Consider the following 57230-nt stretch of genomic DNA (forward strand, 5'->3'; position numbering starts at 1 on the left):
ACGAAAAGCAGGACGATGAGCGTCACGACGATGGCCACGAGGACACCTCCCGGGTGTGTCAGGCCCCCGATCGTGCTCCGTCCCCGTACGCCCCGACAGTGGGCGATGGTCCCGGATCGCCCGCCTTCCGGCCCGTCCCGGCCGGCAGGCCGAACGTCCCGAAACGGGCGGGCCATCCGCGGCCGCGGAAGGGATGTTCGGCACCGGTGGCGACATCGAGGGCGGAGGAGAGTCATAGGTGCAGACAACGTCTCAAGGAGGACCAGATGGCCACCATCGGTCGCGCCACCACAGCCCAGCTGGAACACGCCGAAGCACCCGGCTCGATGCTCACCCACGGCGCCGCGCGGGCGCTGTCGGTCCTCCGCATCGCCACCGGCTTCGTCTTCCTGTGGGCCTTTCTGGACAAGACTTTCGGGCTCGGCTACGCGACGCCGGCCGAGCGCGCCTGGATCAACGGCGGCTCGCCCACCAAGGGCTTCCTCTCCGGCGTCGAGGTCGGACCGTTCCAGGACTTCTTCCACACCATCGCCGGCGCCGCCTGGGCCGACTGGATGTTCATGCTGGGCCTGCTCGGGGTCGGGGCCGCTCTGATCCTCGGCATCGGCCTGCGGATCGCCGCCGTCTCGGCCGGCCTGATGATGGCGTTCATGTGGCTGGCCGAGTGGCCGCTCGCCCAGGAGACCGCCGCCGGCGAGGCCACCCGCTCGAGCAACCCGCTGGTCGACTACCACGTCGTCTACGGTGTCGTCGCCGTGGTGCTGGCGCTGGCCTACGCCGGGCACACCTGGGGCCTCGGCCGCTGGTGGGCGAAGCTCCCCTTCGTCCGCAAGAACCGCTGGCTCATCTGACCCACCCCGTCCCACCCCTCGGCGAGGAGCCCGGCCCCGACAGGGCCGGGCTCCTCGCGCATGTGGTGACGAATTCCGCCCAACCCGGTGCCCGCGACCCCCGGCGGGTGCATCCTGCTGGAAGGCCATCGAAGGGAGGCGACGATGATCGCGCACGTGGGTGACCGCATCGTGGTGAAGGGCAAGCACGTCGGCGACGGCAACAAGGCCGGCATCATCACCGAACTGCGGCACCAGGACGGCACACCCCCGTACGAGGTCCGCTGGGACGACGGCCACACCGGCCTGATCTTCCCGGGCCCCGAGACCCACCTGGAGGCCACCAGCCGCTGAACGCCCCCGGTCGGCCGGCCGCGTGGTCAGTCGCCGCGCAGGCGGGACCAGAAGGAGTCCTTGGCCGGACCGCGGGAGCGGATCTCGACGGAGCTGAACCAGGCGTTCACCCGGACCCGGATCTCCGGGGTGCCGGGCAGCCGGGGCACGGCCGCGAGCCGCACCTCCTCGGAGCTGAGGACGCTGGCGCCGTCGAGATCGACCTCGACGCCCTCGGGGACGGTGACCTTCAGCTCACCGAACAGGCACACGCCGTCGATCTCGATGACGTCGGCACCGGTCACGACGTCGCGCAGGTCGAGGTGGGTCGAGCCGAACAGGGTGAAACTGCCCAGCCGGCCGGACCGCAGCCGCCATCGGCCGCGCCGTTTGCGCTGGCTGAGAATGGTGACGACCTTGTCGACGGTGCGGGCCGCACCGACGACCGGCACCGGGGCGAGCCCTTCGGTGGCGCGGGACAGCTCGACGTCGGTCGCGGCCGCCCAGGCCGTGCTCACCCGTACGCTGAACTCCTCAAGGGTGATCCGCCCGTCACCGCAAGCCTGTTGCAGTTCATCGGCCACCCGTTCGCGGTCCCCGTCGGAGATCGGAAGCGTCACGCCCGCCGACTCTACAACCCGATCGCAACCGGAAACACGGAGTGGTGGCCGGTCCCCTGTACGCCGCGTTCTCCGGGGAGCTGACACACTTGACCGATCATGACGCTGACCGATCGCATCCCGGGATCCTCCGAACCTGACGCCGTCTTCGACGCCTTTCAATCGTGGGTGACGGAGCAGGGCCTGACCCTGTACCCGCACCAGGAGGAGGCGCTGATCGAGATCGCGACCGGCGCGAACGTCATCCTGAACACGCCGACCGGCTCGGGGAAGAGCCTGGTGGCGACCGGCGCGCATTTCGCGGCTCTGGCGAGCGACCGGACGACCTTCTACACGGCGCCGATCAAGGCGTTGGTGAGTGAGAAGTTCTTCGCCCTGTGCGCGACGTTCGGCGCGCAGAACGTGGGCATGCTGACCGGTGACGCGAGTGTGAACGCGGACGCCCCGATCATCGCCTGCACCGCGGAGATCCTGGCGAACCTGGCGTTGCGGGAGGGCGCGGACGCCGACGTCGGCCAGGTGGTGATGGACGAGTTCCACTTCTACGCCGAGCCGGACCGGGGCTGGGCCTGGCAGGTGCCGCTGCTGGAGCTGCCGCAGGCGCAGTTCGTCCTGATGTCGGCGACGCTCGGCGACACCGCACGGTTCGTGGCGGACCTGACCCGGCGTACCGGGCGGGAGACCGCGGTGGTGGCGAACGCGGAGCGGCCGGTTCCGCTGATCTTCGAGTACGCGATGACGCCGCTGCACGAGACGATCGAGGAGCTGCTGTCGACCAAGCAGGCGCCGGTCTACATCGTGCATTTCACCCAGGCGGCGGCGCTGGAGCGGGCGCAGTCGCTGATGAGCATCAACATGTGCACGCGGGCGGAGAAGGACGCGATCGCCGCGGCGATCGGCAACTTCCGGTTCACGGCCGGTTTCGGGCGTACGCTGTCGCGGCTGGTCCGGCACGGTATCGGCGTGCACCACGCCGGGATGCTGCCGAAATACCGCCGCCTGGTGGAGACGCTGGCCCAGGCCGGCCTGCTGAAGGTCATCTGCGGCACCGACACGCTGGGCGTCGGCATCAACGTCCCGATCCGTACGGTGCTGTTCACCGGCCTGTCGAAGTACGACGGCGTGAAGACCCGTCTGCTGAAGGCGCGCGAGTTCCACCAGATCGCGGGCCGGGCCGGGCGGGCCGGGTTCGACACCCTCGGCACGGTGATCGTGCAGGCGCCGGAGCACGTGATCGACAACGAGCGGGCGCTGGCGAAGGCCGGTGACGACCCGAAGAAGCGGCGCAAGGTGGTGCGCAAGAAGCCGCCGGAGGGGCAGATCGGCTGGGGCCGGCCCACCTTCGACCGGCTGGTGGAGGCCGAGCCGGAGCCGCTGACGTCGTCGTTCCAGGTGAGCCACGCGATGCTGCTGAACGTGATGAACCGCGGCGGTGACCCGTACCCCGCTCTGAAGCATCTTCTGACGGAGAACCACGAGGAGCGGCCGTCGCAGCGGAAGTTGATCCGGCGGACGATCGCGATCGCGCGGGCCCTGATCGCCGGGGGCGTCATCGAGCGTACCGATGAGGGGTCGTATCGGCTCGTCGAGGATCTCCAGCTGGACTTCGCGCTGAACCAGGCGCTGTCGCCGTTCGCGCTGGCCTCTCTGGAGCTGCTGGACCGGGAGGCGCCGGAGTACCCGCTGGACGTGGTGTCGGTGATCGAGTCGACGCTGGAGGACCCGCGGCAGGTGGTGTCGGCGCAGCGGCAGAAGGCGCGCGGCGAGGCGGTCAACGCCATGAAGGCCGAGGGCATCGAGTACGAGCAGCGGATGGAGCTGCTCGAGGAGGTGTCCTGGCCGATGCCGCTGCGGGAGCTCCTGGAGGCGGCGTACGAGACGTACCGGCGCGGGCATCCGTGGGTGGCCGACTACGAGCTGCGGCCCAAGTCGGTGGTCCGGGACATGTACGAGCGGGCCATGACGTTCACCGAGTACATCTCGTTCTACGGCCTGTCCCGGTCGGAGGGCCTGGTGCTGCGGTACCTGGCGGACGCGTACCGGGCGCTGCGGCAGACGGTGCCGGAGGACGCCCGTACCGAGGAGCTGACCGACCTGATCGAGTGGCTGGGCGAGCTGGTCCGGCAGGTCGACTCGAGTCTGCTGGACGAGTGGGCGCGACTGCAGAACCCGGGCGCCGAGCCCGAGGAGGTGCGGATCGACGACAAGCCGCCGGCGGTCACCCGCAACGCCCGTGCCTTCCGGGTGCTGGTGCGCAACGCCATGTTCCGGCGGGTGGAGCTGGCCGCGCTGCGCCGCTGGGATCTGCTCGGCGAGATGGACGCGGAGACCGGCTGGACGTCGGAACGCTGGCAGCAGGCGATCCAGCAGTACTTCGAGGAGTACGACGAGCTGGGCACCGGCCCGGCCGCGCGCGGTCCGGCGTTCCTGCACATCGAGCAGGGCGCGGCGGTGTGGACGGTCCGGCAGGTGTTCGAGGACCCGGAGGGCGACCACGACTGGGGCATCGACGCCACCGTCGACCTGGCCGCCTCGGACGAGGCCGGGACCGCGGCGATCACGGTGACGGCGGTGGGTCCACACTGATCCCGGTGACCGCCGGCAGCCGTACGGTGAAGGTGGTCCCCAGCCCGGGCTCGCTGCTCGCGGTGACCTCGCCGCCCTGGTCGGCGACGATCCGGCGGACGATGGTCAGGCCCAGCCCGGAGCCGCCGGTGGCGCGCTGTCGGGCCGGGTCGGCGCGCCAGAACCGGTCGAAGACGCGGGACACCTCGTCGGCGCTCATGCCGACGCCGGTGTCGCGGACGGTCAGGACCGCCTCGGGCCCGTCGCGGGTGACCCGCATCTCGACCCGGCCGCCGGCGTCGGTGTAGCGGATGGCGTTGGTGAGCAGGTTGCTGAGCACCTGGCGGGTGCGGTCCGGGTCGACGAACACCTCGAGCGAGCCGGGGACGTCGGCGACCAGTTCGACGCCGGCGTTCTGCGCCACCGCCCGGTGCGCGGTGACGGCGGCCTCGACCAGTTCGGGCAGGTCCACCGGGACCGGGTCGTAGCCGAGGGCGCCCGCCTCGGCGAGTGCCAGCATCTGGAGGTCGTCGAGGATGCGCCGCTGGAGCAGCGTCTCCTCGTGCAGGGAGGCGAACAGCTCCGGGGACGGCTCGACCACCCCGTCGGCGAGGCCCTCCAGGTAGCCGCGCAGGTTCGACAGCGGCGTACGCAGCTCGTGCGCGACGTCGGCGACCAGCCGCCGCTGGCGTTCCTCGCTGCGCTGGAGCGCCTCGGCCATGGCGTTGAACGCACCGGAGAGCCGGGCCAGTTCGTCCTGGCCGCGGGCGGGCACCCGCACGTCGAGGCGGCCGGCGGCCAGTTGCAGGGAGGCGCCGGTGAGCAGCCGCACCGGCCGGCTGACCCGGCGGGCTATCCAGGCGGTGCCGGCGGCGGCGGCCAGCAGCAGGGCGACGGCCCCGAACACCCCGGGCCGCTGCAATCCGTCCAGCTCGGTGCCCTGCCGCACGCCGAAGAAGACCCGCACCGGTACGGCGGACGAGCTCGCGGCCGCGCCGGCGAAGTTCTCGACGAGGCACTGCTCGTAGGCGCCCCCGCCCAGCCGGCAACCGGACAGCAGCGACCACGTGTCGCTGAGCCACTCCCGGTCGTCGCGGATCCGGGCGTTCCCGGTGGCCGCGCACGTCCCGGCGGTGGCGAGCCGCTGCTCACCGAGGTAGGGCGGCTGGGCACTGTCGAGGACGCCGATCGTGCCGGCGCCGCGGGCCAGGCATGCGGCGGTCTCCAGCGCGGCCCGGTATTTCGCCAGTTGGAACAGCGCCCGGACCTCGGGGGCGCTGCCGGCGGGTTCCGGGCCGAGCAGGTCGGCCGGCAGCGGCGGCAGCGGAGTTCTCCGGTAGGCCTGCGGCCCGAGCGCGGCCAGCTCCCGCTTGCTGAGCGTCACCGAGCCGAGCCGGTCGGCGGCCTGCACGATGTCGCCGGTCAGGATCGGCACCGGCTCGACGTTGGCGGGGAGGCGCTGCACCGGCCCGGACGTCCTGCCTTCGATGGTGTCGGAGTCGACGAGGACTTCGCCGTCGCGGGTCTCCACCCGGATGTGCAGGCCGGTGCCGGCGGCGAGGCGCCCGACGACCTGGTCGATGCCGGTCCACTGGCCGTGCACGACGCCGTACCGGCGGATCTCGTCGACGATCTCGGCCTGGTGCCGGTCGCGGGCCTCCTCGGCGTTCGTCACGGCGCGGGAGGTGAGGCTCAGGGTGAGCCAGGCGGTCGCCCCGATCGCGGTGCCGGCCACCACCAGCACCAGCAGGAAGATCCGCAGGCGGAAACTCACTGCTCGGCCATCCGATAGCCGCGGCCGTAGACGGTCTGCACGTACCGGGGCTCGGCGGGGTTGACCTCGATCTTGCGGCGCAGGTTGACCACGTGCGCGTCGACGGTGCGCTCGGATACCTCGTTCTCGAATCCGAACGTCTTGTCCAGGATCTGGCCGCGGGTGAAGACCCGGCCGGGTTCGCGGGCCAGCAGTTCGAGGATGCCGAACTCCTTGGCGGTCAACCGGACCGGGGCGCCGGCGACGCGGACCTCGAAGCGGGGGGTGTCCACCTCGAGCTCGCCGACGCGCAGCACCTCGGTGGCCTCGGCGCCGCGGGTGCGGCGCAGCAGCGCCCGGATGCGGGCGGTCAGCTCGCGCGGGCTGACCGGCTTGCTCAGGTAGTCGTCGGCGCCGATGTCCAGGCCGAGCAGCATGTCGTTCTCCCCGGACCGGGCGGTGACCAGCAGGATCGCCACGTCGGCGAGGGCCGGGTCCGGGTCGGCGCGCAGGATCCGGCACACGTCGAGGCCGTCCACCTCGGGCATCATCCAGTCCAGCACCAGCAGGTCCGGACGGCGGGCCCGGGCATGTTCCAGCGCCGCCCGACCGTCACCGACGGTCAGCACCTGATGACCCTCCCGCTCCAGGTAGAGGCGGATCAGCTGGGCGTGTTTCGGGTCGTCGTCGGCCACCAGGATGCGCGCTGTCACGGTTCGCATTGTGATGCAGCGGGTCCAGGCGGCCAAGAAATGCGAGAAACCGATGAAGATCGGATCCCGGATTCGTGCCGTGCGGGTTCCTGGCAGCTTCCGCACAGGTTCTTCACAGGTGGCGGCCTACCGTCGGCTCCTCGCTTCTACAAGGAGGTTCCTCGATGTGTGGCCTGAGCGCTTTCGTCAGCAGCCGGCCGGGCGCCGGGCCGCTGGACGACACGTTTCTGACGGCGTTCTCCGCCGCGCTCGCGACGATGCACCACCGCGGCCCGGACGACACGCAGGTCGTGCACGGTGAGGGGTACGTGTTCGGCTTCAACCGGCTCGCGATCATCGACCGGGAGCACTCGGTGCAGCCGCTGAGCTACGCCGGCCGGTGGACCGTGGTGTTCAACGGGGAGATCTACAACTACCGGGAGCTGCGGGCCGAGCTGATCCGGGCACACGACGCGGTGTTCGCCACCGAGGGCGACAGCGAGGTGCTGGCGGCAGCCTTCCACTACTGGGGTGAGGCGGCGCTGCCCCGCCTACGGGGGATGTTCGCGTTCGTGGCGTACGACCACCACACCGGCACCCTGCACGCGGCCCGCGACGCGTTCGGCATCAAGCCGATGTACCTGCTGGAGACCGCCGACGGCCTGCACCTGGCCAGCGAGCGCAAGGCCCTGGACCCGTTCGCGCCCCCGGCCGGCGCGGCCCTGGACACCGAGTCGCTGGCCCACTACCTGACCTTCCAGTACGTGCCGGACCCGCTGAGCCTGCACCGGCACATCCGCCGGCTGCCGCCGGGTCACCGGATCGTCTGGACGCCGGGCGGCGGGATCCGCATGCACCGCTGGTTCAAGCCGTCGCTGCGGCCGCTGCGGGTGCAGCCGGAGGCCGCGTACCAGGCGATCCAGGACGCGCTGACGGCTAGCGTCCGCAAGCATCTGCACGCCGACGTGCCGGTCGGCACGTTCCTGTCCAGTGGCGTCGACTCGTCGGCGATCGCGGCGCTGGCGTCCCGGGAGAAGCCCGACCTGCACGCGTTCACCGCCGGGTTCGCGGCCCAGGGCTACTCGGAGATCGAGATCGCCCAGGACACCGCCGACCAGCTCGGCATCCGGCTCACCCCGACGGTGGTGACCGACGAGGACGTGCTGGCCCATCTGCCGCGGATCGTGCAGCTGCTCGACGACCCGGTGGCCGACCCGTCGCTGATCCCGCTCTACTTCCTGGCCCGGACCGCGTCCCGGTTCGTGACCGTGGTGCTGTCCGGGGAGGGCTCCGACGAGCTGTTCGGCGGCTACACCATCTACCGGGAGCCGCTGTCGCTGGCCGGGGTGGGCAAGCTGCCGCCCGGGGTGAAGCGGGGCCTGCGGCACCTGGCCGACGTGCTGCCCGAGGGGGTGCGGGGCCGTTCCTTCCTGGAGCGCGGCACCACCCCGATCGAGCAGCGCTACTACGGCAACGCGCGGATCTTCACCCCGGAGGAGAAGGCGCAGCTGATGCGGTTCACCGCGCAGCCGCACACGGCGATCACCGCCCAGCTGTACGCGGAGACCGCCGACGTCGACGACGTGGCCTCGATGCAGTACGTCGACCTGCACACCTGGCTGCCCGGTGACATCCTGGCCAAGGCCGACCGGATGTCGATGGCGCACAGCCTGGAGCTGCGGGTGCCGTTCCTGGACCAGCAGGTGTACGCGGCCGCGGCCGGCCTGCCCACCGAGCTGAAACTGCCGCACGGCACCGCGACCACCAAGCACGCGCTGCGCGAGGCGATGAAGGGCATCGTGCCCGAGTCCGTCCGGGAGGCCCGCAAGCTGGGCTTCCCCACCCCGACCCGGCTGTGGCTGCGCGGCCCGATCGGCGACTGGGTGGACCACCTGCTGGCCACCTCCGGCGCGTCCGAGTACCTGGACCTGGAATACGCCCGTGGCCTGCTGGCCGAGCACCGGGCGGGCGGCGCCGACCGGTCGCGCAAGGTGTGGACGGTGGCCATGTTCTGCCTGTGGCACGCCATCGCCGTGGAGGGCACGATCAGCGTGGACGTGCCGGCCGCACCGACCGCGGTCCTGCCGCGCCGCCCCCTCGCCATGCACTGACCGACTCGCGATGCGCTGACCGATGAGTTCCGGAGCCACGGCCGGTCCTAACCGGCATGGCGGACTCCGTGATCCGGTTCCCGGTGCGAACAAGGCTGGCGCGTACGGAGATTCCCCCGCTCTGCGCGAAGCTGGCCGACTCGTTACGGGGCCGGCCCGGTGACCTCGTGATCTGCGAGGTCACCGGGCCGGGTGAGCCGGACGTGGTGCTGGTCGAGGCGCTGGCCCGGCTGCGGCTGACCGCGCGGCGGCACGGCCGGCGGCTGCGGGTGGACGGCGCCGGGCCGCCGTTACGGTCGCTGGTCGCCCTGCTGGGCCTCGACGACCTGCTCGTCCAGGTGGGCGGGGAGCCCGAACAGCGGGAACAGCCGGGCCGTGTCGAGGAAGTTGTTGACCCCGCTGATCCGCCCGTCTGAGATCTCCAGGACGATCAGCGCCCACGGGTCGTGGCCGGAGCCGCTCTCGCTCGGCCGGTACTGGCCGAACGCGGGCAGGCCGCTGGCCACCACCGGAACCAGGCGCGACCCGCGGCAGCCGCAGCCGGTGCCGCTCATCCACGCGGTGATGTCCTCGTGGCCGCGCAGCCACAGCGCCAGCGGCGGCATCGACAGGGTGGCGTCCTCGTGCAACAACGAGGTGAGAGCGCTCAGGTCGTACGCCTCGAAGGCCTTCACATAGCGCGCGAGAAGCGCCCGCTGGACCTCGTCGAGGGGCTGGAAGGTGTCGCCCGCCGAAGGCGTGGCGGCGGAGATCGTGGCCCGGGCCCGCTGGAGCGCGCTGTTGACACTCGCGACCGTCATCTCCAGCAGGTCGGCGACCTCCTGCGCCGACCAGGCCAACACCTCCCGCAGCAGGAGCACGGCCCGCTGCCGGGGCGGCAGGTGCTGTAACGCGGCGACGAACGCCAGCCGGATCGACTCGCGGTCGGCGATCAGCCGGGCCGGGTCGGAGCCCTCCGGCAGGATCCGCTCGTCGGGGACCGGGCCCACCCAGATCTTCTCCGGATGGATGTCACCCGGATGAGTGGCATGCCCGGAGCCGGCCGGCCCGAGATCCATCGGCCGGACCCGCCGCTGGGCGCTGTCGACCATGGTGAGGCACACGTTGGTGGCGATCCGGTACACCCAGGACCGCAACGACGACCGACCCTCGAAGGTGTCCCGGGCACGCCAGGCCCGGATCATCGTCTCCTGCACGGCGTCCTCGGCCTCGAAGGCCGAACCCAGCATCCGGTAGCAGTAGCCGACGAGCTCGGGCCGGAATCGCTCCAGCTGCTTCTCGATCGGGACATCGGTGACGAGTTCGCTCACGGCCCGAACCTATCGCGGATATCTTCGCCCGGCAGCGATGAGTTTCCGGGACCGGCCCGGTCTACCCGATGTCAGCAATTCACGGAAAGACATGAGGAGCCGTCATGAGCTACGCGGACGTCAACGGGATCAACCTCTACTACGAGATCCAGGGCGAGGGGCGCCCGCTGGTCCTGCTGCACGGCGGGCTCGGATCGGGCGAGATGTTCGCGCCGATCCTGCCCGCGTTCACCGCGAACCGGCGGGTCATCCTGCCGGACCTGCAAGGGCACGGGCGGACCGCCGACGTGGACCGGCCGCTCGACATCCGCACCATGGCCGACGACATCGCCGCCCTCATCGACCACCTGGGCCTGGAGAAGCCGGACGTGGTCGGCTACTCCCTCGGCGGCGGCGTCGGCCTGCACCTGGCCCTCGCCCACCCGCAGAAGGTCGGCAAGCTGGTGTCCGCCTCGGCCGGAATCCGCCGCAACGCCACCCACGCGGACATCCTCGCCCAGCAGGGCCAGGTCACCGGCGCGGCCGCCGAGTTCATGAAGGAAACCCCGATGTACGAGTCCTACCAGCGGCTCGCCCCGCGCCCGGAGGACTTCCCCCGCCTGCTCGACAAGATCGGCGCCGCGATGGCCGTGGACTTCGACCTCACCGACGAGGTCCGCGGGCTGTCCGTGCCGACCCTGATCGTCGGCTCGGACGCCGACATCGTGCCGGCCGCCCACTTCGTCGAGATCTTCAACCTGCTCGACGGCGGCCTGCGCGACGGCGGCTGGATGGGCGAGGGCCGCCCCAAGGGTGGGCACGCCCTGGCCATCCTGCCCGGCACCACCCACTACAGCCTGTTCATGTCCCCGCTGTTCCCGGCGGTCGCGATGGCCTTCCTCGACCAGGAGGGCTGAAACTGGCGCTCTATCCGGCTCGGCGGCGCGCCCGGCGCGCCGCCAGCTCGTCACCCTCGGACGGCTGGAACGACGCCGTGATCGGCTGCGGCTGCGCGGCCGGCTCGCCCGGCAGGTGCGACAGCGAACCCTGGATCTCCTTGAACGCGCCGCCGATCGCTATCCCGAACACGCCCTGGCCGCCCTGCAACAGGTCGACGACCTCCTCCGGGGAACGGCACTCGTAAACCGTCGTCCCGTCCGAGATCAGCGTGATCTCGGCGAGGTCGGCCACCCCGCGCGAGCGCAGCGCCTCGATCGCCCGGCGGATGTTCTGCAACGAGACGCCGGCGTCCAGCAGGCGCTTGACGACCTTCAGCACCACCAGGTCACGGAACGAGTAGAGGCGCTGGGTGCCGGAGCCCGAGGCGTCCCGCACACTCGGCACGACCAGCGTGGTCCTGGCCCAGTAGTCGAGCTGGCGATAGCTGATCCCGACGGCCTGACAGGCGGTGACCCCGCGGTAGCCGACCTCTCCGTCCTCGCCGACTAGTGGGCCCTCAAGAGGTTGCTCGTGCACCCGATGCCTCCCCGCTGCCCATGATCAAAATCTAGGCGGTATGCCGGTTCACCTGGACTTCACGAGCGTATATCTCAATCAACGCCGAAACATGGAGGTAACCGCTCGACACGCCGCGGACGGACTACGGCGAGTGTCGATACTCAGCCTTTGTTCAGCCCGCGAAATCTTCGGGACGGACCTGGTCGAGGAACTCGCGGAACTTCTCCACCTCGTCCTCCTGCTCGTCCGGGATCACGATACCGGCCTCGGTGAGCACCTGCTCCGCACAACGGATCGGCGCGCCGACCCGCAGCGCCAGCGCGATCGAGTCGCTGGGCCGCGCCGACACCCGAAGATCGTCGCCGATCAGCAGGTCGGCGTAGAAGACGTTGTCCTTCAGCTCGGTGATCTCGACCGCCTTCAGCGGAGCCTTCACCGCCGCCAGGATGTCGCGCAGCAGATCATGCGTCAGCGGGCGGGCCGGCTTCACACCCTGCTGTTCGTAGGCGATCGCGGTGGCCTCCACCGCCCCGATCCAGATCGGCAGGTAACGGTCGCCGTCGACCTCCCGCAGCAACACGATCGGCTGGTTGCTGGGCAGCTCCACCCGGACCCCGACCACGCTCAGCTCGCGCACCGCCGCCTCCGTGTCGTCATCGTCTCGGCTGCACCGCAGCCGCCCCTAACCTGCACGGTACACGCACACCGCGGGTGTCCGATCCGCGCGGCATCGGGTTCAGCGCCCCAACTCACCCCGTAGGCCCGAGCGGACCAGGGCCGCGTGCAAGCGCTGCGAAAGAGCCTGCAGCTCACGCGCGGTCTCCACGGCACGCGCCCGGGCGGCCGGGTCCTGCTGCCGGGCCAGCGGCGCCAGCAACTGTGTGAACAGGCCCACCTCACGGTCCGCGGCGTTACGGAAGGCCCGCAGGTGGCGCACCTCCAGGCCGTACCGGGTGAGACCCACGACGGCCTCCACGATGATCACCTGGTCGGCGTCGTACCAGCCCGGGGGACGGGCCGACACCAGCCCGATCTGCTCCAGCTCGGCCAGCAGCACCTCGTCGACCCCGGTGCGTTCCAGCAGGTCCGCCTTCGGGATGCGGGTGTCCGCCGGATCCGTGGCCCGCTGCGCCCCCACCGCCACCAGCGTGGGCCGCTGCGGAACCACCGGCTCCTTCTCCATCCGGTCCAGCTGCTCGCGGATCACCCGCAAGGGGAGGTACTGATCCCGCTGAGCGGTCAGCACGAAACGCAGCCGGGCCACATCGTTCCACGAATACTTGCGGTACCCGGAGGCGGTGCGTTGCGGGTCGACCAGACCCTCCGCCTCCAGGAACCGCAACTTCGAGATCGTGGTGTCGGGGAACTCGGTACGCAGGTGGGCCAGCACCTCCCCGATGCTCATCAGCGCACCCTCCCGCCCGTCCTGAGGGCGCGAAGCCCCCGGATCACGCGCGGCCGCCCCCGACGACGTCACGCCCGGCCCTCGCCCTCCGGCCGCGGACCGGCGATGAACACCAGACGGAACTTGCCGATCTGGACCTCGTCGCCATTGCTGAGCGTCGCGGCTTCAACCCTTTCCCGGTTCACATACGTACCGTTGAGCGAGCCGACGTCGCGGACGGTGAACGTGCCGCCGTCCCGGTGGAACTCGGCGTGGCGGCGCGACACCGTCACGTCGTCGAGGAAGATGTCACTGTCCGGGTGCCGGCCGCTGGTCGTCACGTCGTGGTCGAGGAGGAAGCGGGCGCCTGCGTTGGGGCCACGGCGGACCACCAGCAGAGCCATCCCCGGCGGGAGCGAGCCGGACATGCGGCTCGGCACCACGTCGGTCTCAGGTCCCTCCAGCACCTCGTCAAGGGCGCCAAGGTTCAGCGTGGACGTGACGTCGAGCGGGGGGAACTCGTCGTCTGGGCGCGTCATCGGACCACCTCACGGATCAGTTGGTCGTCGCCTCCCGGCGGGACACGCGGCGTTGCGGCCCCCGCCGAGCCATTTCGGCCCGACGCACGACTATCGGTTTCAAAGGAATAACAGTTCTTCGTGTGCTTCGCGAGCCTAGTCAGCGCCAATATCGCTGAGCAACCGGACGCGCGGAGACCTCAGCTCTCGGTGAGGGCCCTGTACGCCGCCGCGTCCAGCAGCGCCGCGACCGACGCCGGATCGTCCGGCGTGATCTCCACCAGCCAGCCGGCCGCGTACGGCTCGCCGTTGATGATCTCCGGCTCATCGGCCAGCGTCGCGTTCCGCGCCACGACCGTGCCCGATATCGGCGCGTAGATCTCCGAGACGCTCTTGGTCGACTCGATCTCGCCGAGCGAGTCACCCGCCTGCACCACCGTGCCCTCGTCGGGCAGCTGCACAAAGACGATGTCGCCCAGGGCGTCCTGCGCGAAGTGGGTGATGCCCACCCGCACGGGCCCGCTGCCGTCACCGGCGACCCACTCGTGCTCCGCGGTATACCGCAGATCCTCAGGAATCAACGCTTCCTCCGTAAATCACGAAACAGGACGCGCGTATCGCAAAGCTGCCGCCTTACGCACCGCGGTCACCTCGACCAGCGAACGCGAGTCCATGGTCACGCTACCGCCGTCGTTCTGCACCGACGCCACCACCCCGCCCGGGATCTGCAGCGCAGTGCTCATCGTGCTCGGCGGACCGATCACCAGCAGACGGAACGGACCCGTCAACTGTTCACCGTCAGCGATGATCCCGCCACCCGACGCATCCACGAAGAAGCTCGACGCCACCACCCGCACCGAGGTGCCGTTCGCCCCATTGAGCTGCATCACCTCACCGCCCGCGCCACGCAGCTCCTGCACCGCGTTCAGCACGTCGGACGCCCGCACGTTGCTCAGCGTGATGTCCAGCCCCGGACCGCTGCCCGCCACCGTCCCGGCGAGCAGCCCCAGCTGCTGACTGCGCTTCTCCGCCTCGACCTGCGCCGCCTCACGGCCCGCCACACCCGAGCTGAGCTGCTGCTTACTGGTCTCCAGCTCCTGGATCTCGGTCAGCAGGCGACTGTCCTGCGCCTCCAGGTCACTCAGGATCCGGACCAGGTCCTCCTGCCGCATCCCGGCCAGCCCGTCGTCGGCGTCGTTGCTGCGCAACTGCACCACCAGCGTGAACCCGAACAGCGCCAACAACACCCAGATCAGCGCCCCGGCCGGCGCCGGCCAGCGCCGCCCCAGGCGACCAAGATCACTTTCTCCGGGCTCCGTCCGATCGGGTGACGTGGCGGATATCTCCGCCTCACCGTCCTCCCGGTCACCCGACCGGGGCACCCCCGCGGCCTGCGCGTCACCCTCGCCCAGCGGGGCGGCCTCCGCCGCTTCGGTCCCCTCAAAACCATGCGGGGGTACGTCGGGAGCGCTCCGCCGAGCCAGAGAGACCGTCGGCTCCTCATCACCGATCGGCTCGGCGCCCTCGGCCGTGGGCTCGTCGCCCGGCCCGGTCGGCGCCGTCGCCTTGAACTCGTCGCCCGGCCCGGTTGACTCCGTCGCCGTGAACTCGTCGCCCGGCCCGGTCGGCGCCGTCGTGGGCCTGCCGCCCGGCGCCGTCGTCAGCTCGTCGCCCGGCCCGGTCGGCGCCGTCGTGGGCCTGCCGCCCGGCACCGTCGGCGCGTTGTCGTCCGCCGGGGCCGGCGTGGTGGCCGGATCCCCCTCCGCGACGGGCACGGCGGAAGCGGCCGCGGTCTGCGCCCGCGACCCGGTCTCATCAGGCTCGATCATCGAATTCCTATGCCCGGAACAGGTGACGTCGGATCGCCGCGACATTACCGAAGATCCGCACGCCGAGCACGACCACGACACCCGTCGACAACTGACCACCCACACCGAGCTGGTCACCGACGTACACGATCAGCGCGGACACCAGCACGTTGGAGATGAACGAGACCACGAACTGCTTGTCGTCGAAAATCCCGTCCAGCTTGGCCCGCACCCCGCCGAACACCGCGTCCAGCGCCGCCACCACCGCGATCGGCAGGTACGGCACCAGCTCCAGCGGCACCGACGGTTCGTACAGGATGCCCAGGAGAACACCGGCGAGCAGAGCGAGTACGGCGATCATCGGCCGCCTTCCGTGGACGAACCCGGCACCGGCGACCCCGGCCCGGACGACGAAGCGGAGCCTGACGGCGCGGGCACGATGCTGGGCGCGGCCGAACGGAGCTGGAACTCGGTAGCCGCCTCCAGGGTCACGTCCTTCGCCTCGGCGGCCTTGAACGAGATCCCGTACCGCCCGGACAGCGTCTCGAAGAACTGCCCGGCATAGCCCGCCCGGAAGTCGTCGGCGAGATCCTCCGGCCCGATCGCCACCACCTCGTACGGTGACGCCACCGGCCGGATGTCGACCAGGATCGCCTCACCGGCCTGCCGGATCCGTGACGTCGCGGTCAGCCGCTGCCCGTTGATCATGATGGCCTCGGCGCCCGCCTCCCACAGCGCGTTCGCCGCCAGCTGCAGATCGGTGTCCTTGACCTGGCCCTCGGTACGCCGTTCCCCGGTCACCGCGTCCACCGACGTCGGCCCGTCCACCAGCGTGATCTTCGCACCCGAGCCGCGGACCCGCGACATGCCGGTGACCGCCTCCAGATCACGCAACTCGGCCAGCGCCGCCCCGCCCAGAGCCCGGTCCCGCAGCGCGGCAACCTCGTCACCGAGCCGGTCGGCCTGCTCCCGCAGGCGATCGGTCTCCTCCCGGCGCTTCTGCACCTGGGTGATCAGCGACTCCCGCGCCACGGTCCGGGCCGGCTCTTCGGCGACCGTCTGCCGATAGGCCACCACCAGCAGGAACCCGATCACCACGAGAGTCAGCGCCGAGGACCCGCCGGCCAGCGACCGCCGCCAGCCGCGCCGCCGGCCCTCGGTGGCCCGCCGTGCGGCGGCGTCCTGGTACCCCGGATCGAGCGGGTTCTGGAACAGCGCCGTGAGAAAGTCCGGTCCGTAGGTCCGCTTCCCCGCCGACGCCCCGTCCGGGTCCGGCCCACCGGCCGGGAGATACGAGGGCGGCAGGCTCACGACACGCCCCCGGCGCCGCACCTCACGACGCCTCCCCGGCATCGGCCCGCAGCAGGCGCACGGCCTGGATCAGATAGAGCACGGCCGCGCACCAGTAGAGCCCCAGCGCCCACCAGGCCAGCCCCCAGCCGACCGGGATCGCCCACCAGGCCAGCCCCGGCGCCGCCGTGCCCAGCAGAATGATCGGAAACGCCGCGAGCAGCAGGAACGTCCCGGTCTTGCCGACGTAGTGCACCGGCGGCGGCCCGAACCCGTGCCGCCGCAGGATGACCAGCGCCACCCCGAGCACGGCCTCACGCGCCAGGAGCGCGGCGGTGAACCACAGCGGCACCACCTCACGCACGGTGAACCCGATCAGCGTGGCCAGGATGTACAGCCGGTCCGCGAACGGGTCCAGCAGCTCACCGAGGCGGCTCACCGAGTTCATCCGGCGGGCGACGTATCCGTCCACCCAGTCGGTGGATCCGCCGATCGCGAGCACGACCACCGCCGCCACGTCCTGCTCGGCCACGAGCAGCAGATAGAGGAAGAGCGGCACCCCGAGCAGCCGGATGAAGCTGATCACATTGGGCAGCGTCCAGATGCGATTGGAGGTCTCGATGGACGGCGCAGGCCGCTGCGACATCGCGACTTCCTCTCCCCCTCGGCCGAGGCCCCCGCCCTGGCTCGTGCGCAAGCCCCGAACGCACGAACGGGCCGCTCGCCGAGCAACTATAACCAGCCGCGTTCCCCAACCCGGCACGCAGTCACGCTGGCCACACCCACCAACACATCCTAGGAGGCTAGCTCATTCCCCCCGCGACCCAGAACGACCACCCACCACCCCTCCGCGATCTAGGACGACCACCCACCGCCGCAGGTGGCGAACCGCCCAAGATCGCGGAGGGAGGGGTCCGGCGCGCGGGCGCGCGGGAGCGCGCTCCACCGCCACCCTTCCGTGACAGATCTTGGACGAGCACCCACCGCCGCAGGTGGCGAAACGTCCAAGATCTCGGAAGGAAGGAGTCCGGCGAGCCGCGAAGCGGCGCGGGAAGGCGAGAGGGCCCGGGAGGGTGGGAAGACGAGAGGGCGGAAGGGCGCGGGAGGGCGAAAGGAGCCGGGAAGGCGAAAAGACCCGGGAGGGTCAGTGGGAGTGGCGGCCCCGCCGGGCGCGGACGTAGTCGTCGATCACGTAGCGGCCCAGGTCGGCGGCGTCCGGGCTGAAGACGCGGCCGCCGTTGCGCTGGGCGATCGCGCCGACGAAACGGCGCAGGCCGTCGTCCTCGCCGAGCATGAAGACGTTCAGGGTGGCGCCGTACCGGGTCAGCTGGTCGACCTCGCGGACGGTGGCCTGGACGGTCTCCGCCAGCGGCGGCCACCAGAACACCGCCTCGCCGTCCTCCTCCAGGTGGGCGGTGGGCTCGCCGTCGGTGACCACCAGGACGACCGGCTCGGCGCCGGGGTGGCGGCGCAAATGCCGGCCGGCGATCTTGAGGGCGTGCTGGAGGTTGGTGCCCTTCTCGATGGTGGGCTCGATGGCGGCCAGCTCCCCCTGGGAGAGCGTCTGCGCATACCGCCCGAAGCCGACGATCTGGAGCGCGTCCTGCGGGAACCGGGTGGCGACCAGATGGGACAGGGCCAGGGCGGTCTGCTTCATCGGGCCCCAGCGGCCGTCGGCGTACATCGAATAGGAAAGGTCGACGCAGAGGGCGACCGCCGCGGAGGCCCGGCGCTCGGTCTCGGCGATCTCGAAATCTTCGGGCTCCAGGCGGACCGGAAGGGTCGCCGCGGAGGCCGAGGCGGCCCGGCGGCGGACCGCGTTGCCGATGGTCCGCACCACGTCGAGGGGTTGATCGTCGCCGAACTCCCAGCGGCGCGAGGAGCCGATCAGGTCACCGGCGGCGCCGGCGTCGCGCATGTCGTGCTCGCCGCGCCGGCCGGCGATGTCGGAGAAGATCGCCGAGAGGGCGGTCTGGCCGAGGCGGCGCAGCGCCTTCGGGGAGAGGGTGAGGCCGTCCGCGTCGCGCTGGACCCAGCCCTGGCGGCGCAGCTCGCGCTCCAGCTCGCGCAGCCGCCGCAGGTCGTCGGCGGCGCCGCGGCCGAGCTGGCGTTCGACCGCCTCGACGTCGACGTCGTCCAGCGTGGCGCCGGGATGGTCCTGGCCGAGCTGCTCGATCAGCTCGTCCAGGTCGGCGATCTCGCCGAGCGCCGAGGCCGCGTCGCCGTATCCGAGGTCGCCGGGGCCGCGCATCCGCTCGCCGCGGCCCCAGTTCAGGTTCGGCCGCAGCGTGCGCAGGTTGTCGGTGAGCTGGGCGAGCTGCCCGCGCAGCGGTCCGTCGCCGAGAGCCTGCCGCATCAGCTGCTCCAGCTCCTCGCGCTGTTGCGGGCTGAGGGAGCGCATCAGGCGTTCCGCGGCGGCGGCCTGCCGGGCCAGCGAGTCGATCAGCTCGTCGACATCGCGTGGGTTGTCCGGGAAGAACCGGCCGTGCCGCTCCATGAAGTCGCGGAACGCGTCGGTGGTGTCCTCGCCGCGGGCGTGCCGACCGAGCAGGTCGTTGAGGTCGTCGAGCATGGCCGAGACGTCCGACAGGTCGCCCTCCTGGAGGGCCTGCTTCATGCCGGCGAAGCGCTGGGCGACGACCTCCTGCCGCAGTCCGGCGAGGATCTGCTGGTAGATCTGCCGGGCGTCGTCGGACGTCCAGTCGTAGCCGGACAGCTCGGAGACGGCCTGTGACACCGATGCCGGCAGGCTGTCCAGCATCGCCTCGTTGAAGCGGGCGTCGTCGTCCTGACGGGCGGCGAGCGCGTCCCGTTCGGCGGCGAGGGCCTGGTCCAGCATCTGCCGGGCCCGGGTGACGGCGCCGTCGAGGTTGCCGCGGCGCAGCGCCTCCCGCCGCAGCCGGCGGGCCCGGTCCATCAGCGAGTCGAGCCCACGGCCGTCGCGGGGCCCGCGCCGGATCAGGTCACGCAGCGCGTCCCGCAGGCTGTCGCCGCGCAGGACCCGCTCCCCCATGGCGTCGACCGCGGCCCGTACGTCGTACGGCGGCGCGAGTGGATCGGGCCCGTCCCGCCAGGCCCCGTAGCGGAAGACATTGCCGGGCACGGACCTCAGCTCCCGTAGATGGTGCGGCCGTCGTCGGTCAGCTCCTTGGCGAGACGGCGGGTCAGGTGCAGCCCCTCCAGGACGAACTCGATGCCGGACGCCGCCTGCCCGGGGCTGGGCGCGTCGCCCAGCCCGAGCCGGTCCAGCACCTTGGCCAGCCCCGGCACCGTCCCGATCTGCCCGAGCAGCTCGTCGGCGCTGACCAGGTCACCGGTCTGGATGATGGCGCCCTCGGCGACCACGTCGGTGAAACCGGACAGGTCGAGACCGGCGAGCCGGGCCCGGAACGTCTCGGCGGTGGCGACCCGCAGCAGGTGGCCGAGGATCTCGGTCTCCCGGCCCTCCTCGCCGCTCTCGAACTCGACCTTGCCGCGCAGCGTGGCGGTGACCGAGACGGCGTCGCAGATCCGGGCGACCGCCTCGCGTTCGCCGCGCAGCCCGGCCCGGCGCAGTGCGGACGCCGCCACGGTCTCGGCGGCGGCGATCGCGAACCGGGCCGACACGCCGGATCGCGCGTCCACCGACGGCGACTCGCGGACCGCCCGGGTGTAGCGGGCCAGCACGTCGACGAGGTGGTCGGGCAGGGACGCGACGAGCGCCGCCTCCTGCCGGATCAGGGCGGTCTCCAGCTCCAGGTCGACCGGGTAGTGGGTGCGGATCTCCGCGCCGAACCGGTCCTTGAGCGGGGTGATGATGCGGCCTCGGTTGGTGTAGTCCTCCGGGTTGGCCGACGCCACCAGCAGCAGGTCGAGCGGCAGCCGGAGCTGGTAGCCGCGGACTTGGATGTCGCGCTCCTCCAGCACGTTGAGCAGCGACACCTGGATCCGCTCGGCCAGGTCGGGCAGCTCGTTGACGGCGAAGATGCCCCGGTTGGTGCGCGGCACGAGGCCGAAGTGGATGGTCTCCGGGTCGCCCAGGGCGCGGCCCTCGGCCACCTTGATCGGGTCGACGTCGCCGATCAGGTCGCCGACGCTGGTGTCCGGGGTGGCGAGCTTCTCGCCATACCGCTCGGAGCGGTGCAGCCAGGCGACCGGCAGGAGGTCGCCGGTCTCGGCGGCCAGCCGGCGGGAAGCGGGGGTGACCGGATGGTACGGATGCTCGTGCAGCTCGGAGCCGGCGATGTAGGGCGTCCACTCGTCGAGCAGGCCCACGAGGGCCCGGATGAGGCGGGTCTTGCCCTGGCCGCGCTCGCCGAGCAGGACCATGTCGTGCCCGGCGAGCAGCGCGCGCTCGACCTCGGGCAGGACGGTGTCGTCATAGCCGACGATGCCGGGGAAGCGTGGCTCGCCGGAACGCAGCCGGGCCAGCAGGTTGTCGCGGAGCTCTTCTTTCACCGGACGGAACTGGTGGCCGGTGGCACGCAGCTCGCCCACGGTGCGGGGCAGGTCGGCGGGTTCGGCGGGTGAGGTCACCGCACGAACGCTACTCCGGCGATATGACGACATCGACTGTGCGCGCCGACACATCCAGGCGCGCGGGATTGGCTCTGGTCACCCTCGGCTGCCGCGCGGCACGCTCGGTCGCATGACGCAGATTCTTCGGTACGCGGCCTTCACCCTCGATCCGGCCGGAGGCAACCCGGCCGGGGTGGTCCTGGACGCGAGCACGCTCAGTGACGCCCGGATGCTCCAGATCGCTGCCGAGGTGGGTTATTCGGAGACGGCGTTCCTGACCGCGGCCGACGGCGACCGCTACCGGGTGCGGTATTTCAGCCCGCTCGTCGAGGTGCCGTTCTGCGGGCACGCCACGGTGGCGACCGCGGTGGCGCTCGGCCCCGGCGAGCACGTCTTCACGACCAACGCGGGCGACGTGCCGGTGTCCGTCGACGAGGCCGGGGTGGCGACCCTGAGCAGCGTCCGGCCGCGGGTCGGCGACCTGGGCGCGGCCGATCTGGCGGCGCTGCTCACGGCGTTGCGCTGGGACGCCGGCGACCTCGATCCGGCGCTGCCGCCGCGCGTGGCGTACGCCGGGGCGTACCACCCGATTCTGGCCGTGACCAGCCGGAAGCGCCTCGCCGAGCTGGACTACGACGTGCCGGCGCTGACCGCGCTGATGACCGCGCGCGGCTGGACGACGGTGCAGCTGGTGTTCCGCGAATCCGCGGAGACGTTCGACGTGCGTGACCCGTTCCCGGTCGGCGGGGTGTACGAGGACCCGGCCACCGGCGCGGCGGCCGCTGCCCTCGGTGGCTATCTGCGGGAGCTGGAGCTGGTTCCGGCCGGGGCCGAGCTGCTGCTGCGGCAGGGCGACGACATGGGCCGGCCGAGCCGCGTCACCGTGCGCCTGGTTCCCGGGAACGAGGCGGTCCTGGTGAGCGGCCCGGCCGTCCCGATCAGCTGATCCGCAGGCCGGCGCCGGAGACGCCGACCACGGTTCCGGACGGGTACCGCAGGGTGTGGTCACGGTCGGTGGAGATCAGCACGAGGCCGATCCGGTGCCCGGCCGCGAACACGTGGTCGGTGGTCTGGAGGTCCCAGCGGAAGGTGTAGGTCTTCCCGGCCCTGATCGGTGTGGTGTGTGCCGGCGAGATCCGGTTCCGCACATCGATCCAGCCACGGGTGACGATCTCGTAAGGGGTCGTCGCCGTCACGTACTCCCGTTTGGCGAAGCACCCGGGATCGCCCTCGATGCCCGGCCCGATGCACTCCAGCTCGGCGAGCGTCCGGGTGCGGACGAACCGCTCCGCCTCCCCGTAGTCGACCAGCAGCGCGGTCAGGTAGGGGCTGTCGCCGTCCAGCGAGGCCCGGACCGTGACCTCCGGGGTGCCGGTGAGCCGGGTCTCCTTCGCGAGGGGCTCGGTCAGGTAGGCGATCCGGTTCGGGTCGGCGCTGTCCGGCGCGGCCGCCAGGTCCTCGGCGGTCCGTGCCGTGTTGTCGGTGAAGGTCTGCGGTTCACCCGTCCCGAAATGGAACGAGGTGGGCCGCAGCGGCCAGGTCCGCGAGGTCACCCAGTGGTTCGGCGCGGTCTCGACGTCGGCGACCGGCTCCCGCATGATCCCGGTGTCGATCTTGTAGAGCCACTGGTCGAACCACCGGTGCAGGGTGGTCAGCCACTCGGTGCGCCGGATGTTGAACGGGTCGGTGTGCGCGGCCTGGTGCAGCCAGATCTTGCGGGGCACGTTCCGCTTCGACAGCGCGTCCCACCACTGGCCGGCCTGCCCGGTCCGGACGTTGAAGTCGTGCAGCCCGTGCACCAGCAGCACGCTGGCCCGCACCTTGTGCACGTCACGCAGATAGTCCCGCTCGGCCCAGTAGGCGCTGTAGTCCCCGGTCTCCCGGTCCTGCGCCTCTTCGATATGCGCCATCACATCGGCGCAGACCTCGGGATTCTCCCTGGTCAGGACGGCCTTGGCCAGCACGTCGGTGTCCTCGCCCTGGAATCCGCCGGGCGCCACCACCCCACCGTTGCTGCGGTAGTAGTCGTACCAGCTGGAGATCGCGGCGATCGGCACGATCGTCTCCAGGCCGCGTACGCCGGTGGCGGCGACCGCGTTCGGCAGGGTGCCGTTGTAGGAGACGCCGATCATCCCGGTCCGGCCGGTGGTCCAGCCCGCCGTCACCGGGGCGCCGGCCGCGTCGAAGCCCGGTGCCCGGCCGTTCAGCCAGTCGATCACGGCCTTCATGCCGAGCGTCTCGTTGCGCCCGCCCGAGGTGGGGCAGCCGGTCGAGCCGCCGCTGCCGAGGCTGTCGGCGAACACCACGGCGTAGCCGCGCGGAACGAAGTAGTTGTCCAGATAGCCGGCGAAGGTGATGGTCTCCGCCCGGTTCGCGTCGATCGACCGCTGGGACAGGCTGCCGTCGCGGTCGATGTCGTCGTGGTTGGGCACGTCGTTGAGGCCCGCGTAGTACGGGCTCGGCTGGAAGATCACCGGCACCTTGGCACTGGTGGCGGGCCGGATGATCCGCACGGCGACCCGGTCCGGTTGCCCGTCCGAGTCGCTGTCGACCGGGGCCTGCACCCAAACCTGTTCCCGGATCGCGGTGGCGTAGTCGTGGACCGGTTGGGTGCCGGTCGCGGCGTGGGCCGGGGTCGCGGCGATGACCGCCGACCCGGCGAGAACGACGAGGAGCGTGAGGCTCCTGGCAAGCAGTCGCATCGGCACACCGTATCGCCATCCGTCGATTTCCAGGAGGGCCTAGAATCGTGCCTGATGAGCGCCACAATGATCGCCCGCGACCTCGCCGCGGGACACGGGGACCGCACCCTCTTCGAAGCACTCGACCTCGTGGTCGCACCCGGCGACGTGATCGGACTGGTCGGCGTCAACGGGGCGGGCAAGACCACGCTCCTTCGTACCCTCGCGGGTTTGATCGCCACCGAGAGCGGAAGCGTCTCGCTCAGCCCGCCCACCGCCAACGTCGGATATCTGCCGCAGGAGCGGGAACGGCGCGCCGGCGAGACCGTGCGCGAGTTCCTCGGCCGGCGCACCGGGGTGACCGCCGCGCACGCGGCGATGGACGCCGCCGCCGAAGAGCTCGCCGAAGGAAAGCCCGGCGCCGACGACCGGTACTCGGCCGCCCTCGAACGCTGGCTCGACCTGGGCGGCGCCGACCTCGATGACCGGATCGCCGAGACCGACCTGGGTTTCGCCACGGACCTGCCGATGACCGCCCTCTCCGGCGGCCAGGCGGCCCGCGCCGGCATGGCGTCGCTGCTGCTCAGCCGCTATGACGTCTACCTGCTCGACGAGCCGACCAACGACCTCGACCTGGACGGCCTGGCCCGCCTCGAATCGTTCGTCGCCGGGCTGCGCGCCGGTGTCGTCGTGGTCAGCCACGACCGCGAGTTCCTCACCCGGACCGTCACCAAGGTCCTCGAACTCGACCTCGCCCAGCGGCAGGTCCGCCTCTACGGTGGCGGCTACGCCTCCTACCTCGAAGAACGCGAACGGGCCCGGCAGCACGCCCGTGACCAGTACGAGGAGTACTCCGACAAGAAGGAGGACCTGCTCGAACGCGCCCGCACCCAGCGCGCCTGGATGGACAAGGGAGTGCGCAACGCCCGCCGCAAGGCCACCGACAACGACAAGCACGTGAAGGCGTTCCGCGGCGAGACCAGCGAGAAGCAGGCGGCCAAGGCCCGCCAGACGGAACGCCTCATCGAACGGCTCGAGGTGGTCGAGGAACCCCGCAAGGAGTGGGAGCTGCGCATGGAGATCGCCGCGGCGCCACGCGCGGGCGCCGTCGTGGCCACCCTTCGCGATGCCATCGTACGGCGGGGAGCGTTCGCCCTCGGCCCGGTCACACTCCAGATCGACTGGGCCGACCGGGTCGCCATCACCGGCGCGAACGGCTCCGGCAAGTCCACACTGCTGGCCGCCATGCTGGGCCGCATCCCGCTCGACTCCGGCGACCGTCACCTCGGCCCCGGCGTGGTGATCGGCGAGGTCGACCAGGCCCGCGGCCTGTTCCTCGGCGACGAGCCCTTGGCGGCCGCGTTCGGTGCGGCCGTCCCCACCTGGCCGGACGCCGACGTCCGCACCCTTCTCGCCAAATTCGGCCTACGGTCGGCACACGTGCTCCGCCCCGCCGCCACCCTCTCCCCCGGCGAACGCACCCGGGCCGCACTGGCCCTGCTCCAGGCGCGCGGCGTGAACCTGCTGGTGCTCGACGAGCCCACCAACCATTTGGACCTGCCTGCCATCGAACAGCTGGAGTCGGCGCTGGCCTCCTACACCGGCACCCTGCTGCTGGTCACCCACGACCGCCGCATGCTGGAGGCGGTCGCCACAAACCGCCACATCGAGGTAGCCGACGGAAAGGTGACCGCCTGACGCGCGCTCCCACCGCAGCGCCCCTCCCTTGCTCCAGGTTCCCGCGCGCCCCGCACCCTCCGGGTTCTTGTGCGCCCACACTCTGGATTCCCGCACGCCGCCACGCCCTGAATCCCGCCAGCCCCCACACTCAGGTTTCCCGCACGCCCCCGCACTCTGGAAACCCGCCAGCCCCCGCACTCTGGATTCTTGCGCGGCCCCACGCACAGGAAACCCGCCAGCCCCCACGCACAGGAAACCCGCCAGCCCCCACGCACAGGAAACCCGCCAGCCCCCACGCACAGGAAACCCGCCAGCCCTCACGCACAGGAAACCCGCCAGCCCTCACGCACAGGAAACCCGCCAGCCCTCACGCACAGGAAACCCGCCAGCCCCACGCTCTGGATTCTTGCGCGGCCCCGCGCGCTTCGGACTTCTTGCGCAGCCCGCGCGCTCCTGGCTTCTACGCTTGCCCTTGCGCTCAGGGTTCCTGCACGGCCGGCGCGTTTTGATTTCTTGCGCAGCCTGCGCGCCGGATTGATCTTGTGATGCGCGATGCCTGCGGTGATCGATCGTGCCGACGCATGGCCGAATCCGTCAGCGGGTGGCGAGCCACTGCGGGGCAGGCCGACTGAATACGCTCCATCGCCGTTGATGACTACGGGCATGCCGATTGAGGGCAAGCCATCGCCATTGACAACTACGAGCATGCGGCTGAGGCCAAACCATCGCCGATGATGACTACAGGCATGCCAGTTGAGGGCGTGCCGTCACCGATGACGACTACAGCCATGCCGGCTGAGTGCATGCCATCACCGATGACGACTACAGCCATGCCGGCTGAGTGCATGCCATCACCGATGACGACTACAGCCATGCCGGCTGAGGCCACGCCATCACCAATGATGACTATGGGGGCCTGGCGTCGAGGGTTGCGGTGGATGCCGTGGTCGGGGCCTTGTCGTTGGAACGGCGAAGGCGTAGGCCGGTGTCGGCGGCCGGGATTTCCAGCGGTGCCTGTGGCCAAGGTTTTCAGCGGGGCGCCGGGGCTGACCGGCGACTCCGCTCGCGGCAGTCGGGCCTGTGTGGATCTCTTCGGCTGGCCGTGGGTGCTGACTCAGCGCGGCCGAGACAGCTCTGACAACCAGCCGGAACCTCCCAGCCAACCGCGACCCCTCCTCCAACCCGCGGCCGAGACGACTCTGACGGCCAGTTGGAACCCCTTGTCCGACTGTTGACGGTTCGGCCATCGGGTGCGACGGCGAGATCGCAGGGTGCGGCCTGCGGAGCGGTTCCGGTGTGTGCGGCGCGGGCGGCGCGGTTACGAGTATGTGGAGGGACTCGATTGCGGTGAACGGTCTGCGGCTGTCCGGTGCGCACCGCGCGGGAGGCTGCGGCCGTTCAGCGGAAACGACCGGCCGCGCGGCAGATGCAGCCGGTGCCGCCGATGCCGCAGGTGCAGCAGATACAGCCGGTGCCGCAGGTGCGGCCGATACGGCAGGTGCCGGTGCGGCGGGTGCCGGTGCGGCGGGTGCCGGTGCGGCGGGTGCCGGTGCGGCGGGTGCCGGTGCGGCGGGTGCCGGTGCGGCGGGTGCCGGTGCGGCGGGTGCCGGTGCCGCCGATGCGGCGGGTGCCATAAGGGCCGCGGGACGGCCCGGGCCAGGCGAGGTCGGTGGGGCGGCTGGGTTGTGGTGGAGGCGGCGAAGCTTTTCGGCGTGGCGGCGCTGAAGGCCGAAAGCGCGACGACGCTGTTGCATACGACGAAACTCCTCCCGCTCGGGAGAATGATTTCGCGCCTTCGTCGGGTCGCGCATCTCCGCGGTTTGCGCCCTACTGAACAGCGATCCCTGCCCCATGAGGAAATTCTTCCGCGATCCGATCGCGAGGTGTAAGCGGATGATCATGCCATCCTGAATTCATTCGGCACCTTGAAATCGCGCCACCGCAATGAATGAAATTCATGACGATGTCAGAACTACCGAGAAAGGGATCCTCCTGGCGCGATTCACCCATTTCGAGACCGCGCCGAGGGTGCATGGCGGTAAGGCCGGAAGGACAACTTCTCGTCCACACTGTCAGGCGCGCCAGTCGCCATCACGCCCGCGCCGCGGAGTCTGCGTGGACGCTCGGTTGCATCACCTCAGGTCGGTGCCAGCCGAAGGCCGTCGTCGAACTCCAGTGCGGGTTCGTCAGCCGACGGAGCGGCTCCCAGCTTCTTGAGGTATGCCACCTGTGCATCGGCTTCCAGGGCGAGCACGGCGACACCACGCGCGAACGAGACAGCGGATCTCGGGCCCGACTCATCCACGAGATCATCCCAGCATTCGCTTCGGTCGATGCCCATCCTCGATCGCCGCCGGGGAGGCCCACATCGCGTCGCAGGCGACCGGCAGGACGGACGCCATGAGTGAGTGCGGTAGACAGTCTCAGCGAGCCTCCACCGGTCACCTCGACCGGCCGGGCGGCGACCGGGCGACCGGTGAAACACGACCGGAAGGCGACGCTACCGAAGGGGCGGACTGACCGGGGCGGTCGGCTGACTGGCGGCCCGCTTCGCGTCGCGCAAGGCCGGGGCCAGGACCAGGGCCAGGACCAGGACCGGGGCCAGGACCAGGACCGGGGCCAGGACCAGGACCGGGGCCAGGACCAGGACCGGGGCCAGGACCAGGACCGGGCCGGGGCCAGGGCCAGGACCGGGGCCAGGACCGGGGCCAGGACCGGGGCCAGGGCCGGGGCCAGGGCCAGGACCGGGGCCAGGGCCAGGGCCAGGGCCAGGACCAGGACCGGGGCCAGGGCCAGGGCCAGGGCCAGGGCCAGGGCCAGGGCCAGGGCCAGGACCGGGGCCAGGGCCAGGGCCAGGACCGGGGCCAGGGCCAGGGCCAGGACCGGGGCCAGGGCCAGGACCGGGGCCAGGGCCAGGGCCAGGACCGGGGCCGGGGCCGGGGCCGGGGCCGGGGCCGGGGCCGGGGCCGGGGATGTTGTGGAAGATGTCGGCGGCCTCGCAGACGCCGCTGTTCGTGATCGTCTGCAGGAGTTCGGGGGCCGGTACGGCGACGGCGCAGATGAGTGTGGCGACGACCGTCCTGCGGACGGCGAGCGTCAGGCTGACCGCGAACGGGATGAAGAGGACCGTGTTGAGGAGGGCCTGCGCGTCGACGGAGTACGGGTCGTCTACCAGGCACGACTCGGGTCCACTCCGTTGTACTACAGCGTCCGGCCGCCGCTGACGAACAGCGCGGTCGCGGCGGCGGAATAGCTGATCAGCAGCAGGAATGTGGGCAGGAACGCCGATCCTCGGAGCCGCTTGAGCGCATACGCCAGTGCCGCGCCGGCGCCGCCCGCGAGGAGCAGCGCCGCCAGCACCACCGGCTCGGTGGCGAGACGGACGGACAGGTCAGCCAGCGGTGATGAACGGGCTGCTCAGGGGGCCCTCGTTGGCGGACCGGTCCAGGCCGCTCAGGCAGTAGGTGACCGGGCCGGCGGGGGGCTTCGGGTCCACCACCGGGGTGCCGGCACGACCGGTGGCGATCAGGGTCGCGTCCTTCTCACCCGTGCGGTAAAGGGCCCAGCTCGCGCCCCCGGAAGCCGCAGCCGTCGTCAGGGTGATCCGGCCGCCGGCGTCGCGGGTGGCCCCGGTGATGCGCGGCGCCGCGGGCGGCGATGCCGGCAGGCGCGACATGGGCGGCAGCAGGGCGGGCGCCGCGTAGTGCCTGGCGGTGTACCGGGTGACCGCGCCGAGCCGGTCGGCACGGATCTGCTTGGCGTTGTAGTGGACCTGGCCCTGGACGCCGTACCGGTCGTTGAGGGTCAGTTGTTTGTCGATCTGGGCGGGGTCGCTCCAGTCGCCCTTCTCGCCGATCCGGTAGTCGGCGATCCCGATGTAGAGCTGCACACCGGTGCCTTTGACCGTTTTCGCCCACCAGGGCAGCACCTTGGCGTAGTCGGCCTTGTCGAAGCCGATGGTCCAGTAGAGCTGCGGGACGATGTAGTCGAGCCAGCCTTCGCGCACCCATTTACGGGTGTCGGCGTAGATGGCGCTGTAGCTCTCCAGGCCCTTGGTGTCGGAGCCCTCGCCGCCGTTGCGCCAGATGCCGAACGGGCTGATCCCGAACTTGACCCACGGCTTGATCTCGGCGATCCGCTGCTTCATCTCGCGGACCAGGGTGTTGACGTTCTCCCGCCGCCAGTCGGCCCGGTTCCTGCCGTTGCCGTACTTCGCGTAGGAGGCGCCGTCGGGGAAGTCCGCGCCGCCGCCGTCGCCGGGGTACGGGTAGAAGAAGTCGTCGAAGTGGACGCCGTCGACGTCGTACTTCTGGACGGCCTCCAGCATCGCGTCCTCGACGAAGCGGCGGGCCTCCGGATTGCCCGGGTCGTAGTAGAAGCGGCCCTTGGCGCCGGCGGGATGCGCGATCCGCCACTCCGGGTGGACCACCAGCGGATGGTCGGCGGGCAGCTTGGTCAGGTCGGTGCCGGCGCCGGACGGGGCGAACTGGGTGCCCCGGTACGGGTTGAACCAGGCGTGGAACTCCAGGTTGCGGGCGTGCGCCTCGCCGACCATGAACGCCATCGGGTCCCAGCCGGGATCGCTGCCGTCCAGCTTGCCGGTCAGCCAGTTCGACCAGGGCGCGTACGCGGACGGCCAGAACGCGTCACCGCTGGGCCGGACGTGCACGAAGATCGCGTTGTGGTGTTTCGCCACGGCCAGGTCGAGCCATTTCAGGTACTCGGTTTTCACCTGGTCCTGCGGCAGTCCCGGCCGGCTCGGGAAGTCGATGTTGTAGACCGTGGTGAGCCACATGCCGCGCAGCTCACGCGGCGCGCTGACCGGCAGCGTCCCGCACCGGCCGGCCTCGACCTGTGCGGGCGCCTCGGCCGCCGCCACCGGATCCCCGGCCGGGACGCCGGGCGCCTCGTAGAAGGCGGCCCGGACCAGGCCGAGACCGACGACGGCCACCGCGAACAGGGCGGCCGCGGACAGCAGCGCCACCCACACGGGTGGCCGGCGGAGCAGGCTCACCGGACCGTCCGGTATATCTCGAGGGTGTCCTCGGCGATCCGGGACCAGCTGAACCTCTCCACGGCGCGGCGGCGGCCGGCCTTGCCCATCCGTTCGGCCAGCGCCGGGTCGTTCAGCAGCCGGGTCAGGGTGGCGGCCAGGTCGGCGACGAATCCCTCCGGGTCGACGGGCGTGCCTGTTCCGTCCTCGAGCTGCCGGATCGGCACCAGCAGGCCGGTCTCACCGTCCGCCACCACCTCGGGGATGCCGCCGGTCGCGGTGGCGACCACCGCGGTCTCGCAGGCCATCGCCTCCAGGTTGACGATGCCCATCGGTTCGTAGATCGACGGGCAGACGAACACGGTGGCGTGCGTGAGGACCTGGATGACCTCCTGTTTGGGCAGCATCTCCTGCACCCAGACCACCCCGTGGGGGTCGCGGACCGCCCGCAGTTCGCGCGCGAGGTCGGCGACCTCGGCGGCGATCTCGGGGGTGTCCGGCGCGCCGGCCAGCAGGATGATCTGCGCCTCGGCGGGCAGCTCACGGCAGGCCCGCATCAGGTACGGCAGGCCCTTCTGCCGGGTGATCCGCCCGACGAACACGACGCTCGGCCGGTCGCGGTCGATGCCCAGCCGGTCGACCACGTCGGTGCCGGAAGACGGCGAGTAGAGGTCGGTGTCGATGCCGTTGTAGACCACGTGGATGCGGTCCGGATCAACCGAGGGGTACGCCTTGAGCACGTCCCGCCGCATCCCGCCGGACACCGCGATGACGGCGTCGGCGTTCTCGATGGCGGTGCGCTCGCAGAACGAGGACAGCGCGTACCCTCCGCCGAGCTGTTCGGCCTTCCAGGGGCGCAGCGGCTCCAGGCTGTGCGTGGTGAGCACGTGCGGCACGCCGTGCAGCAGTTTGGCGGTGTGGCCGGCGAAGTTCGCGTACCAGGTGTGGCTGTGCACCACGTCGGCGCCCTCGCAGCCGGATGCCATCGCCAGGTTGACGCCCATGGTGCGCAGCGCCGCGTTGGCGCCGGACAGTTCGGCGGGTTCCGGGTAGGCGGTGACGCCCGCCTCGTCGCGCGGCCCACCGAAGCAGTGCACCCGGACGTCGGCGAGCCGGCGCAGGTCACGGGTCAGGTATTCGAGGTGGACCCCGGCGCCCCCGTAGACCTCCGGTGGGTACTCACGGGTGAGCAGGTCAGCACGCAGGCGGGTGGTGGAGTCCGTCACGAGTCGCAGCTTAGCGCCCGGATTGGACCGGGGCCGCACCCGAACGACAACCGTCCGGAGGTGCACTGGCCCGATGCCCCTCCGGTTCCCCCACCGTCTCCCGGCCTGGCAGTGCCTGCTGGCCGGCGGCCTCGCGACGGTGCTCGCCCTGCATCTGCTGGGCGTCGGCGCCGCCTGGCTGATCCCGCAGGCGGCCGGAACCGCGATTCTCTGGCGGGCCGCCCGCCGGCACCGTTGCGGCTGGTGGCTGATCGCCGCGGCCGGCACCGCGGGCCTGCTGACCTCCGCCTGGTGGACGGTCCGGGCGGCGACCGGCGCCCCGCCGCCGCACGACACCCCGATGGGCCTGTCGCTCGCCCTCCAGTACGCCCTGCACGCGGCCGGGGCCGTGCAGCTCACCCGCCGCAAACGCCCGGGATCGGCCGCCGAGTCCGGCGCCGTGGTCCTCTGCCTGGCGATGGTGGCCTGGGCGTTCATCGTCCTGCCCTACCTGGGGGAGCCCGGCTACCAGCCGATCGACAACGCCCTGGCGATCCTCGACGGGGTGCTCGACCTGGCGATCCTGGCGTCCCTGGTGCTGACCGCGCGCCGGCGGCCGCTGCTGGCCGCCGGCGGGGCCGTGCTGGTCGCCGCGCACCTGGTCTACGCGGTGGCCGGCGGCCAGGGCACGCTGCCGTTCCTGCCGGGCGGTGGGCCGCACCTCGTCATGCAGCTGTGGTGGGTGCTGACGGCGGCCGCCGCGCTGCACCCGGCGGCGGTCCAGCCGGCCGCCACCGGGGAGCGGCCCGGGCGGGCCGGGCTGATCGGCATGTACGTGGCCGTGGTGGCCGCCCCGCTGCTGCCCGCCGTCGCCAGCCCGCGCGCCGTCGTGGTGGTCCCGGCGGTACTGACGGCCGGGCTGTGTGGACTGCTGATGCTGCGGGTCGGCCTGTCCAGCCGGCTGGCCGAGCGGCGGGCCCGGCAGATCGGGGCGGCCCTGCACGAGCAGCGGGTCCTGCAACAGCGCCTGGCGTACCGGGCCGGGCACGACGCGCTGACCGGGCTCGCCAACCGGGACCTGCTGCTCGATCACCTGGGCCGGGCCGCCGCCGGGGACCGCCCGTACTCCCTGATCCTCTGTGGGCTGGACGGGTTCAAGGAGGTCAACGACACGTACGGGCACTCGGTCGGTGACACCGTGCTGCGCCAGGCGGCCGGCCGGCTGCTGCTGTTCGCCCCCGAGGTGGACCTGGTGGCCCGGCTCGGCGGCGACGAGTTCGGCCTGCTGGTGACCGGGCCGGCGGACACCGGCGAGTTGGCGGGGCGGGTGATGGCGGCGATCGCCTCGGCGCCGTTCGTGGTCGGCGAGCGGTGGATCCCGTTGACCTCCCGGGCCGGGATCGCGGACGGCGTACCGGGAAATGACGCCGTGCTGGGCGACGCGGACCTGGCCCTACGCGCCGCCAAGCAGGCGGGCGGCGCGCGGCTGGCGCGGTTCGACGAGACGCTGCGCGCCGAGCAGGGCGAGCGCGCCCGGATCGCCGCCGGCCTGCGGCAGGCGCTGGTCGACGACGGCCTGTTCATGCACTACCAGCCGGTGGTGGACACCGCGACCGGCGAAATCCAGGGGGTGGAGGCGCTGATGCGCTGGCGTTGGGGCGAGGAGACCGTCCCGCCCGGCGTGTTCATCCCGGTGGCCGAGCAGACCGGGCTGATCGGCGCGCTGGGCACCCGGGCGCTGCGGCTGGCCTGCGCCCGGGCCGCCGGATGGTACCGGGAGCACGGCCTCTACCTGACCGTGAACGTCTCCACCCACCAGTTGCGCGATCCGGGCTTCGCCGACGGGGTACGGGAGATCCTGGCGGAGACCGGGCTGCCGGCGACCGCGCTGGTGCTGGAGATCACCGAATCGGTGCTCATCGACGCCGCGGACACCGCGGTGCTCGCCACGCTGCGCGCGGACGGGGTCCGGATCGCCATCGACGACTTCGGCACCGGGTATTCGTCACTGGCGTACCTGCACACCCTGCCGGTCGACATCATCAAGATCGACCAGTCCTTCATCCGCCGCCACGAGGACCCGCCGAAGCCCCAGGACGTGAGCCTGACCAGGGCGATCCTGGAACTGGCCCGGAGCCGGGAGCTGGTCGCGGTGGCCGAGGGGGTGGAGACCCAGGTGCAGGCGGACCTGCTGCGGCGGCTGCGCTGCCCGCTCGTGCAGGGCTACCACTTCGGCCGCCCCTGTGCGGCCGAGGCGATCGACGTGCTTCTGGCGGAGGCGGCCCGGGTCCCGGCGGTCTGACCGGCAAGTCGATTGCAGGGGGAGCAAGATATTTCGAACCGCCCTTTCGGGTGGCGCGGGGGCGGCCGGAATATTAGCGTCCTTCCCATGGCTGTCAAGGTGCTTGCGATCGTCCTGGCCGGTGGTGAAGGCAAGCGCCTGATGCCCCTGACGGCGGACCGCGCCAAGCCCGGAGTGCCCTTCGGCGGCATCTACCGCATGATCGACTTCGTGTTGTCGAACCTCGCGAACGCGGGGTATCTGAAGATCGTCGTGCTGACCCAGTACAAGTCGCACTCCCTGGACCGGCACATCTCCAAGACGTGGCGGATGTCGACGCTGCTCGGCAACTACGTCACCCCGGTCCCCGCCCAGCAGCGGCTCGGCCCGCGCTGGTTCGCCGGCTCCGCGGACGCCATCTACCAGAGCCTCAACCTGATCAACGACGAGTCGCCGGACTACGTGATCGTCTTCGGCGCCGACCACATCTACCGGATGGACCCGAAGCAGATGGTCAACGACCACATCGCCTCGGGCGCCGCGGTCACCGTCGCCGGGATCCGTCAGCCGCTGTCACTCGCCGACCAGTTCGGCGTGATCGACGTCGGCGCGGACGGCAAGCGCATCCGCGCCTTCCGGGAGAAGCCGAAGGACGCGCAGGGCCTGCCCGACTCGCCCGGCGAGGTGTATGCGTCGATGGGCAACTACGTCTTCACCACCCGGGCCCTGTGCGAGGCGGTCAGCGCCGACGCGCAGAACCCGGACAGCAAGCACGACATGGGCGGCAACATCATCCCGATGCTGGTGGAGCGCGGCGAGGCCAACGTCTACGACTTCCGCGACAACGACGTGCCCGGCGCCACCGACCGGGACCGCGGCTACTGGCGCGACGTGGGGACGCTCGACTCGTTCTACGAGGCCCACACCGACCTGATCGCCACCCTGCCGATCTTCAACCTCTACAACCACGACTGGCCGATCTTCACCAACTACGGCTCCTGGCCACCGGCGAAGTTCGTGCACGGCTACGACGACCGCCAGGGCCGCGCCATCGACTCGATGATCTCGCCCGGCGTGGTGATCTCCGGCGCCCTGGTCGAACGCTCGGTGATCTCACCGAACGTCCGGGTCAACTCGTGGGCCCACGTCGACGGCGCGGTCATCATGGAGGGCGTCTCGGTGGGGCGGCGCGCGGTGATCCGCAACGCCATCATCGACAAGAACGTCGTCATCCCGGAGGGCGCCCAGATCGGCGTCGACCTCGACCGCGACCGCAAGCTCTACACGGTCAGCGACAACGGCGTGGTGGTCATCGGCAAGGGCCAGCGCGTCGAGATCTAGGCGGGCTCGTAGCGGTAGCACTGCCAGAGGCCGCTGCCGAGGCGCTCGGCCTTGAGCCGGCTGTCGTTGTTGTCCTCGATGCAGAGGGCGGTGACGTCCAGCCTCTCGCGGCACAGCCAGGTGTCGCCGTCGAGTTCCGCGACGGCCTTCCCCCGGTCGCCCTTGGCATAGGTTTCCGCACAGTACCCGGACATGTCGCTGATGCCGCCGAACGATTCCCGGCGACTGTCGAGGCAGACGCCACTCTTGGGATTTCCCTTGTCCCGCAGGACGAACTCGACCACCTTCCTCTTCTCGTCCTCGTCCTTCCGGTGATCGAATTTGCAGGCGGCGACCAGATCGATTTTCGAATCGCAGGTTCCGCCGGTGAGATCCTCGTTGAAGACCCGGGTATCGCAGCGGCCCTGGAAATCGACACCCCCGGGAATGATGATCTTGTCCGGCGTGACGACATTCACCGGCGGCCGGACGGGGGGCTTCTCGGCCACCCCGCAACCGGCGGCGCCGATCAGGGAAACTGTCAGGGCAACGCCGGACAGAACCGTTTTCACAAATCCATGTGGTCGATTCACTTTATTTGTCTCCCCTGTCGGCACCGCCGGAGCAGGCGGCTGAGCCCGGACGCCAGAATGGCCCGGCGAATCCCGCAAAGGCAACAGCAGAATGGAGAATCACCCGATCTCACGACCCCACCGGGACGATCGGGAAAAGCATTTTAAAGGACGCCGTCAAACGGTCGGCCCAGGAGGATTCGGCGGGGACGCTCCACCCCGTACCAGCAATGGTGTGGAGGGTCAGCGGCGGTCGCGCAGGGTTTGGGAAGGGGTCTCGCCGAAGCGGGTGCGGTAGGCGCCGGCGAAGCGGCCCAGGTGGGTGAAGCCGTAGCGGTAGGCGACCTCGCTGACGCTGACCTGGCCGGGGTCGGAGCGGCACAGTTCGGCGTGGACCGCGTCGAGGCGCAGGCGGCGCAGGTAGGTGAGCGGCGGCATGCCGACGTGCTGGCGGAACGACTCCTGGAGGACCCGGACGCCGACGCCGGCCAGCGCCGCCAGGTCATGGATCGTGTACGCCCGCCACGGCTCGGCGTGCATGGCGTCGAGGGCCCGTTTCACCGTGCGTGGCCGGTGCGGGCCCTGGAGGCCGGCGGGTTCCTCGCCGTAGGGGTGCTCGACGGTGAGCGCCAGGCCGCTGACCACCATGTCCCGCCAGCGGGCGGCCATCCGCGGACGGCTGGCCAGGGCGTCCGGTTCGCGCAGCTCGGTGAGCAGCAGCCGGACCATCGCCGCCCAGGTGCGGCCCGGGCCGTCGACCAGGTCGAAGGTGGCGCCCAGCGGGAGCGGGGAGATCACCCGCTGGTCGAGGGCAGCGTCCACCTCCCGTTCCAGGGCGGCCCGCTCCACCTTGACGCTGATCAGCCGGCAGGAGGCGGGCCAGTCGACCTCGATGTCGCCGGTCGGCCGGAACACCACGGCCCTGGTCGGGTCGGCCAGGACCACGGCGCCGCGATGCCGGGAGCGGAGCATGCCGGTCAGCGGGACCAGCACGTGGTACGCCGTCTCGAGCGCCGCGATCGACACCCGGATGTCGGTGCCGTAGCCGACCTCGCCGAGCGTGATCGGGCCGAGCACCACCACGTCGGCCTGGAACCGGAACCGGCCGGGGTCACCGACCGGCTCGATCCGCAGCGGTCCGTAGTACAGGCTTCGGCAGAACTCGCGGGCCTCGTCCACATCGGTGGTGCGCAGGCTGATGTGAACCGGGACGTCCGCGCCCGGCGCCGCCGGGCCCGGAGACCGACCGCCTGCCATGGCGTCCAGATTAGACCGCGACCGGCCTCCGCCCGGGAACCAGATTCGCCGGCCAGGTGACCTCGGCGACCGCGCCGCCGCGCACTTCTACCTGGGTGAGCGGGGTGTCGGCGTCCTGCCAGACCGCGTAGCGGCCCTCCGGCAGGCTGTCGATCACCACACAGAAGGTGACACCGGAGCTGACATAACGGGCCCGGACCGCGGCATGCGTACGGGCGCCGGTGTCCCCCACCGGCGACACCTCGATCTCGTGGCCGAGCAGCTGGGCCGGCGTGTGGATGATCAGCGCGCCGATCCCGTCGCCGATGTTCAGCATCACGGTGCCCTGCCCGGACGGGGCGTACGTGTGGTGGTGGTGCGGATGCCCGTGGCCGTGGCTCATGAGGGGTTTCCGAATCCGTCGAAGGGGGTGCCGAGGAAGGGGAACTTCTTGAGCAGGCCGGCGCTGGCGTCCTTGATGCTCAGGCCCTGTTCGACCAGAGCGGCCGCGGCATCCGGCTCGAAGTCGGCGTTCACCAGCGGGACGGTGACGCCGGCGATGGCGCGCAGCGAGATGGAGACGACGTCGTCGGCGACGCGGCGGCCGTTCGGGAAGCCGGCCAGGTCACCGCCGAGCAGGCCGAACTTGTTCTCCTTGGCGGCCGGTTCGATCGCCGTGTTCAGCCGCAGCATGTCGGCCTGGAGTGCGCCGGTGTTGTTCTGGAAGCCGTCGATCAGGCCGTCCGGGATACCGGTGAGCAGGATGGCCAGCAGGTCGGCGCGCGGCTCCTTGGTCTTGTTGAGCGCGGCCAGCTTGTCGAACAGGCCCGGGTAGAGCACCGGCAGGAGCGCTCCCAGCTCGGGTGTGGCGACGAACTCGGCGAACCGCTTGTCCTCGCTCGGCGGCAGGCTGTTCCACTTGTCCTTCTCCGCCATCGGCACGATGACCTCGTTGAACAGCGGGTTGCCCAGCCGGGAGACCTGCACCTGCGGGCCGACCACCACGTCGCCGTCGCCCTTGTTGCCGCGGACCTCGACCTGACGGCGGCTGGCCGACGTCCACACGCCGATGACCGCGCCGGCGTCCTTGGCCCGGACCCGCTTCTTGCCGTCCCGGCGGACCATGTGCAGCGGGATCTGGATCGCGATGCTGTGCACGTTGGTCTTGTCGGTGGCGTTGACCGCCTTGCCGGCGTAGTTGAACAGTTGCGAGCCGACCAGGTGCTTGTCCTGGAACGGGCGCAGCGTGCCCAGGTCGAAGATGGCGCCCAGGTCGACGAAGAACGCGTCGGCGCGCTGGCCGGCGAAGACCTTCTCACCGGTCTTCAGCTTGTGGACGGCGTCCTCGGCGAGCTTGTCGTAGTCCGGGATGGAGATCTTGCCGACGTTGCACGGCGGGGACTGGAGCTTGTTGGCCAGCACCGTGCTCTTGCCGTGCGCGTCCACCTTGGTGACCGAGTAGAACTGGCGGCGGTTCCAGTTCTCGTCGTCGAGCGACTTGATCTGGCCGGTGTTGTAGAGGAACGTCTTGTCGTTGCGCAGTTCGGTACGGAACCGGAACTGGTAGGTGATGTCCGGGCGGGCGTCACCGTTCGCATCGATGTGGATCTCGTACAGCACGTCGTCGCCGAACTCGAAGAAGTTCGGGCCACTGGCGGGGATCTGCAGCGGCACGTAGTTGGCGATGATCGTGACCGTGTCCGGATCGTCGGGGCTGACGAACGCGTACAGGTCGGAGCTGTCGGCGACCGGGTCCTTGCTGATCTCCGGCGCTTCGCGGTGGGAAGACATGTTCGGGGAATCTCCTGTCGAAACGGCGGAAGGTCAGCGTCCGGCGGCTTTGAGCAGGCTCTTCGCCAGGCTCTTGTCGGTGATCGTCTTGCGCTTCTCACCGGAGAAGACGTCGATCGTGCCCTTCTTCGCGTCGACCAGCGACAGGATCAGCGGCGAACCGTCGCCATTGCCGCCGCTCGAGGACTCGCCGGCGAGGCTCAGGCCGGCCACCGAGACGGCGGAGACGCCGACGCCGGTAGCGGCGAGGGCCAGGACCCGGCGACGCGACAGCCACGAGGTACGGGACTGGGCGCGGTAACGAACACGACTCATGCTTGGCCTTTCGTCGTTGGGGGCCTGACAGGCGGTGCATCGTCGACGCCCGTCAGTACGAGATCCACGAGCGGGCGGTTCAAACCTTTTTGGCGAAACAGCTCAATGGATTTCCCGGCGGCGCAGTCGGCGGACGCCGGCGCCGAGAACGACCAGGAAGATCGCCAGGAGGGCGCCGCCGATGAGCCAGTGGCCGAGTGTGCGGCGGCCGTCGGTGGGTTGCTCGGCGGTCAGGACCAGTGGGGTGGCCGACGGCTCGGCGGTCGCTTCCACCGAAGACGCTATGTCCGCTTTTTTCGTGACTTCTACGGATGGGGAGGGGGACGCCGCGGACGGCGCCGGCGACGGCGACCGGGACGGGGCCACCGCTGCCGGGAAGACCAGATCGGAGCAGGAGTAATAGGTGTCCGGGGTGCTGCTCGTCTCCCACACCACGTAGAGGATGTGCCGCCCGCTCCGCCGGGGCAGCGTCACCCGCATCCGGTACGACCCTCCGGTCAGCGGCGGATCCTTGATCTCGGTCAGCTCGGTGAGGTCGCCCCACGTCAGCTTCCGCTCCGGCGAGTAACCCGGCCGGGTGAGATAGAGACGGAACGAGCCCTCGTGCGGGATCGTCCCCCGGTAGGTGATCGGAAGCTTCTGCCCCGAGCGCACCGCCGTCGACGGGAAGTCGTCGCGGGCCAGATCGAGCCCGCGGTAGGCGTCGATCCCGCCGCTGCACAGCTTCCCGTCCGGCACCCGCTCACGGTCGTCGTCCACGTTCGCGAGCCGCAGGTTGTCGTACGCCCCGAGGAACCCGTCGGTGGCCTTGAGCGCGGCCTTGCAGGCCGGCGCGCCGCGTTTCGTCCCGTTCCCGGCGCACGCGGCGCTACGGCTGATCGGCGTGATGGGCGACCCGTGCGCCAGCGCGGGCGCCGGCACGAACGGCACGGACGCGACGGTGAGCAGGCCGGCGAGGGCGAGACGGCGGACGAACATCAGATCTCCCGGGTACGGCTGGGACGGTGCCACCCGGGAGTACGGCTTTCGGGCACTGCTCGTTCAGCGGTGATCGACCTGTGATTGCATGGCCGAGTCCGGTAAGAGATCTGGAGGATTCATGAGCAAGCCCGACGTCGGCCCCGTCCCCGACGCCCCCGCCACCGAACTGGTGATCGAGGACATCGTCGAGGGCACCGGCCCGGAGGCGGAGCCCGGCGCGTTCGTCAGCGTCCACTACGTGGGTGTCGCGCAGTCCACGGGCAAGGAGTTCGACGCCTCCTGGAACCGCGGTGAGCCGTTCGGCTTCCGGGTCGGTGGCCAGCAGGTCATCGCCGGCTGGGACCAGGGTGTGGCCGGCATGAAGGTGGGCGGCCGCCGTCGCCTGGTGATCCCGCCGCACCTGGGTTACGGGGCGAACGGCGCGGGCGGCGTGATCAAGCCGAACGAGACCCTCGTCTTCCTGGTGGACCTGCTCCAGGTCCACTGACCGGCCCCGACCGCCGGCGACCGCCTCCTCGGTGGCCGCCGGCGGTCGTGGTGTCAGCTCGCCGGGGCTCGCCTCTCGGGGGCCGGAGCGGGTTCGTCACCGCGGGGCCGCTCGTCACGGTGGTCGCGGGAGGGCCCGCCACCGGTCCGCACGACCTCCACGACCTCCTCGATCGGGGTCATGCCTGCCTCAGCAGGGAATCGCAGCCGGTCTCCTCGGGCAGCAGTGGCCGGAACCGGACCTGCCACTTCTTTCCGGCGGACTCCCACGGCGTACGCTCGTTGGCCTTGTCCGCGGCGGCCCAGACGGCGTCCTTCGCCGTACCCTCGACGGTCAGGCAGTTGATCTTGAGTTGTTCGTTGAGGTAGCCGCCGGGCAGCTCGGGGCCGGGCCAGCGAACCGGATCGCCACCCAGGCCGTCGCCGGTGTCCTGGTACGGCTGGGCCAGCACCGCCACCCGCTCCGGCTGGTACCGCTTCGGCGCCGAGCCGGTGAAGGCGGAGTCCAGCTCGCCGAGGAAACCGGCCAGCCGTTTGCGGGCGGCGTTCTGCTCCTTCGTCAGCGCCCCGTCGTCGGGACGGGCCTCGTTGAGCGCCATCACCTCGACCACCTGCTCGCCACCCGCGGTGACGACGGCGATCCGGGTGCTCGGCGCGTCGGCCACACCCGGCATGCCGAAGTCGGCGCCGGTCTTCACGCCGGCCGCGACCGCCTCGGCGATCAGCTCGCGCACCCGCTCCGGGCCGACCCGGACCTCCTGGACGTTGGGCAGCGCCTTGCCGGGATAGATGAGCGGGACCGGGCCCTCGCTCAGCAACCGGCCGTCGGCGTAGGCGATGAACCGCGGGAGCCGGGACGGGATGAACTCGGCGGGCACGAAGCCGCCGCGGTACTCCACACGCAACGCCACCTGGGGGTCAGCGGAGGCGGTGGTGCTCTCGACGACCGGCGCGCCGGGGGTCGTGTCACCGGCGGCACCGGGCTGGGCGCACGCGCCCAGCAGCAGAAGGGGAACGGCGGCGGTCAGCAGGCCGCGGTTTCTGTTCATGACGGGTACGACGACGCGCACCCCGTCCGGGTTCCGGCCCCGGTCAGGAAACCACCCGCGCCCTGCGGCCGAGCACCTCGACCACGTCCCCCGGATGAAGCTGACGGCCGCGCCGCAGGTCGACCTCGCCGTTGACGGTCACGTCCCCGGAGGCGATCAGGACCTTGCCCTCCCCGCCGGTGTCGATGAGATCGGCCAGCTTGAGGAACTGACCGAGCCGGATCATGTCGCCGTCGATGGGCACGTCACGCATCCGTTCATCATCCACCGGCCGAGATCACGGAAAACTCTTGGGTGGGCGTTGAACCATCGGGGCCGGTGATCCGAACTACATGTCGTGAGGCTTATCCGGATGGCCCGCCGTGCGGGCGCGCTGACCACTGTGACCACCGCCGGGGTGCTGGCGCTCGCCGGCCCGGCCGCGGCCGACGTGACGGTGAGCCCGCCCAGCGTGCCGCAGGGCGGCGGGGCGAACCTCAGTTTCCACGTGACGAACGAGGGCACCGCGCCGGTGACCGAGGTGACGCTGAGGATCCCGGCGGACACCCCGGTGGCCGAGGTGTACCCGCTGTCGGTGAACGACTGGGCGCCGCGGATCACGTACCGGAAGCTGGCCCAGCCGCTGACCACCATCCACGGCGGCACCCCGGTGTCCGAGGCCGCCGACACGATCGTCTGGCTCGCGGTGAACGGCACGAAGATCGAGCCGGGCAGGTCCGCCGACCTGACCGTGGCGCTGGGCCCGATGCCGGCGCTGAGCTCGATGCGGTTCACCGTGGAGACGAAGTACGCCGACGGCAAGGCCGGTCCGGTCATGCCGGGCACGGTGACGCTCACGCCGAACGACGGGACCACCCCGGTGTCGCACCACGATCAGGGCTCCGGCACGACCGGGACCACCGACGCCGAGGCGGCCCTGTTCCGGCAGCTCGCCGAGCAGGCGCAGGAGGGCCCGTCCTGGGTCACCGTCTCCGGCTGGCTGGTGGCGGGGCTGGCGCTGCTCGGCGCCGGGTGGGTGCTGCTGCGCAACCGGCACCGGGCCACCGAGGACGAGCCGGCCGAGCCCGACGAGACGCCCTCCGGCGACGACGAGTCCGCCGAGAAGGAGCCGGTAGCCGCCGGAAAGTGGAGCTACAAAGGCTGAAGACTCCCACAGCAGGCCGGGCCTGCGGTTTGGGAAATATGAGGATTGTTCACGACGGTGGAGACGAGGTGGACCGCTCGCGGGCCGCGGAACTCGAGGCAGGTCGTGAACAACCCTCACCTCACGCGGGTGGGCGTGAGGTTCGTCGTGGCTAGCGCGTGGGGCGCGGAACCACGACCGGCGGGTGGGGCCCGGGCAAGGCCCGTGATCCGCGTGCTGTACGGGTGGGGCCTCGCGGCCCCGCCCGTACGGTCAGACCGGCACCACCCGCTCGGTGCGCAGCGCGTCGATGATCTCGCGTTCCACCCGTTCCGACTCCTCGTGCGGGACCTGGCAGGTGCCGGCCGCGAGGTGCCCGCCGCCGCCGTAGCGCAGCATCACCGAGCCGATGTCCACCGGGGACCCGCGGTCCAGGATCGACTTGCCGCAGGCGAAGACGGTGTTGAGCTTCTGCCGGCCCCAGATGATGTGCACCGAGACCCGGGCCTCCGGGAAGAGCGCGTAGACCATGAACCGGTTGCCCGCCTCGATCACCTCCTCGTCGCGCAGGTCGACGATGATCACGTCGCCGTCCATCCGGCAGACCCGGTGCAGTTGCTCGACGAAACGGGCCGAGCACTCGTGGAAGAGCTGCGCCCGCTCCACCACGTCCGGCAGCGCCAGGATCTCGTGCACGTCGTTGTGCTCGATGCAGGCGTCGATGAGCTGCATCATCAGCTGGTAGTTGGAGATCCGGAAGTTGCGGAACCGGCCCAGGCCGGTCCGGCTGTCCATCAGGAAGTTGAGGAGTGTCCAGCCGGTCGGGCTGAGGATGTCGGTGAGCGAGTAGTCGGCCGAGTCGGCCTGGTCCACCGCGCGCATCAGCTCGTCCGACACCTTCGGGAACCGCTCCCGCCCGCCGAAGTGCTCGTAGATCACCCGGGCCGCGGACGGCGCATCCCCGTCGATGACGTGGTTGCCCAGGTCCTCGGTGTTGCGCAGGGTCTCGGAGTGGTGGTGGTCGAAGACCATGTTCGCGCGGGCGTCGTACGGCAGGTTCGTCAGGATGTCCCGGTCGGTGACGTCGACGACGCCGTCCTGCACGTCCTTGGGGTGCACGAACAGGATGTCGTCGATCATGTCGAGATGGCGGAGCAGCACGGCGCACACGAGACCGTCGAAGTCGCTCCTGGTCACCAGCCGGTACTTCACGGGGTCCCCCTCGCTTGCCAGACCTTTGGCACCAGTTTGCCACTTTTTTCGCTTTGGCCCTCCGGCATCGACGTACGGACGTGTTCACCGCCACGTTGTCCCGCTTTCCAGGAAGCGAATGAACCCTCCAAGGGCCCTCGGCCGTAAGGTTCAGACGAACGGTTACGACCCGGTCGGAGGACTCGCAGAAGATGGACCACGCACCTCAGCTCATCCAGGAGCGCAGCGCGCCGCCAGCCACGCTGGTGATCTTCGGCGCCTCCGGCGACCTGACCCGCCGCAAGCTGCTGCCCGCGGTGGAGAACCTGGCTCGCCACGGCCGCCTGCCCGACCAGTTCGCCCTGGTCGGCGTCGCGCGCACGCCGATGAGCGACGCCCAGTTCGCGGAGAGCGCGCTGGGTGGCCGCAGCCTCGCCGAGAAGCGCCAGCTGGCCGGCGGCGTGCGCTACGTGGCGGGTGGCTACGACGACCCGGAGACCTACAAGCTGCTCGCCGAGACGCTGGACGAGCTGGACGCGGTCCGCGGCACCGCCGGCAACCGGCTGTTCTACCTGTCCACCCCGGCGGGCGCGTTCGAGCCGGTGATCAACGGGCTGGCCGGCGCCGGGCTCAACCAGCCGCGGGAGGGCTCGTTCTCCCGCCTGGTCATCGAGAAGCCGTACGGGCGGGATCTGGCCACCGCCCGCGAGCTGGACGGCGTCGTGCACAGCGCGTTCGAGGAGCACCAGGTCTTCCGGATCGACCACTACCTGGGCAAGGACACCGTCCAGAACGTTCTGGCGCTGCGCTTCGCCAACTCGATCTTCCAGCCCATCTGGGACCGCTCCTGGGTCGACCACGTGCAGATCACCGTGGCCGAGACCCTCGGCGTCGGCACCCGCGGCGGGTTCTACGAGAACGCCGGCGCGATGCGCGACATCGTGCAGAACCACGTGCTCCAGGTCCTGGCCCTGGCCCTGATGGAGCCGCCCGCGTCGTTCGAGGCCGAGGGCCTGCGCAACGAGAAGGTGAAGCTGCTCCAGGCGATCCGGCTGCCCACCGACCGGGACATCGCCGACGCCGCCGTCCGCGGTCAGTACACGCGTGGCGGCACCCGCGAGGAGCTGATGGCGGGCTACCGCGAGGAGGTCGGCGTCGACCCGCTGTCGCGCACCGAGACGTACGCGGCGATGCGCCTGAACGTGGACAACTGGCGCTGGGCCGGGGTGCCGTTCTACGTGCGCACCGGCAAGCGGCTGCCGGCCCGGCTCACCGAGGTGGCGCTGCAGTTCCAGCGGCCGCCGCACCTGCCGATCCCGACCGACCAGCTGACCGGCCTCGACGCCGACGCGCTGATCCTGCGGATCCAGCCCAACGAGGGCATCTCGCTGCGCTTCGGCGCCAAGGTGCCGGGTCACTCCTTCCGGGTGCGCACGGCCAGCATGGAGTTCTCGTACGACCAGACGTTCGTCGAGGAGTCCCCGGAGGCGTACGAGCGACTGCTGCTGGACGCGCTGATCGGTGACGCGTCACTGTTCATCCGCAGCGACGAGGTGCAGCAGTGCTGGCGGATCGTCGACCCGATCATCGAGCACTGGGCGAAGGACAACTCGCCGATCCCGACGTACGAGGCGGCGTCCTGGGGCCCGACCGACGCGGACCGGCTGATCGGCCGCAACGGGCGCAAGTGGCGAAACGCCGCCTGACCGGGGGAACCTGCGGGTGACGGCGGGCTCGCATAGGGTGGTCATCATCCTCGATCGCTGAGCCCGCCCCGGCCCGATGGAAAGACAGACGCATATGCAGGTCTCGGTCGCGCACCATCCACCGAACACGGCCGTTCTGGTCCTGCGCGGATCACTCGACATCGACACCGCGCCGGCCCTCAAGGCAAACCTGAGCCGTCTGGTCGAGCGCCCAGCCCCACGGGTCGTCGTGGACGTGTCCGGTCTCGACTTCTGTGACTCGATGGGCGTGGGCGTCCTGGTCACCGCGCACGGGCGCGCCGCCGAACGGGGCGGCTGGGTCCGCCTTGCCTCCCCGTCCGGCTTCCTCCGCAGGCTCTTCGACACCCTCGGGCTCAGCGACTACCTGCCGATGTTCCCCGACGTCGCGGCCGCCCTGAAGGAGGAGTGAGCCGGGCCTATCCGACGATCACCGTGTTGAGGGCGGCTACCGCGGCGCCCCGGGAGCCGGCCATGTCCCGGTCCGGGACCAGGGCGAAGGTGGCCACCGCCTTCTGCTCGTCGCGCAGGTCGGTGCTCTCCCGCACGGTGTTGAGGAACCACTGCCGGAAGTGCGGGGCCGCCTCGACCACACCGCCGCCCAGGAAGTAGGCGGCCGGGTCGGTGAAGTTCGCCGCGATGGTGAACAGCTTGCCGATCGCCTTGGCCTGCTGCGCGAACACGGCGAGCGCCATGGGATCGTCCTTCTCCGCGTACCCCCGCAGGGCCTTGGCGGCGGCGCCGATCGGCTCGCCCGCGAGCTGGTGCTCCGGGAACCGGGCCAGCCAGTAGGGCAGCAGGTTGTTCTTGATGCCGGTCAGCGAGGCGACGCTCTCCACGTCCCCCTCGAAGCCGCAGTTGCACCGCGGGACCGGCTGGTCGTTCTCGAGGACGCCGTGCAGCGGGATCTGCACGTGGCCCAGCTCGCCGGCCATCCCGGCGGCGCCGCGGATCACCGCGCCGGCCTCGACCACACCGCCGCCCAGGCCGGTGCCGACGATCGCGGAGACCGACGAGTTCGCCGCGGCGGCGGCGCCGAAGTGCTGGTGGTGGGCGTAGAGAGCGGCCGCGTTGCCGTCGTTGTTGTAGACCACCGGCAGTCCGAGCCGGGCCTCCAGGGCGCCCCGGATGTCGAAGCCGTGCCAGGACACGTGGTTGAAGTTGGTGGCGCCCTTCGACGAGATCACGCCGTTGGCGCTGGCCGGGCCCGGGGTGTCCAGGCCGACCGCGCGAACCAGGGAACGCGGCGTCCTGGTGAGTTCGAGGATGCCGGTGAACGCGTCGGCGAGCGCCTCGACGGCCGACTCCGGGCCGTCCAGCACCCGGCTCGGGTTCTCCACCAGGTGGTCGACGAGGAACTGCCCCGTGGCGTCGAGCACGGTGGCGTTGTTGGAGGTGCCGCCGTTGTCCAACCCGACGACGACCCAGGAGGACGGGGTGCGTACCGATTCAGCCTGATCCACGGCACTGAGCCTAGGTGGGATCACCCGAGCATGAAAGGAGGCCGGCGCTTCTCCCAGGAAGCGCCGGCCTCTAATCCGTCCCGGTTCAAGGCCCTGTACCGGAACGGCGTGTACCTAACTCAGCGGGCGCCCGCCGTGCGGCGCTTCGACCAGACGTCGAAGGCCACCGCGGCCAGCAGCACCACGCCCTTGACCAGCATGACCGTCTCGGTCTGGGCGCCGAGCAGGCCCATACCGTTGTTGATCACACCCATGATCAGGCCGCCGGTGATGGCGCCGACCACCTTGCCGACACCGCCCTGGACCGCGGCGCCGCCGATGAACGCGGCCGCGATGGCGTCCAGCTCGAAGCTGTTACCGGCGGTCGGCCCGGCCAGGTTGAGACGGCCCGCGAAGATCAGGCCGGCCACCGAGGCGAGCACGCCCATGTTGACGAACAGCCAGAACACCACGGACTTGACCTTGACGCCGGAGAGCGTCGCGGCCTGGAGGTTGCCGCCGACCGCGTAGATCTGGCGGCCGAAGACGGCCCGGTTGGTGACCAGGGTGTAGCCGACCACCAGCAGCGCCAGCAGGACGAGCACCCAGGGCAGGTTGCGGAACCGGGCGAGCTGGATGACCACGAACATCACCAGCGCGGCCGGGACGACCACCTTGACCGAGAACAGCCACGCCGGGTCGACGACCTGGTTGTAGCGGATCCGGCCGGCGCGGGCACGGTACTGCACGACCGCGATGCCCGCGACCACGGACACACCGACGATGATGCTGAACAGGTCGGCGCCGCCCAGTGGCCCGAGCGCGACGTTGTTGAGGAAACCGGGGATGAAGCCGTTGGCCGCGGTCCGGACCTGCTCCGGGAACGGGCCGATGCCCTTGTTGCCGAGGATCATGTAGGTGACGGCGCGGAACAGCAGCATGCCGGCGAGCGTGACGATGAACGCCGGGATGCCGAAATACGCCACCCAGTAGCCCTGCCAGGCGCCGATCAGCGCGCCGAAGATCAGCGTCAGCAGAATCGCAAGCGGCCAGGGAACATCCCATTCCACCATCATGACCGCGGCGAACGCGCCGGTGGCCGCCACCACCGAGCCGACCGAGAGGTCGATGTGCCCGGCGATGATGATCAGCACCATGCCGATCGCGAGCACCAGGATGTACGAGTACTGCACGATGATGTTGCTGAGGTTCTGCGGCGCCAGCAGGTCGCCGCCGGTCAGCACGGTGAACAGCACCACGATCAGCGCGAGCGCGATGTAGATGCCGCTCTGCTTCAGGTCGAAATTGACCTTGCGAGGCGCCTGACCCTGGGGTGCGGGTCCCCTGCCGGGCTGCACGCCGGTGCTGGTGGGTGCGGCGGTCACGGCGCCACCTCCTGTACTTCCTTCGTCATCAGGGTCATCAGGCTTTCCTGCGTGGCTTCGGCACGCGGCACCTCGCCGGTGATCCGGCCGGCCGAGAGGGTGTAGATGCGGTCACAGATCCCGAGCAGCTCGGGCAGCTCGGACGAGATGACCAGGATGGCCTTCCCCTCGTCGGCGAGCCGGTTGATGATCGTGTAGATCTCGTACTTCGCGCCGACGTCGATGCCACGGGTCGGCTCGTCGAGGATCAGCACGTCCGGATCCGTGAAGATCCACTTGGAGAGCACGACCTTCTGCTGATTGCCGCCGGAGAGCTTGCCGGTGATCGCCTCGACGCTGGGGGCCTTGATGTTCATGCTGGCCCGGAACTCGTCGGCGACCCGGTACTCCTCGTTGCCGTCGACCCAGCCGCCCTTGGCGAGCTTGCCGAGCCCGGCCGCGGAGACGTTGCGCTTGATGTCCTCGATCAGGTTCAGGCCGAAGCGCTTGCGGTCCTCGGTGGCGTACGCCAGTCCGTGGTCGATCGCCTCGCGCACGCTGCGGGCCTGGATCTCCCGGCCGTCCTTGATCAGGCGGCCGGAGATGTTGACGCCGTAGGAGCGGCCGAAGACGCTCATCGCCAGCTCGGTGCGGCCGGCGCCCATCAGGCCGGCCAGGCCGACGATCTCGCCGCGGCGCAGCGTCAGGTTGGCCTTGCGGACCAGGGCCCGGTCGGGCTGGGTGGGACTGTAGACGGTCCAGTCCTCGATCCGCAGCGCCTCGTCGCCGATGGTCGGCTCGTGCTCCGGGTAGCGGTGCTCCATGTCGCGGCCCACCATGCCCGAGATGATCTTGTCCTCGGTGAGGTTCGCGGTCTCCTCGGTCCAGATGGTCTTGCCGTCCCGCAGGATGGTGACCCGGTCCGAGATGCCCATCACCTCGTTGAGCTTGTGCGAGATGATCACACAGGTGATGCCCTCGTCGCGCAGGCCGCGCAGCAGGTCGAGCAGGTGTGCCGAGTCCTCGTCGTTGAGCGCCGCGGTGGGCTCGTCGAGGATCAGCAGCTTGACCTCTTTGGAGAGTGCTTTGGCGATCTCCACGAGCTGCTGCTTGCCGACGCCGAGCTGAATGACCGGCGTGACCGCGGTCTCGGAGAGACCGACCCGGCGCAGCAGCTGGTCGGCCGCCGCGTTGGTCCGGTTCCAGTTGATCCAGCCGTTCGTGGCCTGCTCGTTCCCGAGAAAAATGTTCTCGGCGATGGAAAGATTCGACGCGAGCGCCAGTTCCTGGTGAATGATGACGATGCCGCGGTGCTCGCTGTCGCGAATTCCGGAGAACCGGCAGAGCTCGCCATCGAAAGAGATGTCGCCCTCGTACGTGCCGTCCGGGTAGACACCGGACAGCACCTTCATCAGGGTCGACTTGCCGGCCCCGTTCTCCCCGCAGATGGAGTGGATCTCTCCCCTGCGTACTTCCAGGTTGACATCCTGCAGCGCCTTGACGCCCGGGAACGTCTTGGTGATGCCGCTCATCCGCAGGATCGTGTCGGTCATGGGGACCCTCCTATTGGGCCGCGGGGGAGGCCGCGCCCCGCCCGCTGGGGTCGGGCGGAGCGCGGAACCCGGATCACTTCAGCTGGTCGGCCTTGTAGTAGCCGCTGTCAACCAGTTCCTTCTGGTAGTTGTCCTTGGTCACGATGACCGACTCCAGAAGCATCGACGGGACGACCTTGACACCGTTGTTGTAGTCGGTGTTGTTGTTGGTCTCCGGGGTCTTGCCCTTGAGGATGTCGTCCGCCATCTTGCCGGTGGTCTCCGCCAGCTTGCGGGTGTCCTTGTAGATGGTGGAGTACTGCTCACCCGCGATGATCGACTTGACCGACGCGAGCTCGGCGTCCTGGCCGGTCACGATCGGGTAGGCCTGGGCCGCGGTGCCGTAGCCGGCCGACTTCAGGGCCGACAGGATACCGATCGAGATGCCGTCGTAGGGCGAGAGGACGCCGTCGACCTTCGCGCCACCCTTGTAGGTGGAGCTGAGGAGGTTCTCCATGCGCTTCTGAGCGGTCTCCGGGTCCCAGCGCAGGGTCGCGACGGTCTCGAAGTCCTTCTGGCCGCTCTTGACGACCAGGACGCCCTTGTCGATGTACGGCTGGAGGACGCTCATCGCGCCGTTGAAGAAGAACGTCGCGTTGTTGTCGTCCGGCGAACCGGCGAACAGCTCGATGTTCAGCGGGCCCTTGAGTCCGGCGTCGGAGCCGTCCGCGTTGAGGACCTTCAGGCCGGTCAGCAGCGAGGTGGCCTGCTGGACGCCGACCTTGAAGTTGTCGAACGTGGCGTAGTAGTCCACGTTCGGGCTCTTCCGGATGAGGCGGTCGTACGCGATGACCTTGATGCCCGCCTGGGCGGCGTTCTCCAGCTGGCTGGTGATCGCCTCGCCGTCGATCGACGCGATGATCAGCAGCTTGGCGCCCTTGGTGATCTGGCTGTCCAGCTGCTGGGTCTGGGTCGGGATGTCGTTCTCGGCGTACTGCAGGTCGACCTTGTAGCCGAGGCCCTCGAGCTGCGACTTGAGGTTGTCGCCGTCGTGGATCCAGCGCTCCGACGACCGGGTCGGCATGGTGATGCCGACCAGGGCGCCGGTGTTGTCGCCGCTGGAGGCTTCCTTGTCAGCGGTCTTCTCCGCGTCGCCGCAGGCCGCCATGGTGGCGGTCAGCGCGGCGGCGGTGAGAACAGCCGCGAGCCGGGTGAATTTCACGGTGGATCTCCTCTTCGAGAACGGTGTTACAGGGGGCGAGCCAGGCGGTGGTACGCCTGGTTCCAGCGCACTCGGTCGAGAAAATCGGCCGGCGTAGTGCGCTCATCGATCAACAGAAGCTCGGTCTGAGCCATTTCGGCGAAGTCACGCAGGGTTTCCGCGCCGACCGCCTGCGTCAGCACGGTGTGGTGCGGCCCGCCGGCCGTGATCCAGCACTCGGCGGAGGTGGACAGCGAGGGCGCGGGCTTCCACACCGCGCGTGCCACCGGCAGGTGGGGCAGCGGCTCGTCCGGCGCAATCACCTCGATCTCGTTCGCGACCAGGCGGAACCGGTCACCCATGTCGGCCATGCCCATGACCACCGCCGGGCCGGGGGCCGCGTCGAAGACCAGGCGCACGGGATCCTCCCGGCCGCCGATCCCCAGCGGATGGATCTCGGCACGCGGCTTGGCCGACGCGATGGACGGGCAGACCTCGAGCATGTGCGCGCCGAGGATCTTAGGCTCACCCGGACCGAAGTGGTAGGTGTAATCCTCCATGAATGAGGTGCCACGTCCGGTTCCGGAACCCATCGCCTTCGCCGTGGCGACCAGCACCGAGGTCTTCCAGTCACCCTCGCCGCCGAAGCCGTAACCGTCCGCCATCAACCGCTGCACGGCCAGGCCGGGGAGCTGGCGCAGGCCGCCGAGGTCCTCGAAGTTGGTGGTGAAGGCGCCGAAGCCACCCTCGGTGAGGAACTGCCGCAGGCCGGCCTCGATCCGGGCGGCGTAGCGGAACGACTCGAGGCGCTCGCCGAGCAGCTCGGGCGCGATCTCGAAGGCGTCGCGGTACTCGGCGATCAGCTTGTCGATCTCCGCGTCCGGCACCCGGTCCACGACCGCGACCAGGTCGTTCACCCCGTACGTGTTGACCGAGACGCCGAAGCGCAGCTCCGCCTCGACCTTGTCACCCTCGGTGACCGCGACGTCGCGCATGTTGTCGCCGAAGCGGGCCAGCCGCAGACCGCGCATGTGCTGCAGGCCGGTGGCGGCGCGGGCCCAGGCCTCGACGCGCCGCACCACGGCCGGGTCGGACACGTGCCCGGCGATCACCTTGCGCGGCACGCCGAGGCGGGCCTGGATGAACCCGAATTCCCGGTCGCCGTGGGCGGCCTGGTTGAGGTTCATGAAGTCCATGTCGATGGTCGACCACGGCAGCGACACGTTGTGCTGGGTGTGCAGGTGCAGCAGCGGCTTGCGCAGCGCGTCCAGCCCACCGATCCACATCTTGGCCGGGGAGAACGTGTGCATCCAGGCGATGATGCCGATGCAGTCACGATCCGCGTTCGCCTCGAGCATGACCTGCTTGATTCTGCCTGCGTCGGTGAGCACGGGCTTGCCCACGATCTCGGCGCTGACGCCGGCCGCGGCCAGGGTCCGCTGGATCTCAGCGGACTGGTCGGCGACCTGCTGGAGGGTCTCCGGGCCGTAGAGATGCTGGCTGCCGGTCAGGAACCAGATCTGCGGGTTCATCGTGTTTCCTCGGTTCTCTCGAAATTCAGCGGGCCTCGGGCAGGCGGCACCCGATCACGCTGAGTATTTGTCACGCAGGAGTCGCCGCACGCTGAACGCGTCAATGATCTTAGCCGGGCCGGGCAGGCCCCACGGCGGACTCTGGTCACCGAGAGTGGGCGACACCGCACAAGCTGTACGGTCTGCGGACATTGCCTGTACCTCCGTTGGGCGGCCGGCGCGGTGGCGGCGGCCACACCCCGGCGGAGAAGCCCAGTGTTATCGCTAACAAAAAGCCTGTCAACGGCTGTCGGCAACAACGAGGTAACGGCTTATTAATCAAGGCCGGCGGCCACGGAAAGTAGGGCCGCACGGCCCCTCAAGCCGGGCGCGACACGCTCTCCCGGACGATCAGCTGAGGGGGTACGACGATCTGGTGCGCGGTGCCGGAGTCGTCCCGCATCTGGCCCAGGAGCAGGCTCAGCGCGGCTCGCGCCACGTCACCGAAGGCCTGCCGGACGGTGGTCAGCGGCGGGATGAAGTAGGCGGCCTCGGGCACGTCGTCGAAACCCACGATGCTGACGTCGTGCGGCACCCGGCGGCCCCGCTCGTGCAGCGCCCGCAGGATGCCCAGAGCCAGGTGATCGTTCGCCGTGAAAATGGCCGTGACCTCGGGCATCCGGGCCAGCATCTGACCGGTCCGGTAACCCTCGGCGGCGGACCAGTCGGCCGACAGCAGCGGCGGCACCTCGGCGCCCGCCTCCAGCAGCGTCTGCTTCCACCCCTGGATGCGGCCGGCCGAGTCGAACCAGTCGGTCGGCCCGGACACGTGCCACACCGTCTCGTGACCGGCGTCCAGCAGGTGCCGGGTCGCCGCCCGAGCCCCGGCCACCTGGTCGACGGTGACGAGCGGGCGGCCGCTGGCCGGGTCGCCGTCGATGAAGACCACCGGCACGTCACCGGGGATCTCGGCGAGCGCCTCGGCGGCCGACGCCACGTTGGCGATCACCACGAGGCCGGCCACCCGCTGGTCCAGGTGCCGGTCCACCACCGCGGAGATCGAGGAGCGGTCCAGCTCCCGGACGCTGCCCACGCTCACCGCGAAACCGGCGTCCGCGGCGGCCTGCTCGAACTCGGTCAGCATCGAGGCCGGACCGTACAGCGTGCTGTTGCGGGCGACCACGCCGATCAGCTGGGACCGGCCGGTGACCAGGGCCCGGGCCGCGCGGTTGGGCCGGTAGCCGAGCTCCGCGATGGCGGCGCGGACCCGGATGCGGGTCTGCTCCTTGACGTTGGGATGATCGTTGAGGACACGCGAGACGGTCTGATGGGAGACACCGGCCAACCGGGCCACATCCGTCATCGCCGGGCTACGGCTGGCCTTGTCCACTTGCGCACCTCGTCCGATCCGGTTCTGATGGAGCGTAACGCCGAACCGCCACCGGCCCGCGCAGCAGAAATGTTATCGATAACATCCGCTTTGCACGAGCCCCGCGCGGACGATCTTCGCCGACACGTACGCTCGGCAGCGATGGAACCAGCAGTGACGATCAACGGGCCGGGTGTGCTCGGCAGCCTAGCGGACGAGGGTTTCACCTCGCTGCGCCGGGCCGCCGCCCCGCGCGCCGAACGCTACGAGACAGGCCGTGGCCTGCGCGAGCGCTCCCCCCGCTCGGAGATGGCCCACTGGAAAGCACCCGACCGCCGCCCCGATCCGGTCCGCCAGGTGATCGCCTCCCACGAGGGCCGGCTCGACCACCTCGTCCCGGTCCGGATCGGGCGCATGATCGTCTCTCCGTACACCTTCCTGCGGGGCACCGCCGGTCTGATGGCCGACGACTTCGCCGCGCTCCCCTCGACCGGCATCGCCCCGGTCATCTGCGGCGACGCCCACCTCGGCAACTTCGGCTTCTACGCCTCGCCGGAGCGGGAGCTGGTGTTCGACCTCAACGACTTCGACGAGGCGCACACCGGCCCGTGGGAGTGGGACCTGCGCCGGCTCGCGGTCAGCGTGCACGTCGCCGGCCGGGTCAACGGCTTCCGGGAGAGCTCCTGTTCGGACGCCGTGGCGCACTGCGTCGAGCAGTACCGCGAGCAGATCGGGTACCTCGCCGACCAGCCGCTGCTGGCCCGCTCGTTCGACCAGCTCGACGTCGACGGGATGCGGTCGCACGCCAGCCGGGCGAGCTTCCGCGACGAGATCGAACGCGCCGCCCGGCGGGCCCGGCGGCGCACCAGCGACCGGGCGCTGCCCCGCTTCACCGAGCGGCACGACGGCACCGCCCGCCTGGTCGAGGAACCACCGCTGATCACCCGGCTGCCGGAGCGTGAGCACGAGCAGCTCGCCGAGGCGCTCGACGGCTACCTCAACACTCTCAAACCGCACTGGGCCCGGATCCTCGGCGGCTACCGGATCGTCGACATCGCGCACAAGGTGGTCGGCGTCGGGTCGGTGGGGCTGCGGGCCTACGTCGCCCTGTGTGAGGGCAGCAGCAGCGACGACGTGGTCTTCCTCCAGCTCAAGCAGGCCCGCCGGTCGGTCGTGGCGAAGTATCAGCACGGCGACCTGGCCTGGCACCGGCACCAGGGCCAGCGGGTGGTGGAGTACCAGCAGGCGCTCCAGACGGTCAGCGACCCGCTGCTCGGCTGGACCACGGTCGGTGAGCACCAGTACTACGTGCGCCAGTTCCGCGACATGAAGGGCGCCATCCTGATCGAGGACATCAACGCCGGGGCGCTCGCCGACTACGCGGGCATCTGCGGTTCACTGCTGGCCAAGTCGCACGCCCGGACCAGCGGGGCGTCGATGATCGCCGGCTACGTGGGCAGTGGCGACAAATTGGACGAGTCGCTCAGCCGGTTCGCGAAGGCGTACGCCGATCAGGTCGAGAAGGATCACGCGGCGCTCACCCAGGCGGTCCGCCGCGGCCAATTGCCGGCGGAGCCGGCGTGACGATCACAACCCATGCGGAGGTACGGCCGTGAGCGGCGTTGTCCCCCTCGACTCCCCCGCGCTGGCCGAATTCTGGACCGAGCGGCACCTGTGCACCCTCACCACCCTGCGCGCCGACGGATCGCCGCACGTGGTGGCGGTCGGCGCCACCCTCGACCCGGCCGCCGGGATCGCCCGGGTGATCTCCTTCGACACCTCCACCAAGGTGCGCAACGTCCGGCGTGGGCAGCACCGGGTGGCGATCTGCCAGGTCGACGGCCGCCGCTGGAGCACGATCGAGGGCCTGGCCGTGGTCCGCGACGATCCCTCGTCGGTCGCCGAGGCCGAACGCCGGTACGCCGGCCGCTACCGCACCCCCCGGCCCAACCCGGCCCGGGTCGTCATCGAGATCGCGATCACCCGCGTTCTCGGGTCGGCGACGCTACTACCCTCGTAGGTCATGAGCACCTCACTGTACTCCGCGGAACCCAGCCCGGTCGGCGAGCCGGACAGCGTGCTGCTGCCCGGTCACGACGTGCCGCTCGGGCGGTACACGACGGTGCGCCGCCTGCTCCCGCACCGGGAACGGCGGATGATCGGCGCCTGGTGCTTCGTCGACCACTTCGGGCCCGACGACGTCAGCGGCCGGCCCGGCATGCAGGTCCCGCCCCACCCGCACACCGGCCTGCAGACCGTCACCTGGCTGGTCGAGGGCCTCATCGAACACCGTGACAGCCTCGGCAGCCACCAGTTCATCGCGCCCGGCCAGCTCAACCTGATGACCTCCGGGCACGGCATCGCCCACTCCGAGTACACGCCACCCGACCACCCCGACGGCATGCACGGGCTGCAACTGTGGCTCGCCCTGCCGGAACAGGCCCGGCACGGCGCCGCCCGCTTCGAGCACCACGAGAACCTGCCCGCCCACCGCGACGGCCCCGTCACCGTCACCGTCGTGATCGGACGGCTCGGCGAGCTGACCTCGCCCGCCGGGACGCACTCGCCGCTGGTGGGAGCCGAGATGCACTACTCGGCCGCGGCCGCGCACACGGTCGCCCTGGAGCCGTCCTTCGAACACGGGGCGGTGGTGATGTCCGGGACGGCCACCGTCGACGGGACCGTCCTCGAACCCGGGTCGCTGCTCTGTCTCGGCTCCGGGCGTACCTCGCTGGATCTTGATGTTTCCGGGCCGGCGCGGCTGTTCCTGCTCGGCGGCGAGCCGTTCGAGGAGCCGCTGGTGATGTGGTGGAACTTCGTCGGCCGAAGCCACGAGGACATCGTCCGGGCGCGCGAGCAGTGGATGGCCGGCCTCGGAGCCGAACGCTTCGGCTTCGTGGGTGGTTGCGCGGCCGACCCGCTTCCGGCTCCCGAGCTTCCGACGGTCCGGCTGAAGGCGCGCGACCGGCACGGCCGGACCTACTGAGCTTTACTCTTCGGCGGGTCGTTGCCATGATCATCCGATGACGCCCGCC

Annotated in this window: 54 protein-coding genes and 1 pseudogene (2 of these 55 running past the window's edge); 19 read left to right on the forward strand and 36 right to left on the reverse strand. The window is 70.6% G+C overall.

Annotated elements, in window-relative coordinates:
* Window positions 1-38, reverse strand: partial view of a hypothetical protein gene (locus IEZ13_RS47440; protein ID WP_260178990.1) — the start only. The gene continues 94 nt to the left of window position 1, outside the view; only the first 38 of its 132 coding nucleotides appear in the window; its start codon is at window positions 36-38; the stop codon falls past the left edge of the window.
* A gap of 228 nt (window positions 39-266) precedes the next feature.
* On the opposite strand from IEZ13_RS47440, the gene IEZ13_RS07635 reads away from it, so the two are divergent.
* Together IEZ13_RS07635 and IEZ13_RS07640 are read left to right on the forward strand one after the other, a co-directional pair.
* Window positions 267-851: a DoxX family membrane protein gene (locus tag IEZ13_RS07635; protein ID WP_183219022.1), complete on the forward strand. Its 585-nt coding sequence runs from the start codon at window positions 267-269 to the stop codon at window positions 849-851.
* 144 nt (window positions 852-995) lie between these two features.
* The gene (locus IEZ13_RS07640; RefSeq protein WP_183219023.1) at window positions 996-1184 is read left to right on the forward strand and encodes a DUF1918 domain-containing protein; all 189 of its coding nucleotides are present in this window, start codon (window positions 996-998) and stop codon (window positions 1182-1184) included.
* A 26-nt stretch (window positions 1185-1210) separates the two neighbouring features.
* Here the strand turns inward: IEZ13_RS07640 and IEZ13_RS07645 are convergent, their stop codons facing one another.
* Entirely contained in the window at window positions 1211-1783 is a 573-nt protein-coding gene (locus IEZ13_RS07645; RefSeq protein WP_183219024.1) for a DUF1707 SHOCT-like domain-containing protein, read from the reverse strand.
* 99 nt (window positions 1784-1882) lie between these two features.
* Between IEZ13_RS07645 and IEZ13_RS07650 the strand changes: the two genes are divergently transcribed.
* Complete coding sequence (locus IEZ13_RS07650; protein ID WP_183219025.1) at window positions 1883-4369, forward strand: DEAD/DEAH box helicase; 2487 nt, start codon at window positions 1883-1885, stop codon at window positions 4367-4369.
* Here the strand turns inward: IEZ13_RS07650 and IEZ13_RS07655 are convergent.
* Together IEZ13_RS07655 and IEZ13_RS07660 are read right to left on the reverse strand one after the other, a co-directional pair.
* Entirely contained in the window at window positions 4341-6122 is a 1782-nt protein-coding gene (locus IEZ13_RS07655; protein ID WP_183219026.1) for a sensor histidine kinase, read from the reverse strand. The genes IEZ13_RS07650 and IEZ13_RS07655 overlap by 29 nt on opposite strands.
* Complete coding sequence (locus IEZ13_RS07660; protein ID WP_183219027.1) at window positions 6119-6823, reverse strand: response regulator transcription factor; 705 nt, start codon at window positions 6821-6823, stop codon at window positions 6119-6121. The genes IEZ13_RS07655 and IEZ13_RS07660 overlap by 4 nt, the downstream gene beginning before the upstream one ends.
* Before the next feature lie 155 nt (window positions 6824-6978).
* On the opposite strand from IEZ13_RS07660, the gene asnB reads away from it, so the two are divergent.
* Both asnB and IEZ13_RS07670 read left to right on the forward strand, forming a co-directional pair.
* Entirely contained in the window at window positions 6979-8904 is a 1926-nt protein-coding gene (gene asnB, locus IEZ13_RS07665; RefSeq protein WP_183219028.1) for an asparagine synthase (glutamine-hydrolyzing), read from the forward strand.
* 56 nt (window positions 8905-8960) lie between these two features.
* Window positions 8961-9167 (forward strand): annotated as a pseudogene (locus IEZ13_RS07670) (hypothetical protein); the annotation flags it as partial.
* A gap of 27 nt (window positions 9168-9194) precedes the next feature.
* On the opposite strand, the gene IEZ13_RS07675 reads toward IEZ13_RS07670, so the two are convergent.
* Entirely contained in the window at window positions 9195-10214 is a 1020-nt protein-coding gene (locus IEZ13_RS07675) for a sigma-70 family RNA polymerase sigma factor (RefSeq protein ID WP_183219029.1), read from the reverse strand.
* A 104-nt stretch (window positions 10215-10318) separates the two neighbouring features.
* Between IEZ13_RS07675 and IEZ13_RS07680 the strand changes: the two genes are divergently transcribed.
* On the forward strand, window positions 10319-11110 hold the full coding sequence (locus IEZ13_RS07680) for an alpha/beta fold hydrolase (RefSeq protein ID WP_183219030.1): 792 nt from the start codon (window positions 10319-10321) through the stop codon (window positions 11108-11110).
* 10 nt (window positions 11111-11120) lie between these two features.
* Here IEZ13_RS07680 and IEZ13_RS07685 read toward each other — a convergent pair whose 3' ends face one another.
* The 11 genes from IEZ13_RS07685 to IEZ13_RS07735 all read right to left on the reverse strand — a co-directional run bounded on the left by IEZ13_RS07685 (window position 11121) and on the right by IEZ13_RS07735 (window position 21166).
* Entirely contained in the window at window positions 11121-11669 is a 549-nt protein-coding gene (locus IEZ13_RS07685) for a MerR family transcriptional regulator (RefSeq protein ID WP_183219031.1), read from the reverse strand.
* A 154-nt stretch (window positions 11670-11823) separates the two neighbouring features.
* Complete coding sequence (locus tag IEZ13_RS07690; RefSeq protein WP_183219032.1) at window positions 11824-12288, reverse strand: bifunctional nuclease family protein; 465 nt, start codon at window positions 12286-12288, stop codon at window positions 11824-11826.
* Between the two features lie 99 nt (window positions 12289-12387).
* On the reverse strand, window positions 12388-13056 hold the full coding sequence (gene ftsR / locus IEZ13_RS07695; protein ID WP_221245328.1) for a transcriptional regulator FtsR: 669 nt from the start codon (window positions 13054-13056) through the stop codon (window positions 12388-12390).
* Between the two features lie 68 nt (window positions 13057-13124).
* Window positions 13125-13574, reverse strand: a complete 450-nt coding sequence (gene odhI, locus IEZ13_RS07700) for an oxoglutarate dehydrogenase inhibitor Odhl (protein WP_183219034.1) — start codon at window positions 13572-13574, stop codon at window positions 13125-13127.
* Between the two features lie 179 nt (window positions 13575-13753).
* Window positions 13754-14134: a glycine cleavage system protein GcvH gene (gcvH, locus tag IEZ13_RS07705; protein ID WP_183219035.1), complete on the reverse strand. Its 381-nt coding sequence runs from the start codon at window positions 14132-14134 to the stop codon at window positions 13754-13756.
* Window positions 14135-14149: 15 nt separating this feature from the next.
* On the reverse strand, window positions 14150-15382 hold the full coding sequence (locus IEZ13_RS46335) for a DUF881 domain-containing protein (protein WP_229794537.1): 1233 nt from the start codon (window positions 15380-15382) through the stop codon (window positions 14150-14152).
* A 7-nt stretch (window positions 15383-15389) separates the two neighbouring features.
* Window positions 15390-15722, reverse strand: a complete 333-nt coding sequence (locus tag IEZ13_RS07715; protein ID WP_183219036.1) for a small basic family protein — start codon at window positions 15720-15722, stop codon at window positions 15390-15392.
* Window positions 15719-16672, reverse strand: coding sequence for a DUF881 domain-containing protein (locus IEZ13_RS07720; RefSeq protein ID WP_306421500.1), 954 nt, complete (start codon window positions 16670-16672; stop codon window positions 15719-15721). The genes IEZ13_RS07715 and IEZ13_RS07720 overlap by 4 nt, the downstream gene beginning before the upstream one ends.
* A gap of 22 nt (window positions 16673-16694) precedes the next feature.
* Window positions 16695-17297: a cardiolipin synthase ClsA gene (clsA, locus tag IEZ13_RS07725; RefSeq protein WP_183219038.1), complete on the reverse strand. Its 603-nt coding sequence runs from the start codon at window positions 17295-17297 to the stop codon at window positions 16695-16697.
* 498 nt (window positions 17298-17795) lie between these two features.
* Complete coding sequence (locus IEZ13_RS07730; RefSeq protein ID WP_183219039.1) at window positions 17796-19754, reverse strand: vWA domain-containing protein; 1959 nt, start codon at window positions 19752-19754, stop codon at window positions 17796-17798.
* A 5-nt stretch (window positions 19755-19759) separates the two neighbouring features.
* The gene (locus IEZ13_RS07735; RefSeq protein ID WP_229794538.1) at window positions 19760-21166 is read right to left on the reverse strand and encodes a sigma 54-interacting transcriptional regulator; all 1407 of its coding nucleotides are present in this window, start codon (window positions 21164-21166) and stop codon (window positions 19760-19762) included.
* A gap of 112 nt (window positions 21167-21278) precedes the next feature.
* Here IEZ13_RS07735 and IEZ13_RS07740 point away from each other — a divergent pair, with 112 nt between their 5' ends.
* Complete coding sequence (locus tag IEZ13_RS07740) at window positions 21279-22094, forward strand: PhzF family phenazine biosynthesis protein (protein WP_183219041.1); 816 nt, start codon at window positions 21279-21281, stop codon at window positions 22092-22094.
* On the opposite strand, the gene IEZ13_RS07745 is transcribed toward IEZ13_RS07740, so the two are convergent.
* Entirely contained in the window at window positions 22087-23850 is a 1764-nt protein-coding gene (locus tag IEZ13_RS07745; protein ID WP_183219042.1) for a Xaa-Pro dipeptidyl-peptidase, read from the reverse strand. The two genes, IEZ13_RS07740 and IEZ13_RS07745, sit on opposite strands and share 8 nt — an antisense overlap.
* 54 nt (window positions 23851-23904) lie before the next feature.
* Here IEZ13_RS07745 and IEZ13_RS07750 point away from each other — a divergent pair, with 54 nt between their 5' ends.
* Both IEZ13_RS07750 and IEZ13_RS07755 read left to right on the forward strand, forming a co-directional pair.
* Window positions 23905-25527, forward strand: a complete 1623-nt coding sequence (locus tag IEZ13_RS07750; protein ID WP_183219043.1) for an ABC-F family ATP-binding cassette domain-containing protein — start codon at window positions 23905-23907, stop codon at window positions 25525-25527.
* A gap of 1435 nt (window positions 25528-26962) precedes the next feature.
* Window positions 26963-27145: a hypothetical protein gene (locus IEZ13_RS07755; RefSeq protein WP_189285731.1), complete on the forward strand. Its 183-nt coding sequence runs from the start codon at window positions 26963-26965 to the stop codon at window positions 27143-27145.
* A gap of 501 nt (window positions 27146-27646) precedes the next feature.
* Here the strand turns inward: IEZ13_RS07755 and IEZ13_RS07760 are convergent.
* The 4 genes from IEZ13_RS07760 to glgA form a co-directional block, all read right to left on the reverse strand.
* A complete protein-coding gene (locus IEZ13_RS07760) occupies window positions 27647-27850 on the reverse strand; it encodes a hypothetical protein (protein ID WP_183219045.1) in 204 nt (67 codons plus the stop codon).
* An 860-nt stretch (window positions 27851-28710) separates the two neighbouring features.
* The gene (locus IEZ13_RS07765) at window positions 28711-28869 is read right to left on the reverse strand and encodes a hypothetical protein (protein WP_183219046.1); all 159 of its coding nucleotides are present in this window, start codon (window positions 28867-28869) and stop codon (window positions 28711-28713) included.
* A gap of 31 nt (window positions 28870-28900) precedes the next feature.
* Window positions 28901-30523: a glycoside hydrolase family 10-like protein gene (locus IEZ13_RS07770; protein ID WP_183219047.1), complete on the reverse strand. Its 1623-nt coding sequence runs from the start codon at window positions 30521-30523 to the stop codon at window positions 28901-28903.
* Complete coding sequence (glgA, locus tag IEZ13_RS07775) at window positions 30520-31728, reverse strand: glycogen synthase (protein ID WP_229794539.1); 1209 nt, start codon at window positions 31726-31728, stop codon at window positions 30520-30522. The genes IEZ13_RS07770 and glgA overlap by 4 nt, the downstream gene beginning before the upstream one ends.
* A gap of 73 nt (window positions 31729-31801) precedes the next feature.
* On the opposite strand from glgA, the gene IEZ13_RS07780 reads away from it, so the two are divergent.
* Complete coding sequence (locus tag IEZ13_RS07780; RefSeq protein ID WP_183219048.1) at window positions 31802-34009, forward strand: putative bifunctional diguanylate cyclase/phosphodiesterase; 2208 nt, start codon at window positions 31802-31804, stop codon at window positions 34007-34009.
* Between the two features lie 87 nt (window positions 34010-34096).
* Complete coding sequence (gene glgC / locus IEZ13_RS07785; protein WP_183219049.1) at window positions 34097-35329, forward strand: glucose-1-phosphate adenylyltransferase; 1233 nt, start codon at window positions 34097-34099, stop codon at window positions 35327-35329.
* Here glgC and IEZ13_RS07790 read toward each other — a convergent pair.
* The 6 genes from IEZ13_RS07790 to IEZ13_RS07815 all read right to left on the reverse strand — a co-directional run bounded on the left by IEZ13_RS07790 (window position 35326) and on the right by IEZ13_RS07815 (window position 40200).
* A complete protein-coding gene (locus tag IEZ13_RS07790) occupies window positions 35326-35880 on the reverse strand; it encodes a hypothetical protein (RefSeq protein WP_183219050.1) in 555 nt (184 codons plus the stop codon). The genes glgC and IEZ13_RS07790 overlap by 4 nt on opposite strands.
* Window positions 35881-36123: 243 nt before the next feature.
* Window positions 36124-37137, reverse strand: coding sequence for an AraC family transcriptional regulator (locus IEZ13_RS07795; RefSeq protein WP_183219051.1), 1014 nt, complete (start codon window positions 37135-37137; stop codon window positions 36124-36126).
* A 10-nt stretch (window positions 37138-37147) separates the two neighbouring features.
* The gene (locus IEZ13_RS07800) at window positions 37148-37519 is read right to left on the reverse strand and encodes a phospholipase (RefSeq protein ID WP_183219052.1); all 372 of its coding nucleotides are present in this window, start codon (window positions 37517-37519) and stop codon (window positions 37148-37150) included.
* The gene (locus tag IEZ13_RS07805) at window positions 37516-38907 is read right to left on the reverse strand and encodes a DUF4331 domain-containing protein (RefSeq protein WP_183219053.1); all 1392 of its coding nucleotides are present in this window, start codon (window positions 38905-38907) and stop codon (window positions 37516-37518) included. Before IEZ13_RS07805 ends, IEZ13_RS07800 begins: the two co-directional genes overlap by 4 nt.
* 33 nt (window positions 38908-38940) lie before the next feature.
* A complete protein-coding gene (locus tag IEZ13_RS07810; RefSeq protein ID WP_183219054.1) occupies window positions 38941-39222 on the reverse strand; it encodes a hypothetical protein in 282 nt (93 codons plus the stop codon).
* A 102-nt stretch (window positions 39223-39324) separates the two neighbouring features.
* Window positions 39325-40200: a lytic polysaccharide monooxygenase gene (locus IEZ13_RS07815; RefSeq protein WP_183219055.1), complete on the reverse strand. Its 876-nt coding sequence runs from the start codon at window positions 40198-40200 to the stop codon at window positions 39325-39327.
* 121 nt (window positions 40201-40321) lie between these two features.
* On the opposite strand from IEZ13_RS07815, the gene IEZ13_RS07820 reads away from it, so the two are divergent.
* A complete protein-coding gene (locus tag IEZ13_RS07820) occupies window positions 40322-40690 on the forward strand; it encodes an FKBP-type peptidyl-prolyl cis-trans isomerase (protein ID WP_183219056.1) in 369 nt (122 codons plus the stop codon).
* Window positions 40691-40868: 178 nt separating this feature from the next.
* Here IEZ13_RS07820 and IEZ13_RS07825 read toward each other — a convergent pair whose 3' ends face one another.
* Both IEZ13_RS07825 and IEZ13_RS07830 read right to left on the reverse strand, forming a co-directional pair.
* Window positions 40869-41738 carry a hypothetical protein gene (locus tag IEZ13_RS07825; RefSeq protein WP_183219057.1) on the reverse strand — a complete coding sequence of 290 codons (870 nt, stop codon included), beginning with the start codon at window positions 41736-41738 and terminating at the stop codon, window positions 40869-40871.
* 43 nt (window positions 41739-41781) lie between these two features.
* Window positions 41782-41991: an RNA-binding S4 domain-containing protein gene (locus IEZ13_RS07830; protein WP_183219058.1), complete on the reverse strand. Its 210-nt coding sequence runs from the start codon at window positions 41989-41991 to the stop codon at window positions 41782-41784.
* 99 nt (window positions 41992-42090) lie between these two features.
* On the opposite strand from IEZ13_RS07830, the gene IEZ13_RS07835 reads away from it, so the two are divergent.
* Window positions 42091-42882 carry a DUF1775 domain-containing protein gene (locus IEZ13_RS07835; RefSeq protein WP_183219059.1) on the forward strand — a complete coding sequence of 264 codons (792 nt, stop codon included), beginning with the start codon at window positions 42091-42093 and terminating at the stop codon, window positions 42880-42882.
* A gap of 252 nt (window positions 42883-43134) precedes the next feature.
* On the opposite strand, the gene IEZ13_RS07840 is transcribed toward IEZ13_RS07835, so the two are convergent.
* A complete protein-coding gene (locus tag IEZ13_RS07840; RefSeq protein ID WP_183219060.1) occupies window positions 43135-44073 on the reverse strand; it encodes a DHH family phosphoesterase in 939 nt (312 codons plus the stop codon).
* Window positions 44074-44264: 191 nt separating this feature from the next.
* Between IEZ13_RS07840 and zwf the strand changes: the two genes are divergently transcribed.
* Together zwf and IEZ13_RS07850 are read left to right on the forward strand one after the other, a co-directional pair.
* A complete protein-coding gene (zwf, locus tag IEZ13_RS07845; protein ID WP_183219061.1) occupies window positions 44265-45758 on the forward strand; it encodes a glucose-6-phosphate dehydrogenase in 1494 nt (497 codons plus the stop codon).
* 94 nt (window positions 45759-45852) lie between these two features.
* Window positions 45853-46188, forward strand: a complete 336-nt coding sequence (locus tag IEZ13_RS07850; RefSeq protein WP_183219062.1) for an STAS domain-containing protein — start codon at window positions 45853-45855, stop codon at window positions 46186-46188.
* 7 nt (window positions 46189-46195) lie between these two features.
* Here IEZ13_RS07850 and IEZ13_RS07855 read toward each other — a convergent pair whose 3' ends face one another.
* From IEZ13_RS07855 to IEZ13_RS07880, 6 genes are all read right to left on the reverse strand, one after another.
* Window positions 46196-47239 carry an ROK family protein gene (locus tag IEZ13_RS07855; RefSeq protein WP_183219063.1) on the reverse strand — a complete coding sequence of 348 codons (1044 nt, stop codon included), beginning with the start codon at window positions 47237-47239 and terminating at the stop codon, window positions 46196-46198.
* A 119-nt stretch (window positions 47240-47358) separates the two neighbouring features.
* Window positions 47359-48603: a multiple monosaccharide ABC transporter permease gene (mmsB, locus tag IEZ13_RS07860; protein WP_183219064.1), complete on the reverse strand. Its 1245-nt coding sequence runs from the start codon at window positions 48601-48603 to the stop codon at window positions 47359-47361.
* Window positions 48600-50135, reverse strand: coding sequence for a multiple monosaccharide ABC transporter ATP-binding protein (gene mmsA, locus IEZ13_RS07865; RefSeq protein WP_183219065.1), 1536 nt, complete (start codon window positions 50133-50135; stop codon window positions 48600-48602). Before mmsA ends, mmsB begins: the two co-directional genes overlap by 4 nt.
* A gap of 73 nt (window positions 50136-50208) precedes the next feature.
* Entirely contained in the window at window positions 50209-51336 is a 1128-nt protein-coding gene (gene chvE, locus IEZ13_RS07870) for a multiple monosaccharide ABC transporter substrate-binding protein (protein ID WP_183219066.1), read from the reverse strand.
* A 26-nt stretch (window positions 51337-51362) separates the two neighbouring features.
* A complete protein-coding gene (gene araA, locus IEZ13_RS07875) occupies window positions 51363-52847 on the reverse strand; it encodes an L-arabinose isomerase (RefSeq protein ID WP_183219067.1) in 1485 nt (494 codons plus the stop codon).
* 358 nt (window positions 52848-53205) lie between these two features.
* Window positions 53206-54189, reverse strand: coding sequence for a LacI family DNA-binding transcriptional regulator (locus IEZ13_RS07880; protein WP_183219368.1), 984 nt, complete (start codon window positions 54187-54189; stop codon window positions 53206-53208).
* 168 nt (window positions 54190-54357) lie between these two features.
* On the opposite strand from IEZ13_RS07880, the gene IEZ13_RS07885 reads away from it, so the two are divergent.
* The 4 genes in view from IEZ13_RS07885 to IEZ13_RS07900 are tightly spaced (at most 37 nt apart) and all read left to right on the forward strand, a layout consistent with a single transcriptional unit that may run on beyond the window.
* A complete protein-coding gene (locus IEZ13_RS07885) occupies window positions 54358-55779 on the forward strand; it encodes a DUF2252 domain-containing protein (protein WP_183219068.1) in 1422 nt (473 codons plus the stop codon).
* Window positions 55780-55807: 28 nt separating this feature from the next.
* Window positions 55808-56215, forward strand: a complete 408-nt coding sequence (locus IEZ13_RS07890; protein WP_183219069.1) for a TIGR03618 family F420-dependent PPOX class oxidoreductase — start codon at window positions 55808-55810, stop codon at window positions 56213-56215.
* Window positions 56216-56218: 3 nt separating this feature from the next.
* Window positions 56219-57181, forward strand: coding sequence for a pirin family protein (locus IEZ13_RS07895; protein ID WP_183219070.1), 963 nt, complete (start codon window positions 56219-56221; stop codon window positions 57179-57181).
* Window positions 57182-57218: 37 nt separating this feature from the next.
* Window positions 57219-57230: the start of a hypothetical protein gene (locus IEZ13_RS07900; protein ID WP_183219071.1), read on the forward strand. 492 nt of this gene lie beyond the right edge of the window; only the first 12 of its 504 coding nucleotides appear in the window; its start codon is at window positions 57219-57221; its stop codon lies off the right edge, out of view.

Source organism: Actinoplanes campanulatus, from assembly GCF_014647795.1.
Lineage (GTDB): Bacteria > Actinomycetota > Actinomycetes > Mycobacteriales > Micromonosporaceae > Actinoplanes > Actinoplanes campanulatus.

Coding starts and splice junctions, on each gene's coding strand:
- IEZ13_RS07635 (WP_183219022.1), top strand. CDS start 267: ATGGCCACCATCGGTCGCGCCACCACAGCCCAGCTGGAACACGCCGAA.
- IEZ13_RS07640 (WP_183219023.1), top strand. CDS start 996: ATGATCGCGCACGTGGGTGACCGCATCGTGGTGAAGGGCAAGCACGTC.
- IEZ13_RS07650 (WP_183219025.1), top strand. CDS start 1,883: ATGACGCTGACCGATCGCATCCCGGGATCCTCCGAACCTGACGCCGTC.
- IEZ13_RS07660 (WP_183219027.1), bottom strand. CDS start 6,823: ATGCGAACCGTGACAGCGCGCATCCTGGTGGCCGACGACGACCCGAAA.
- asnB (WP_183219028.1), top strand. CDS start 6,979: ATGTGTGGCCTGAGCGCTTTCGTCAGCAGCCGGCCGGGCGCCGGGCCG.
- IEZ13_RS07680 (WP_183219030.1), top strand. CDS start 10,319: ATGAGCTACGCGGACGTCAACGGGATCAACCTCTACTACGAGATCCAG.
- ftsR (WP_221245328.1), bottom strand. CDS start 13,056: ATGAGCATCGGGGAGGTGCTGGCCCACCTGCGTACCGAGTTCCCCGAC.
- odhI (WP_183219034.1), bottom strand. CDS start 13,574: ATGACGCGCCCAGACGACGAGTTCCCCCCGCTCGACGTCACGTCCACG.
- IEZ13_RS46335 (WP_229794537.1), bottom strand. CDS start 15,382: ATGATCGAGCCTGATGAGACCGGGTCGCGGGCGCAGACCGCGGCCGCT.
- IEZ13_RS07715 (WP_183219036.1), bottom strand. CDS start 15,722: ATGATCGCCGTACTCGCTCTGCTCGCCGGTGTTCTCCTGGGCATCCTG.
- clsA (WP_183219038.1), bottom strand. CDS start 17,297: ATGTCGCAGCGGCCTGCGCCGTCCATCGAGACCTCCAATCGCATCTGG.
- IEZ13_RS07740 (WP_183219041.1), top strand. CDS start 21,279: ATGACGCAGATTCTTCGGTACGCGGCCTTCACCCTCGATCCGGCCGGA.
- IEZ13_RS07745 (WP_183219042.1), bottom strand. CDS start 23,850: ATGCGACTGCTTGCCAGGAGCCTCACGCTCCTCGTCGTTCTCGCCGGG.
- IEZ13_RS07750 (WP_183219043.1), top strand. CDS start 23,905: ATGAGCGCCACAATGATCGCCCGCGACCTCGCCGCGGGACACGGGGAC.
- IEZ13_RS07760 (WP_183219045.1), bottom strand. CDS start 27,850: ATGGGCATCGACCGAAGCGAATGCTGGGATGATCTCGTGGATGAGTCG.
- IEZ13_RS07780 (WP_183219048.1), top strand. CDS start 31,802: ATGCCCCTCCGGTTCCCCCACCGTCTCCCGGCCTGGCAGTGCCTGCTG.
- glgC (WP_183219049.1), top strand. CDS start 34,097: ATGGCTGTCAAGGTGCTTGCGATCGTCCTGGCCGGTGGTGAAGGCAAG.
- IEZ13_RS07795 (WP_183219051.1), bottom strand. CDS start 37,137: ATGGCAGGCGGTCGGTCTCCGGGCCCGGCGGCGCCGGGCGCGGACGTC.
- IEZ13_RS07800 (WP_183219052.1), bottom strand. CDS start 37,519: ATGAGCCACGGCCACGGGCATCCGCACCACCACCACACGTACGCCCCG.
- IEZ13_RS07805 (WP_183219053.1), bottom strand. CDS start 38,907: ATGTCTTCCCACCGCGAAGCGCCGGAGATCAGCAAGGACCCGGTCGCC.
- IEZ13_RS07810 (WP_183219054.1), bottom strand. CDS start 39,222: ATGAGTCGTGTTCGTTACCGCGCCCAGTCCCGTACCTCGTGGCTGTCG.
- IEZ13_RS07815 (WP_183219055.1), bottom strand. CDS start 40,200: ATGTTCGTCCGCCGTCTCGCCCTCGCCGGCCTGCTCACCGTCGCGTCC.
- IEZ13_RS07820 (WP_183219056.1), top strand. CDS start 40,322: ATGAGCAAGCCCGACGTCGGCCCCGTCCCCGACGCCCCCGCCACCGAA.
- IEZ13_RS07825 (WP_183219057.1), bottom strand. CDS start 41,738: ATGAACAGAAACCGCGGCCTGCTGACCGCCGCCGTTCCCCTTCTGCTG.
- IEZ13_RS07830 (WP_183219058.1), bottom strand. CDS start 41,991: ATGCGTGACGTGCCCATCGACGGCGACATGATCCGGCTCGGTCAGTTC.
- IEZ13_RS07835 (WP_183219059.1), top strand. CDS start 42,091: ATGGCCCGCCGTGCGGGCGCGCTGACCACTGTGACCACCGCCGGGGTG.
- zwf (WP_183219061.1), top strand. CDS start 44,265: ATGGACCACGCACCTCAGCTCATCCAGGAGCGCAGCGCGCCGCCAGCC.
- IEZ13_RS07850 (WP_183219062.1), top strand. CDS start 45,853: ATGCAGGTCTCGGTCGCGCACCATCCACCGAACACGGCCGTTCTGGTC.
- mmsA (WP_183219065.1), bottom strand. CDS start 50,135: ATGACCGACACGATCCTGCGGATGAGCGGCATCACCAAGACGTTCCCG.
- araA (WP_183219067.1), bottom strand. CDS start 52,847: ATGAACCCGCAGATCTGGTTCCTGACCGGCAGCCAGCATCTCTACGGC.
- IEZ13_RS07880 (WP_183219368.1), bottom strand. CDS start 54,189: ATGACGGATGTGGCCCGGTTGGCCGGTGTCTCCCATCAGACCGTCTCG.
- IEZ13_RS07885 (WP_183219068.1), top strand. CDS start 54,358: ATGGAACCAGCAGTGACGATCAACGGGCCGGGTGTGCTCGGCAGCCTA.
- IEZ13_RS07895 (WP_183219070.1), top strand. CDS start 56,219: ATGAGCACCTCACTGTACTCCGCGGAACCCAGCCCGGTCGGCGAGCCG.